The organism is Blastococcus sp. LR1, assembly GCF_020166105.1.
Classification (GTDB): domain Bacteria; phylum Actinomycetota; class Actinomycetes; order Mycobacteriales; family Geodermatophilaceae; genus Blastococcus.
Map to the genome: position 1 here is coordinate 112998 of NZ_JAIUJY010000005.1, position 56650 is coordinate 169647.

Sequence of the window (56650 nt, forward strand, 5' to 3'; positions counted from 1 at the left end):
TGGCTGCGCCGGCCCGATGTCTGCCGTGTGGAGTCGCTGGACGGTGCCCTGCTGCAGGTGGTCCGTGAGCCGGGGAGGACCGCCGCACCGGTGCCTGGGCTGCGACCTGACGGACTGGTCGCGGAGCGGCGCCGGTCGTGGGACCACGACCTCGACGACCCGATGTATCTGAACTACCACTGGGTGGCGATGCTCGATCCGGTGGAACTCGCCGACGGTCGGGATCCAGACACCGACGTGCTGGTGCCCGCGCTGGCGCTGGACTCCCTCGTGGAGGTCGAGCACGGCGGGCGGCCCGCCTGGGAGGCCGTGGTCCGGCCGACCGACGCCTACGAACCGCGCTGCGGCTGCTGCCCGCTGCTGCGTACGCGGACCATCGACCTGGACGAGTACCGCGACCACCCGGAACACCTGCTCGCGGTCTATCCCGAGGCGTTCCGGGTGCGGCTCGACGTGCAGACCGGGGTCTGCGTCTCCACCGCGGCGATCGGCGGCGAGATCTCCGGCCGCGGCCACGACCTGCAGATCGAGGCCGTAGACGAGCCCCTGGCCGACGACGTGTTCGTCGAGCCGCGCCGACGGTGGTGACGTGCTGGAACGGCCCCGTCCGGAGGCTCGACCCGAGCGTGCGAGGGGTGAGGGGGACGGGGTCCTTTCGCTCAGTAGCCGGGGCCGACCTGGCCGACGGCGGCGAGCAGCACCCGCAGCGCGATGAGCTGGTCACGCCGCTGCTGCGGGCCCGCCGCGGCCCACGTGTCCAGCGCGCAGTCGGGGTCCTCGGCGGTGTGGCCGCACAGGGGCGGGCAGTCGGCAGCGACCTCGGCCATCTCGTCGAACGCGGAGAGGACGTCGCCGGCACTCACGTGCGCCAGCCCGAACGACCGGATGCCCGGGGTGTCGATGACGGTGCCGCCGCCGGGCAGGTCGAAGAGTACTGCCGACGACGACGTGTGCCGCCCCTTGCCGATCTTGCTCACGTCACCGGTGGCGCGGAGTGCGTCGGGAACGAGCCGGTTGACCAGCGTCGACTTGCCGACCCCGGACTGGCCGACGAACACGCTCATCCGGTCGCGGATGCGGCCGAGCAGGTCGTCCAGCGGGTGCTCGCGGGACATCGGCACGGCGTTCAGGTGCAGCCCCGAATAGCGGTCCAGCAGCGGCTGGGCGGAGGCCAGATCGGTCTTCGTCAGGCAGAGCAGGGGTTCCAGCCCACCGGCGTAGGCGGCCACCAGGCAGCGGTCCAGGAAGCCCAGCGCCGGATCGGGATCGGTGACCGAGGTGACGATCACCAGCAGGTCGGCGTTCGCGACGACGACCCGCTCGGTGGGGTCGGTGTCGTCGGCAGTACGGCGCAGTGACGTCGTCCGCTCCTGGATGGTCACGATCCGGGCCAGGCTGTCGGTGCGTCCGCTGGTGTCGCCCACCACCCGCACCCGGTCACCGACGACGACGCCGTGCTTGCCGAGCTCCCGGGCGCGCATGGTGGTGACGTCCACCGGCCCCTCGGGTCCCTCGACCCGTACCTGCATCCTGCCGCGGTCGACGGCGATGACGAGCCCCGGGACGGCGTCGTCGTGCGTGGGGCGGGTCCGCGTGCGCGGGCGGGAGCCCCGCCGGCCGGGGCGGACGCGGACGTCGTCCTCGTCCATCCGCCGGGCGTCGCGCTGGTGCCCGCTCAGCGGGCTGCTCCGATCGGCTCGCCGAGCAACCCGGCCCACCGCTCGCGGAAGTCCGGCAGCGTCTTGGTGACCGCGCCGGGGTCGGCCACCGTCACGCCGTCGATCGCCAGGCCGAGGACGGCGGCGGCCATGACCATGCGGTGGTCGGCGTAGGAATCCAGTCGCGCCGGCCGTCCTGGCCCTGGCTCGATCTCCAGGCCGTCGGGCAGCTGCCGCACGCGGGCGCCCACGGCGGTGAGCACCTCGTCGAGGGCCTGCAGTCGGTCGGTCTCGTGCCCGCGCAGGTGCGCGACGCCGGTCAGCCGGGAGGGGCCTTCGGCGAGCGCGCACAGCGCGGCCAGCACCGGCGTCAGCTCGCCGACCTCGCTCAGGTCGGCGACCAGCGGGCGGACGACGCCGGTGCCCGTGACGCGCAGGTCGCCGTCGGGGGTCCGCTCGACCGAGGCACCCATCTCGGACAGCAGGCGGTCGAGCTGCGCGCCCGGCTGGGTGGTGACCTCCGGCCAGTCCCGCACCGTCACCTGCCCGCCCGTGGCCAGCGCGGCGGCGAGGAAGGGAGCCGCGTTGGAGAGGTCGGGCTCGACGACGCGGTCCAGCGCCGCGATCGGGCCGGGGACGACGCGCCACCCGCGCTCGGTCGCGGTGACCTGCACGCCGTGCTCGCGCAGCGTCGTCACGGTCATCTCGACGTGCGGCATCGACGGGACGCCGCCGGCCAGCGACAGGTCGATGCCCTCGTCGAAGCGGGCGGCGGCCAGCAGCAGCCCGGAGACGATCTGCGAGGACTCGCTCGCGTCCACGGTCACCGCACCTCCACGCACCCGGCCGGTGCCGCGCACGGTGAAGGGGGCTCGCCCACGGCCGTCGTCGTCCACCCCGACGCCGAGGTCGCGGAGCGCCGCGATCAGCCCGGCGTTGGGCCGCTCGTGCAGCCGGGGGTCGCCGTCGACGGTCACGTCGCCGTCGGCCAGGGCGGCGACCGGTGGCAGGAACCGCAGGATCGTCCCGGCCAGGCCGGCGTCGACGGTGGCCGGCCCGCGCAGCGGCGCGGGGGACACCACCCAGTCGGCGCCGTCCTCGTCGATCCGCACGCCGAGGGCCCGCAGGGCACCGGCCATGAGGTCGGTGTCCCGCGCCCGGAGCGGACGCACGAGCCGGCTCGGGCCGTCGGCGATCGCGGCGAGGATCAGCGCGCGTGCGGTGAGCGACTTGGAGCCCGGCAGACCGACGACGGCGTCGACGGGAGCCGGGTGGTGCGGCGCGGACCAGACATCAGGCACGGAGTCAGTCTGCCCGGTCGCGCGCCGCACCCGTTCAGCCCGCCTGCGGCTTGTCGGCCTTCTTCGCCGGCACCACGCGGGTGAGCCGGCGGTTGGCGAACTCGAACATCGCCATCTCGGAGAGCTCGCGGCCGTAGCCGGACCGCTTGATCCCGCCGAAGGGCAGCTCGGGGGAGGAGGCGGTGGGCTGGTTGATCCAGACCATGCCGGCCTCGATCCGCTCGGCCACCGCGCGACCGCGGTCGAGGTCGCTGCTCATGACCGTGGCGCCCAGGCCGTAGACGGTGTTGTTGGCCAGCTCGACGGCCTCGTCCTCGTCCTTGACCTTGTAGATCACCGCGGCGGGGCCGAAGAGCTCCTCGTGGTACGCCCGCATGTCCGGGGTGACGTCGGCGAGCAGGGTCGGCTCGACGAAGGCGCCGGGCAGGTCCGGCCGTCCGCCACCGGCGAGCACCGTGGCGCCCTTGTCGATCGCGTCCTGGATCTGCGCGTGCAGGTCCTTGGCGGCCTGCTCCGAGGACAGCGGCGCCAGCGACGTCGCCGGGTCGGTCGGGTCGCCGGGGGCGAAGGTGGCGAACGCCTGCTGCATGCCGGCCACGAAGGAGTCGTAGACGTTCTCCGGGACGATCATCCGCTTGGCGGCGATGCAGGCCTGGCCGGTGTTCTGCATCCGGCCGGTCGTCGCGGCCTTGACCGTCGCCGCCAGGTTGTCGGCGTCGAGGACGATGAACGGGTCGCTGCCGCCGAGCTCGAGCACCGACTTCTTGAGGTGCTTGCCGGCGAGCGCACCGACCGCGCTGCCCGCGCGCTCGCTGCCGGTCAGCGTGACGCCGGCGATGCGCGGGTCGGCGACGACCTGCTCGACGTCGTCGATCTTCAGGAACGTGTTGGTGAAGACGCCCTCGGGGGCCCCGGCGTCGGTGAAGAGCTTCTCGATGGCCTCGGCGCACTGCGGAACGATCTCGGCGTGCTTGAGGATCACGGTGTTGCCGAGCACCAGGTTCGGGCCGGCCACGCGGACCACCTGGTAGTAGGGGTAGTTCCACGGCTCGATGGCCAGCAGGGCACCGACCGGCTGGGTCTCGACGACGGCGTCACCGCCGCCGAACAGCGGCTGGATGGGCGTGGGCTGCAGGAAGGCCGGGCCGTTGTCCGCGTAGTACTTGAGGATCATCGAGCAGAGGAAGAGCTCGCCGACGGCCTCCTCGGTGCGCTTGCCCATCTCCTTGGTGGTGAGGGCGGCGAGGTCGTGGATGCGCTCGTCCATCAGCTCGGCGGCGCGGCGGACCACGGCGGCCCGGTCCTCGACGGAGCGCTGTCGCCACTCCTGGTAGGCGGCGTGCGCCCGCCCGATGATGCCGTCGACGGCCTCGGTCGGGGTGAAGTCGAACTCCTTCTCCGTCTCGCCGGTGAAGGGGTTCACCGTCGCGTACCGCCGCGCGGCGCTGTCGCTGGCGGTCTTCGGCTGGTCGGTGGCTGGGTTCTGCGTCACGGTCACGGTGGTGATCCTCGTCTCTCGGCGCCGGTTGCGACAGCGGGGGGTACGCGGAGGTTCCGAGGGCCGGCGCGGCGGCCGGTGTCGATGGGCCGACCTAGAGTGCGAACGGTCAGCCAGTGCCCCTGAGGAGGCGCCGATGTGCGGTCGTTACGCGGCCAGCCGCAAGCCCGAGGATCTCGCGCTCGAGTTCGAGGCGGTCCGGTCCGAGGGGCAGCCGGCGCTGGCCGCCGACTACAACGTGGCGCCGACCAAGGACGTCTACGTCGTGCGGCACGCCAAGGAGCGGGACGCCGAGGGGCTGCCCACCGGTGGTGGCCACCGCGAGCTGCGCGCGGTCCGCTGGGGCCTGGTGCCCTCGTGGGCCAAGGACGTCTCGGTCGGCAACCGGATGCTCAACGCCCGGGTCGAGTCGCTCACCGAGAAGCCGGCCTTCCGCAAGGCGGCGGCGTCGCGGCGGTGCCTGGTGCCGGCCGACGGCTGGTACGAGTGGGCCAAGCGCCTGGACTCACCCACGAAGCAGCCGTACTTCATCACCCCGGAGGACGGTTCGGTGCTCGCGATGGCCGGCCTCTGGGAGGTCTGGGGCAGGGGAGAGGACCGGCTCTACACCTGCACCGTCGTCACCGCCCCGGCGACCGGGGCGCTGACCGAGATCCACGACCGGATGCCGCTGGTGCTGCCGCCCGACCGCTGGGCCGACTGGCTCGATCCGGCTCGGGAGGACGTCACCGAGCTGGTCGAACCCACACCGCCCGAGGTCGTCGCCGCACTGGAGCTGCGGCCGGTCAGCACGGCGGTGAACAACGTGCGCGTCAACGGCCCGGAGCTCACCGCCCGCGCGGAGTCGGTCAGCGAACCGGCCGACCAGCCCGCGCTCTTCTGACGTGGCCGTCCGGGACGAGGCCGCACCGCCTGGCGGCACCGCGCTGCCTCCGTGGGTGGCGGCCGCGATCACCTTCCTGTCCTCCGGCGCCGTCCTGGTGCTGGAGATCGTGGGCCTGAGGCTGATCGCCCCCTACGTCGGCGTCACCGTGCAGACCAGCACGGCGGTGATCGGCTTCGCCCTGGCCGCCATCGCGCTGGGCGCGTGGGTCGGCGGTGCGGTGGCCGACCAGGCCGATCCGCGCCGGCTGCTGGCCCCGCTGATGGTCGCCGGGGGCGCGCTGATCGTCGCCGTGCTGCCGCTGGTGCGCTTCACCGGCGAGGCGCTCTCCGGCGCGGATGCCGGGGGAGTCCTGCTGCTGGCCGCGGTCGCCGTGGTCGTGCCGGCGGCGCTGCTCTCGGCGGTGCCGCCGATGGTGGTGAAGCTGCAGCTGGCCAGCCTCGACGAGACCGGCGCGGTCGTCGGGCGGCTGTCGGGCATCGGCACGCTCGGCGGCATCGCCGCGACCTTCGCCACCGGCTTCGTCCTGGTCGCGATCCTCCCCAGCAGCGTGATCCTCGTCGGCACGGGTGCGGTCACCGCACTCACCGGCATCGCCGTCGCGGTGCTGCTGCGGCGGGTGCCGGGCGCCGGCCGGCTGCCCGTCGGACTGCTGGTGCTCGCGGTGGGCGGTGGCGTGCTCGCCGCCGTCGCGCCGACGCCCTGCGAGGAGGAGACCGCGTACCACTGCGCGCGGGTGGTGGCCGATCCGGAGCGGGACACCGGCCGGGTGCTGCTGCTCGGCACCCTGCGGCACTCCTACGTCGACCTCGCCGACCCCACCCACCTGGAGTTCGAGTACGTGCGGGCGGTCGCCGCGGTCACCGACGCGGCGTTCCCCGCGGGCGAGCCGATCTCCGCGCTGCACGTCGGCGGCGGGGGGCTGACGGTGCCCCGGTACCTGGCGGAGGTGCGACCGGGCACTCGCAGCCTGGTGATCGAGGTCGATCCCGGGGTCGTCGCGATGGACCGCGAGCAGCTCGGCCTGGAGACGTCGGACGAGCTGCAGGTGCGGGTCGCCGACGGTCGCGTCGGCCTGGCCGAGGAGTCGGCGGGGGAGCGGAACCTCGTCGTGGGCGATGCGTTCGGCGGGCTGTCGGTGCCCTGGCAGCTGACCACCCGGGAGGCCCTCGAGCTGGTCGACCGGTCGCTGACCGACGACGGCGTCTACGCGGTCAACCTCATCGACCACCCGCCGCTGGCCTTCGTCCGCGCGGAGCTGGCGACGATGCGGGAGGTGTTCGGGCACGTGGCCCTGCTGGCGCGCGCACCGGTGCTGGCGGGGGAGGACGGCGGGAACCTGGTGGCGGTGGCCTCGCGGAGCCCGCTGCCGGTCGACGCGATCGCCGAGGCGCTGCGGGATCAGGACCTGGCGTGGCAGGTCGCCGAGAGGGAGGGGCTCGACCGGTTCGTCGGCGACGCCGACGTCCTGACCGACGACTTCGCGCCGGTCGACCAGCTGCTGACCCCTTACGGCCAGCCCTAGCGGCCGATCGGTGCGGTGCGGGCGCGGGTGAGCCGCACCAGCTCGCCCGGGGCCAGCTCCAGCTGCAGCCCCCGCTTGCCGGCGCTGACCATGACCGTGGCGAACTCCAGTGCAGAGGAGTCGACGACCGTGGGCAGCGACTTCTTCTGGCCTAGCGGGCTGATCCCGCCCAGCACGTACCCGGTGGCCCGTTCGGCGTCGACCGGATCGGCCATGGCGGCCTTCCGTCCGCCCGCCGCCGCGGCGAGCGCCTTGAGGTCGAGGGTGCCGCTGACCGGGACCACCGCCACCGTCAGCGCCCCGTCCACGCGTGCCACCAGGGTCTTGAACACCTGCCGCGGATCGGCGCCCAGTGCGGCCACCGCGGCCTCGCCGTGTCCCTGGTCGGAGGGGTGCTCCGGGTCGTAGGGGTGCAGCACGTGCGGCACCTTCGCCTGCTCCAGGATCCGCACCGCCGGGGTCGCCGCCACGGCGCGGGACTGTAGCGATATCTGCCGACCGGGGAATGCGTCCGGCGGGGGGTGCCGTTGCACCGGCCGTGAGCAGCACCGTCTCCAGCACCCGTCCGAGGGTCGCGCACCGGCGTCCCCCGGGCCGCCCCGACGCCGCGCGGCTAGGATCGACCGATGTGGCGCCCCGCGTCCGGGGGCCTCAGAGAGGACGGTCGGTGCCTGAAGAGTCCGCGGTCGAGAACCCTGGCCAGCTGCCCGTGGCCGCACCCGTAGAGGTGCCCGAGGCCCGTGAAGGCGGCAGCCGGACCGAGGTCGCCGAGACCCGTGCCGAGCGCGACGCCCGGTTCGAGCGTGACGCGCTGCCCTTCCTCGACCAGCTGTACCCGGCGGCCCTGCGGATGACCCGCAACCCGGCCGACGCCGAGGACCTGGTCCAGGAGACGTTCGTCAAGGCCTACTCCGCGTTCCACCAGTTCGCCGAGGGGACCAACCTCAAGGCCTGGCTGTACCGGATCCTGACGAACACCTACATCAACAGCTACCGCAAGAAGCAGCGGCAGCCGCAGCAGTACCCCACCGAGCAGGTGCAGGACTGGCAGCTGTACGCCGCCGAGGAGCACAGCTCCACCGGCCTGCGGTCGGCCGAGATCGAGGCGCTGGACCACCTGCCGGACTCCGACATCAAGGAGGCCCTGCAGCAGCTGCCCGAGGACTTCCGCCTGGCGGTCTACCTGGCCGACGTCGAGGGCTTCGCCTACAAGGAGATCGCCGAGATCATGGGCACGCCCATCGGCACGGTGATGTCCCGGCTGCACCGCGGGAGGCGGGGCCTGCAGAAGCTGCTGGCCGACTACGCCCGCGAGCGCGGCTTCGTCCGTGCCGGTGCCGGTGAGGAAGCGAGCAAGTGATGAGCGACGACGCTGCGCGTGCCGGTGAGCCGATCGAGATCAACTCGTGCGACGACGTCCTGACGCACGTCTTCGAGTTCCTCGACAACGAGACGAACGACGACCGCCGGGCGGTGATCGCCGAGCACCTCGAGGACTGTTCCTCGTGTCTGCGCGAGTTCGGCATCGAGCAGGAGTTCAAGGCGCTGGTGCGCCGCCGCTGCGGTGGTGACAAGCCGCCGTCGGGTCTGCGCGACAGGATCAAGATGCAGCTGACCAGCGTGTCCTTCGAGGAGGACGGCACGCAGATCAGCGTCGAGCGCGTCACGATCGAGCGCACCGCCGAGTAGCAGCCGGAACCGCCCCGGAAGACGAAGAAGCGCCCCATCTCCGCGTGTGCGGAGGTGGGGCGCTTCTGCGGCCGTCAGGCGTTGGGGCGCTTGCCGTGGTTGGCCTTGCTCCCCTTGCGGCTGCGACGCTTGCGTCCACGCTTGGACATCGCTGCCCTCCTCTTCCGGTGCAGGTGGGCCGGGCGGCCCTGGTTCTCGCGGGGTCGAGATGCGGCACACGTATCGTGCGCGGCGTCGCCGAACCCGCCAAGCTGACGCGACAAGCCTCTCACGGGGAACCCGGCGACTTCGCCGGGCAGGGGAACGCAGGAGGAAATCGCAGTGCCGCAGCTGGAGATCGAGAGCGTTCTGGTCGCGGGACGAGGGCCGGCCGGCTGTGCCGCGGTCGCCGCGTGCGAACGGCTCGGCGTGAAGGCCGTGGCGGTGCACAGCGAGTCCGAGCGCTCCGCCCGGCACGTGCGGCTGGCCGACGACGCCGTCCTCCTGGGACCGGCGCCGGCCGCGGAGAGCTACCTGGCCGTCGACCGCATCGTCGAGGCCGCCCGGCGGACCGGGGTCGAGGCGGTGCTCCCGGTCCCGCCGGCACTGGCGGGGAACGCGCGGCTGGCCTCGGCGGTGCTCGCCGCCGGCCTGCGCTGGATCGGCCCGGATCCCGAGGTGCTCGAACGGCTGGGTGGCGACGGCGTCGAGCCGGCCAGCGAGCGCGGCTTCCTGGCGTGGGTGACCGCCGAGGGGCTGCGCTTCACCACGCCGGTGGCCCGCGACCGGGCGGCGGGGATCGCCCGCGTGTCGTGGACCCCGGATGTCCCCGAGCAGCTGCCGGCCGCTGCGCGCAGGCTGCCGGAGCTCGGGTGGCGCGGTCTGGTGACCGTGGGCATCTCGCCGGACGGCGAACTCGCCGAGGTCGCCGCCGGCTTCTCCCTGGACATGGCCGTGCTCGAGCGTGTGCACGGGGTCGACGCCGTGGAGCTCGCGCTGCGCAGCGCCGCCGGCCCGCGGGACACCGCTGCGGCCGCCGCCGGGCACGAGCCGCGCTCCGCCGTCGCCGTCCAGCTGCGGTCGACCCTCCCGCCCGGCACCGCCGGCCGGATCACCGGCCGGCTGCCCGGCTCGGGCCGGACCCCGGCGCCCTCTCCGGACGTGGACCTGGTCGCGGTCACCGGCTACGACCCCGGGGACCGGCTGGACGGCTGGTACGACGCCCTGCTGGCCACCGTGAGCGCCGGGGCCGCCGATACGGCGACCGCTGCGCGCGCGGCGAGCCAGGTGCTGTCCGGCCTGCCTGACGCAGGGGTGCCGCACGACGGCGCGGAGGTGTGCGCGGTGCTGGGGCGACTCGCCGCAGACCAGGCGCTGCCACGCAGCTGACGGCCGTCCGCGTGCTTGGATGAGGGCTCGCAGACGGTGTGAGCAGGAGGTCGCGGTGGCGGTCGAGGAGATCCACGCGGAGATGGTCTCCAGCGTCTGGAAGGTGCTCGTGGCACCGGGGACGCAGGTGTCCGCAGGGGACACGCTGGTGATCCTCGAGTCCATGAAGATGGAGATCCCGGTGCTGACCGAGCACGCGGGGACCGTGCAGGAGATGCACGTGGTGGAGGGGGAGGTCCTCCAGGAGGGCGACCTCATCGCCACCGTCGCCGCCGCCTGACGGCGGCGGGCTCAGTCGAGCTCTCGGGCGTAGACCAGTAGGTCCACGCCGGGCACCGGCGTCCAGTCCCGTTCCGGGAGCCGGACGAAGCCCAGCCGCTGGTAGAGCCGCTGGGCGGCGGTCATGCGGGTTCCGGTGGAGATGACCACGCGTCGCTTCCCGGCAGCCTTCGCGCGCGCCAGGCACTCCTGCACGAGCGCGACTCCGATCCCGCGTCCCTGGGCAGAGGGGTCCACCACGAGCATCCGGAAGCCGGCCTCGTCGTCGGACTCGGTCACCTCGCCGAAGTCGCCCTCGAGCACCAGGGCCACGCTGCCGACGACGCCGTGGTCGTCGCGCGCCACCAGCAGTTCGGCGCGCGTCGAGCGGCCGGGGACGTCGGCGAGCTCCACGGCGTAGCCGTCGGAGACCAGCCCGCCGTCCACGTAGGTGGTCACCGTGAGCTCGGCGATGCGGTCGAAGTCCTCAGGGGTCGCCGCCTCGATGCGCAGGGCGGGTACGGACACCACGTCGAGGAGCCTACGTAGGCTCCTCGGCACCATGAGCAGCCTCTCCGAGCGCCTCACGCGCGGCACGGCGTCCAACCCGGCCCAGGTCGACCACGCACGGCGGCTGGTCGCCGACTGGCAACTGCTGGCCGACCTCTCCTTCGCCGACCTCACGCTGTGGGTGCCGCTGGACTCCGGCGCCTGGTGGTGCGTGGCCCAGGTGCGGCCGCTGACCGCGTCGACGAGCCGGCCCGAGGACATGGTCGGCGAGGAGGTCGCCGGCGCCGAGGCGCAGCCCTTCACCGTCGCCTACCGGGACGGCCGGCCGGTCACCGAGGGGGAGCCGGACTGGACGGGGCTCGTGCCGCGACGCCGCGAGGTCATCCCGGTGCGGCACGAGGGCACCGTGATCGCCGTCCTGGCCAAGGACACCAACCTGGCGGTCACCCGCTCGCCGTCGACGCTGGAGCTCACCTACCTCGACATCGCCGCCGACCTCTGCCTGATGATCTCCGCCGGCTCCTTCCCGCCCGCGAAGCTGCAGGACGCCGAGATGGGGCCGCGGGTGGGCGACGGCCTGCTGCGGCTCGATGCCGCCGGCGCGGTCACGTACGCCAGCCCCAACGCCGTCTCGGCCTACCGGCGGATCGGCGTGACCTCCGACCTCGCGGGTGCGCCGCTCGCCGACGTCACCTGCCGGGCCGTGACCGACCGGGTGTCGGGGGAAGCGGCCGCGGCGGCCGTCTCCGCCGCCGTGGCGGGCCGGTATCCCGACCCGATCGACGTCGAGGCGGCCAGCGCCACGCTGCTGCTGCGGGCGCTGCCGCTGCTGGGGCCCGACGGCCAGCCCGGCGCCCTGGTGCTGGTCCGGGACGTCACCGACGTGCGGCGCAGGGACAGGGCGCTGCTGACCAAGGACGCGACGATCCGCGAGATCCACCATCGCGTGAAGAACAACCTGCAGACGGTCGCGGCCCTGCTGCGGCTGCAGGCCCGGCGGATGACCGAGCCCGCGGCCCGGGCGGCCCTGGAGGAGTCGGTGCGCCGGGTGGCCTCGATCGCGGTGGTGCACGAGACGCTGGCCGGCAGCCGGGAGGACGTCGTCGACGTCGACGACGTGCTCGACCAGGTGCTGCCCATGCTCGGCGACCTGACATCGATCGGACCGGCCGCCCGTACGCGGCGCACCGGCTCGTTCGGTGAGCTGCCCGCGGTCGCGGCGACCCCGCTGGTGCTGGCGGTGACCGAGCTCCTGCACAACGCCGCGGAGCACGCGTTCGCCGACGGTGAGCCCGGCGTCATCGAGCTGGTCGCCGAGCGCACCGGCGACGACCTGGTCGTGCGCGTGCGCGACGACGGCCGCGGACTGCCCCAGGACTTCGATCCGGCGGCCAGCGACGGGCTGGGGCTGCAGATCGTGCGCACCCTGGTGACCAGCGAACTCGGCGGCACGCTCGCGATGGGCTCACCGGAGGGTGCGCAGGGAACCGAGGTCGTGCTCGCGCTGCCGGGGGCGGGTCTGCCGCGCCGCTAGACCCGGGACAAGCGCCGAGGCCGGCCCGGGAGTTCCCGGACCGGCCTCGAGGCGGTCAGTGCGATCGCTGTGGTGCGGTGGGCGCCGGAAGTTTCCCGGCGCCCCGTCGTGCCGGATGTCAGGCGGTGCGGACCCGGGTGCGAGCCTGACGGCGCTTCAGCGCGCGTCGCTCGTCCTCGGAGAGACCGCCCCAGACGCCGGAGTCCTGGCCCGAGCGGAGAGCCCAGTCCAGGCACGACTGCACCACCGGGCAGCGCTGGCACACGGCCTTGGCCTGCTCGATCTGGCCGATTGCCGGGCCGGTCGTCCCGATCGGGAAGAACAGCTCCGGATCCTCGTCCCGGCAGAGCGCGCGGTGGCGCCAGTCCATGGCTTCGTACTCCTCGATGTCGTCTACGGTTGGGGTTGCTTCAGTCGCTTGCGTGGTCCGCCTCGCCGGGCCGACACCGGTTACCCAGCGCCTTGGCGGCAGCGACTGCCTGCTGTGTTACTGGCAGGTTGCGTTCCTCCAGCGATGTTTTCACGGGAAAGTCGCAAGTCAAGGGAATCAACCCCACCCCGGACCCCCGCGTGAGCAACCTCACCACGAGCGTGATAGGCCCGCCACTCGGCGGAGGGACCGCGCCGACGTGACGCTCGAGGGCGTGCTCAGGCCACGACGCGCAGGGCGGCCGGGACGTCCGTGATGCGCACGCCGGTCGCCGTCCCGAGGTGCTCGCCGTCGACCTGCCAGCCCTGGGGCCGTGCGGCGGTCAGCGACAGCGAGGGCAGGTCGTGCCAGCGGTGCAGCCCCTTGCCCCGCAGATCGGGCTCGGGGGACATCGTCTGGCGCAGCGCCCGCAGCATCCGGCTGGTGCTGGTGCGGCCGAGCGCGAAGACGTCCAGGCCGGTGTCGAACGAGGCCTGGGGAGTCGGGTTCACCGGCCGGTCGCCCAGGTAGGTCCAGGGGCTGACGTTGGAGACCAGGCAGAGGAACAGCTCCTCGACCGCCGGCTCTCCGGGCACCTGCAGCGTCATGGCCGGACGTCGGCGGTCGCGGCCGAACAGGAACGTCTTGGTGGCCTCCCGCACGTAGAGGGCGCCGGTCGACTTCCGGCCCTGCGCCCGGCGGGCCTCCACGCGGGCGATCACCTCGGCGTCGAACCCGAAGCCGGCGGCGAAGACGAACCAGCGGGGCGCGGTCCAGTCGCCGTCCGCCCGGTCCGCGTCGGCCTCGGCGACCGCCTCGGCCGCTCCCGGGGCCACCCCGGTGACGGCGGCCGTGCTGGTGCCCGTGGCGGTGATCGTGCCGAGCGAGACCGGACGCGTCCGGCCGGCGCGCAGCGAGGCGATGATCTCCGCAGTCGCCTCCACCGGGTCGCGGGAGCGCCCCAGGGCCCGGGAGAAGACGTTCGTCGAGCCTCCGGGCACGACCGCGAGCGTGGGCAGCCCCGGACGGGGCCCGCCCTCGAGCAGGCCGTTGACCAGCTCGTTCACGGTACCGTCGCCGCCGACGGAGACCACCACGTCGACGCCGTCGGCGGCGGCGCGGGCACCGAGCTCACGGGCATGGCCCCGGTGCTCGGTCTCGGCGATGTCGAGCTTGAGCTCGCTGGCGAGGGCGCCGACCAGGACGTCCCGCATCTTCGCGGAGGTGGTGGTCGCCGCCGGGTTGACCACCACGAGCGCGCGCATACCGCCAGGCTACTGAGCGCGGACCTGCCAGCGAGGACCGCCGCGTAATCTCGGGCCGTGACCGAGGACCGGAGTGCGCCGTCCCAGCCGCCTCGCCGGCTGGCCGACCGGCTGTTCGGCGCCGCCGCCGCCGAGCCCGCGCCCCGGCCCCCGCGCTCGGGGCCCGAGGCGCCGCCGTCGCTCCGCCGGGCCGCCCTCGCGGTCGCCGTCGAGGCCGCCGCCTTCGCCCTCGGCGCTCTGGTCCTGCTCTACCTGACCCTGACCGGCAACGCCGACAGCATCGCGCGCGCCCTGGCGGAGGTCGTGCTCGCCTCGCTCGCCGCCGCCGTCCTCGGTGCCGGCGCGCTGGGCCTCCGGCGGGTGGCGGGCTGGGCCCGCGGCCCGGTGATCGCGTTCCAGCTGTGCCTCGCGCTGGTCGGCTTCACGTTCGCGTTCTCGGCCCAGATGCCGCTGATCGGCCTGCCGATCCTGGCCCTCGTGGTGGCGGTGCTCTACCTGCTGGCGACGCCCGAGTCCCGGTTGGCCTACGTCGACCGCTGAGGTGGCAGGGCTCAGATCAGGTCGATGACGTCGGCGATCGAGTCCAGCACCCGGCTCGGCCGGAACGGGAAGCGGCTGACCTCGTCGGCCGCGGTGGACCCGGACAGCACCAGCACTGTCTCAAGACCTGCCTCGATGCCGGCGACGACGTCGGTGTCCATCCGGTCGCCCACCATGATCGTGGACTCGGAGTGCGCCTCGATCCGGTTCATCGCGCTGCGGAACATCATCGGGTTCGGCTTGCCGACGAAGTAGGGCTTCGCGCCGGTCGCCGCGGTGATCATCGCCGCGACCGAGCCCGTGGCCGGCAGCGGGCCCTCGTTCGACGGGCCGGTGACGTCCGGGTTGGTCGCGATGAACCGGGCGCCGTTGCCCACGAGCCGGATCGCCCGCGTGATGGCCTCGAACGAGTAGGTGCGGGTCTCGCCGAGGACGACGTAGTCCGGGTCGGTGTCGGTGAGCGTGTAGCCGGCCTCGTACAGCGCCGTCGTCAGGCCCGCCTCGCCGATGACATAGGCGGAGCCCCCGGGCAGCTGCGAGCTGAGGAAGTCCGCCGTCGCCAGGGCGGAGGTGAAGATCGCCTCCTCGGGGACCTGCAGGCCGCCGCGGGCGAGCCGGGCGGCGAGGTCCCGCGGGGTGAAGATCGAATTGTTGGTCAGCACCAGGAACCGGCGGCGGCGCTCGACGAGCCGGTCCAGGAACTCCTTGGCGCCCGGGAGGGCGTGGCCCTCGTGGACCAGGACGCCGTCCATGTCGGTGAGCCAGCACTCGATCGGCCCGCGCTCGGTGGTCACGGCGTCCACGCTAGTGCCGGATCGGGGTTGCGCGGCGCGCACTCAGCGGGGCACCGAGAAGTTCGCCAGCGCGTCATCCGTCAGACGGAAGACCGTCGACCCCTTCATCGGGACCGCACCCGCCGCCTCGTAGAACTCGATCGACGGCGTGTTCCAGTCCAGGACCGACCACTCCAGCCGGGAGTAGCCGCGTTCGACGCAGACGCCGGCGAGCGCGCCGAGCAGGGCCCGGCCCAGGCCGCGGCCGCGGTGCTGCGGCTGGACGTAGAGGTCCTCGAGGTAGATGCCGTGGGTGCCGCGCCAGGTGGAGAAGTTGAGGAACCACAGCGCGATGCCGACGACCTCGCCGTCGAGCTCGGCGACGTGCCCGAAGAGGGCGGGGGCGTCGCCGAAGAGGCTGTCGGTGAGCTGCTGCTCGGTCAGGCGCACCTCGTGCGGCGACGCCTTCTGGTGGTCGGCGAGCTCGCGCACCAGGCCGACGACGGCGGGCACGTCCTGGGGCCGGATGGCGCGGACGGTCATGACAGGGCCTCCCGGAGGCGGGCCGGCACCAGCTTCGCCAGCGGCGCGAACACCGGCACCAGCACGGGCGCGAAGAGGTAGCCGTAGGCGAGCACGCAGCCGGTGACGACGGGGGCGATCGCGAACCCGATCACCAGCAGCACCGCCCCCGCGACGAGGCCGTAGGGGCGGCCGCTCTTGGGGCTCACCAGCGAACGGAACGAGCGGAAGCGGACCGTGCTGACCATCAGCAGCGCGGGGACGGCGACGATCAGCAGCACCCAGAGCCGGTCGCGGCCCTGCATGTCGTCACCGAAGGCGAAGACCGACGCCAGGACGACGCCGGCGGCGCCCGGGCTGGGCATGCCGATGAAGTACCGCTTGTCCGCCGTCGGGTCGATCGTGGTGTTGAACCGCGCCAGCCGGATCGCCGCGCAGGCCACCCACAGGAAGCAGACGACCCAGCCCAGGGGATCCCAGCCGTCCTTGCCCTCGGAGAACAGCGTGAAGGCCAGGAGCGCGGGCGCCAGCCCGAACGAGACGAGGTCGGCGAGCGAGTCGAACTGAAGACCGAACGGCGTCACCGCGCCGACCAGCCGGGCGACGGCGCCGTCGGTGATGTCGAAGACGACGGACAGCCCGATGAGGATGGCGGCGAGATCGTGGTCGCCCCGGATCGACACCAGGATCGCGAAGAATCCGCAGAACATGTTGGCGAGCGTGAAGAGGCTGGGCAGGGTCGCCAGGGCCCGGCGCCGGCTGCCCCGGACCGAGCCCCGGACGAACTCGACGGTGGCGGTGCGGCGGGTCTGCGGGGGGCGCTGACCGGACGCGGAACTGGGCACGCCGATGCTCCTCAGCCGGCGGGCCAGCGGGCGATGACGGTCTCGCCGCCGCGCACGCGCTGCCCCTTGGTCACGGTGATCGCGCACTCCGGTGGCAGGAACACGTCCATCCGGGAGCCGAACTTCATCAGGCCCATCCGCTCACCGGTGGCCAGCGTCTGCCCGACGCCGGTGCGGGTGACGATCCGGCGGGCCAGCACGCCGACGATCTGCCGGAACACCACGGTGCGGTCGCCGTCGCGCAACCACAGCTCGCTGCGCTCGTTCCGGTGCGCGGACTCCTTGCGGTAGGCGGCCAGGAAGCTGCCCTTGCGGTAGGAGCTCTCCACGACCTCGCCCCGGTAGGGGGAGCGGTTGACGTGCACGTCGACGACCGACAGGAAGACGCTCACCTGCTGCCAGTCGCCCTCGGGCGCGACGCCCTCCTGCGGCTCGCCGGACACCATCACGACGCCGTCGGCGGGGGAGAGGACCTCGTCGGGGCCGGCCGGGGTGGAGTCGCAGCGGCGGTCGGGGTCGCGGAAGAACAACGCCATGTAGGCGGAGAGGCCCAGGAACGGCCAGGCGGCCGCGCGCGCCCAGCGCCGGCCGGTGGCGCGGCCTCCAGCGGCGAGGAGAGCGGCAGGAGCCAGCGGTCCGGTGATGAAGGGCCAGCCGGCGGGGTCGATGCGCATCGTCTGCAGACCGTACCGGCCGCGCCCCGAGTCGGTCCGGACGTCGTCTGGCTCAGGCAGGTCCCGAGGCGATCCCGGGGTCCGCCCCCTCCTCGGTGGCGCGCGCCCGGGGCGGGCCGCCGTACCAGTCGAGGCAGACCATCGTGGCGTCGTCGCGGAGGTCGCCGCCGGTCTCGTCGAGCACCGCCCGGCCGAGGGCGTGCACGACCTCCCGCGGGTGGAGGTCGGCGGTGTCGGCGAGGGCCTGGGCGACGTCCAGGTTGACGGCGTTGCGCTCCTCCATGCCGTCGGTCAGGAAGATGACCCGATCGCCGGGCTCCAGCGGGAACGTCTGCACGTCGAAGGACTTGCCGGGCACGACGCCGGAGGGCGGGTCGACCCGCAGCTCGACCTCCTCCACCTTGCCGTCGCGCAGCCGCAGCGGGAGGACGTGCCCCGCGTTGACGACCCGCGCGGTGCCGGTCTGCAGGTCGATCCGCACCAGCTGACCGGTGACGAACTGCCCGGGATCGGCGTTCTCCAGCAGGGCGTCGTTGGCGTAGGTCGCCTGCTCGGCCAGATCCATGCCGCGGCGCCGGCCGTTGCGCAGGGCGCCGACCAGCAACGTGGCGAGGAGCGCGGCGGCCACCTGGTGGCCGACCGCGTCGGTGATCGACACCTGCAGGCAGTCGCGGTCCAGCGTGTAGTCGAAGGTGTCTCCACCCACCGTGCTGGCCGGCTCCAGCCATCCGGCGAGCGTGAACTGGCCGGCCTCGCACGTGTAGGTCGCCGGGAGCAGCCGACGCTGGATCTCGGCGGCCAGAGCGAACTCGGTGGAGCGCTGACCCCACTCGAAGACGTCGGTGTGCCGTCGGGCGGCGATGACGACGTAGGCCAGCGCGTGCGCGGCGGTGCGGACGTCGGCGAGCTCCTTGGCCGACGGGCGCCGGGCCAGGTCCAGCTCGATGACGCCGATCACGTCACCGCGGTCGGTGACCGGCACGACCACCACGGCTCGGTCGCCGAACTCCCGCACGTCGGCCTCCTGCGTCCGCAGGACCTGCTCGTAGACGGTGCCTGCCAGCGGGATCGTCTCGGCCTGCTCGACGCCCTGGCCGCGAGCGCCCTCGACCGCGGCGGCGGAGGTCAGCCGGACGACGGCCCGGCCGGTGAAATCGGCGATCAGCAGCGTCACGCCGCGGGCCTCGACCATCGCGCCGAGCGCCTCGGAGACAGCTTGCACGGCCTCGATGGGTGCTGCGTCCTCGACCTTCTGCAGCAGGGCTCCGACGTCGATCACGTAGTCCTCCGAGCCGCGCATGGCCAGACCCTAGGCGCAGACGCGGCGTCGCCGGGGCGGGAGGTGTTCACGAGACGGCGCTGCCGGACCACCCACGGGGTGATCCGGCAGCGCGGCCCGTCCCGAGGCTCACCCCGAGTGTGCGAGGGGTGAGGAGGACGGGGTGTTTCTTCAGGCGGCTGCCTTGGTCTCCCAGAAGATCTTGTCGATCTCGGCGATGTAGTCGAGCAGCTTCTGGCCCTCGGCGGGGTCCATGCTGCCCTTGCCGCCGGCGGCACCGGCCTGCTTGGTGGCCTTGTTGAACAGCTCGTGCAGGTGCGGGTACTTCTCGAAGTGCGGGGGCTTGAAGTAGTCGGTCCACAGCACCCACAGGTGGTGCTTGACCAGGTCGGAGCGCTGCTCCTTGATCAGGACGGCGCGCATCTTGAAGACCTCGTCGTCGCTGGCCTGGTACTTCTCCTGGATGGCCTTGACCGACTCGGCTTCGATGCGGGCCTGGGCGGGGTCGTACACGCCGCAGGGGAGGTCGCAGTGCGCGGTGGCCTCCACGGCGGAGAACATGCGGGTGAGACGCATGGAGATGCCTCCGGGGTTCGTGGGGTTGTGTCGTCTGCGACCCTACTCGCGGTGATCCACGAGGACAGTGCGAGAGAGCGCACGCCCGGCCTGCCCACCCCGTGGGTGCTGGTGCGGGTCAGCGGCCCGTCGATGTCCCCGACCGTGCGGGACGGCGACCGGCTGCTCGCGCGGCGGCTGCGCGCGGGCGCCCGCGTGCGTGCCGGCGACGTCGTCGTCGCGCGCTTCCCGGCGCGTCCCGAGCTCCTGGTGGTGAAGCGGGCCGCTCGTGCCGTCGAGGGCGGGCACTGGGTGGAGGGCGACAACGACCTGCTCACCGACGACAGCCGCTCCTTCGGTCCCGCCCTCGTCGTCGGCCGCGTGGTGGGCCGGATGTGGCCGCGGCCGGGCCGGCTGCCGGGTCGTCCGGACCTCGGGTCAGACCTGCCGTAGCTGCGCGTACCGCTCGGCGCACTGCTCCATCGTGGGCAGCAGCCCCTGCTCCCGCGCCTCGGCCAGGGTGGGCGCTGCCTGGTCCTTCGCCGACAGCTCCAGCTGGACGTCGGTCGGCCACGGCAGGGCGAGGTCGGGGTCCATCGGGTGGATGCCGAACTCGCGGGTCGGGTCGTAGCCGGAGGACACCAGGTACGTGACGGAGGTGTGGTCGTCGAGCGCGACGAAGGCGTGGCCCAGCCCCTCGGACAGGTAGACCGCGCGCGGCTGGTCGCTGTCGAGGACGACCGAGTCGTGCACGCCGAAGGTGGGGGAGCCGACCCGGACGTCGACGACCACGTCGAGCACGCGGCCGGCCGGGCAGTAGATGTACTTGGCCTGACCGGGGGGCACCAGGGCGAAGTGCACGCCGCGGAGGACCCCTCGGGCGGAGACGCTGTGGTTGGCCTGAGCGAGGGGCAGAGGGTGTCCCACTGCCTGGGAAAGGGCATCGGCGCGGTACCACTCAGTGAAACGTCCTCGCGTGTCACCGTGCGGTACGAGGTCGATGACATAGCTGTCGGGCACGGCGAGCTCGCTGATCTCCACGACGGAACCGTAGCGACAGCCGCCAGTCCGGCCCGGTCTACGCTCCTGAGCCCATGAGTGGAAATCCGGCGCCCGAGCAGCATCCCGACCGCTTCGCCGACGACCCGGCGTTCGCGGTGCACGAGGGCGGCAAGCTCGCTGTGGCCTCCACGCGCCCGATCTCCTCCATCGAGGACCTCTCGCTCACCTACACGCCGGGCGTGGCCCGCGTCTCCAGCGCCATCCACGCCGAGCCCGACCTGGCCCGCCGCTTCACCTGGGCCCCGCGCGTGGTCGCCGTCGTCTCCGACGGCACCGCGGTGCTCGGGCTCGGCGACATCGGCCCGGCCGCGGCGCTGCCGGTCATGGAGGGCAAGGCCTGCCTGTTCAGCGAGTTCGCCGGCCTCTCCTCGGTGCCGATCGTGCTGAGCACCACGGACGTCGACGAGATCGTGGACACCGTCATGGCGATCGCGCCGTCCTTCGGTGGCATCAACCTCGAGGACATCAGCGCCCCGCGCTGCTTCGAGATCGAGGACCGGCTGCGCGAGCAGCTCGACATCCCGGTCATGCACGACGACCAGCACGGGACGGCGATCGTCGTGCTGGCCGCGCTGCGCAACGCCGCCAAGGTCGTGGGCCGCGAGATCGGCGACCTCCGGGTCGTCGTCTCCGGCGCCGGCGCCGCTGGTGTGGCGTGCACGAAGATCCTGCTCGAGGCGGGCGTCGGTGACATCTCCGTCGCCGACTCGCAGGGCATCCTGCACGCGGGCCGCGAGGTCAGCGGCAGCAAGCAGTGGCTGGTGGAGAACACCAACTCCGCCGGGTTCGCCGGCACGATGATGTCCGCGCTCGAGGGGGCCGACGTCTACCTGGGCGTCTCCGGCGGGTCCGTGCCCGAGTCGGCGATCGCCTCGATGGCGCCGAACGCGATCGTCTTCTCGCTGGCCAACCCGACGCCCGAGGTGGACCCGGAGATGGCCGCCAGGTACGCCGCCGTCGTCGCCACGGGGCGCAGCGACCTGCCGAACCAGATCAACAACGTGCTGGCGTTCCCCGGCGTCTTCCGCGGCGCCATCGACGCCGGCGCCACGAAGATCACCGAGGAGATGAAGCTGGCGGCCGCGACGGCGATCGCCGACGTCGTCGGCGACGACCTGCGGGCGGACTACATCGTGCCCAGCCCGCTGGACCGGCGCGTGGCCACTGCGGTCGCCGAGGCCGTCGCCGCCTGCGCCCGCGAGCAGGGCATCACCCGCTGACGTCGCAGGTGCCCGGCCGGAACTGCGGCCGGGCACCCGGCGACTCAGTCGCCCTTGACGTTCACCAGCTGGCGAAGCGTGTGCCGGATCTCCACCAGGTCCGCGGCGTCCTTCATGACGACGTCCACGTCCTTGTAGGCCGCGGGGATCTCGTCGAGGAAGGCGTCGCTGTGCCGCCACTCGATGCCGGTCATCGCCTTCTCCAGCTGGGCGCGGGTGAAGGTCTTGCGGGCCTTCGTCCGGGAGAAGACCCGGCCCGCACCGTGCGGTGAGCTGTTCAGCGACTCCGGGTTCCCCAGGCCGACCACCACGTAGCTGGCCGTCCCCATCGAGCCGGGGATGAGGCCTGCCTGCCCCTTCCGCGCCTCGATGGCGCCCTTGCGGGAGACCCACAGGTCCACGCCGTCGTGCCGCTCCTGCTGGGTGAAGTTGTGGTGAGCGTTGATCCGCTCGAGTTCGGGCGTGCTGTCGGCGCGCATGTGCACCGCCAGCGCGTCGGCCACCCGGTCCATCATCTCCTCGCGGTTGAGCAGGGCGAAGTGCTGCGCCCACCGCAGCTCGGCGATGTACCGGTCGAACTCCGGCGTGCCCTCCTCGAGCCAGGCGAGGTCCCGGTCGGGGAGGTCGAGGTTCTCGTCCCGAGCCCGCTGCTGGGCGATCGCGATGTGCTTCTGGGCGATCTTGTTGCCCACGCCCCGGCTCCCGGAGTGCAGGAACAGCCAGACCCGCTGCTGCTCGTCGGCGGTCACCTCGATGAAGTGATTCCCCGACCCGAGGCTGCCCAGCTGCATCGTCCAGTTCCCGGCCGTCTGCGTGACCGAGCCGAGCACCTTCGGTCCGAGCTCCTCGGCCTTGGCCTCCAGCTCCTCGACCCGCCGGCGGGCGGTCTCGGTGAGCTTCTTGTTGTACCGGCCGGCCGAGAGCGGCACGTTCCGCTCGATGTCACCGCGCAGCGGCGCCAGCGACCCGCGACCGCGGACCTCCTCGACGGTCCACGGCGTGCGGACGGCGATCATGCCGCAGCCGATGTCGACCCCGACGGCGGCCGGGATGATCGCGCGCTCGGTCGGCAGCACCGAGCCGACGGTCGCGCCCTTGCCGAGGTGCGCGTCGGGCATGAGCGCCACGTGCGGGCGGATGAAGGGCAGCGTGGCAGTGCGCTCGGCCTGCCGCAGGGTCTCGTCGTCGAGAATGCTGGCCCAGTTCAGGAGCTTGTCGGACAGTCTTTCCACACCGCTGAGTCTGCGGGCCGCGGCCGGGGACGGCGAACGCTTTTCGCCGTCAGCCCGAGCTGAGCAGTCCGGCCACGATCGGGTCGACGGTCAGATGCAGCCCGGTGTTGGCGTAGGCGAAGTAGAACGTGGCGATGCCGAACGCGGGCACCAGCACCGCCTTCTCCAGGCCGGTACCGGTGCGCAGCGGCGACAACGTGATCCGCCCGCGGTTGAGCAGCCAAATGACCGGCACGGGGACGCCGGCGGTGGTGAGCGCATCCCCGAGGATGTGGGTGAGGACGCCGGCGGCCACGGCATACGGCAGCCACGCCGGGTTCGGCATGTGCGTGAGCAGCAGCCAGGCGCCGCCCCAGGAGAGCACCAGGTTGCCCAGGATCGTCGTCTCCGCACGCCCCGGAATCACGAAGTGCAGCGCGTGCAGGGCCAGCCCGATGGCCAGGGCCAGCACCAGCAGGCTCGACCAGAAGGTCTCTGCGGCCAGGACTGCCAGCGCACCGAAGGCCAGTGGCGCCAGGATCGCGTCGTGGGTGCCCCAGCGGTGCCCGCCGGTGATCGCGCCAATGCCGCCTGAGGGCACGTCGGTCACCGGGCCCCACATGTCGGAGACCGTGGAGCCCCGGTGGTCGAGGTCCGGCAGCATCGCGAAGCCGCCTACTGCGGCGATCCAGGCCCCTTGGGCGACGGCGCCGTGCACCGGTGCCCAGGGCAGGGTGGCGGCGCCGACGGCAAGACCGGAGAGCGCGTGCGTGTGGCCGAGCATGTACTGAGGGTCGCGCCGCGCGCACGGCATCGTGCGGAGGCGCGCTGGTCAGTCGTCGAGCAGGTGGTGCAGCAACCGCTCGGGGTCGTCGAGGAAGGCGCGCCAGTCCTGGACCAGGTCGAGCTCCGACCACTCGCGCGGCGTGCAGCCGTCGCCGTCCAGCTCGTACACCAGCGCGCCCGGCAGGGCGGCCAACAGCGGGGAGTGGGTGGCCAGCAGGACCTGTGACCCCGCGGCGACGACCCCGTCGAGCAGCGCGAGCAGGCGCAGCGAGGACCGGAACGACAGCGCCGACTCCGGCTCGTCGAGCACCCACAGGCCGCGCTCGGTCGTGCGCTCCTCGAGGAAGGCGAGGAAGCCCTCGCCGTGCGACCGGGCGTTCAGCGGGCCACCGAAGGCCCGGACGCCGTCAGCTCCCTCGTCGAGCGAGCTGAAGTGGCCGTGCATCGCCTCCGCGCGCAGGAAAGCCCCGCCCTGCGGGCGCGGGTACTCGCCGTGCAGCTCCAGCTCGCCCCACAGCTCCGACTCGTCGGGGGAGGGGAGCGGACCCCAGTGCTTCACCGCAGCGGTCAGCGACCGCTGCCAGGCGCGTGCGACCGCCTCCACCAGCGTGGACTTGCCGCTGCCGTTCTCGCCCACCAGCACCGTCACCGGCGCCAGCTCCAGCCCACCGGTGCGCAGCTGCGCGATCGCGGGCAGGTCCCAGAACCAGCCGTCCGGCGCGCGGAGGTCCGGACGTACCGCGACCCGCGCCAGCGGCAGCCCGGAGCTCACTGGAACGGCCCCGCCCAGGGCCCCGCCCCGAGCCTGCGAGGGGCGGGGAGGGCGGGGTCCTTCAATCGTCGAGGTCGTCGTCGTCCGTGCCGCCGCGAGCCAGCCAGGTGGCCAGCCGCTCGACGGGCACCTCGAAGTCGGGGTGCTGGTCGACGAACGCCTGCATCTGGTCGGCCAGCCAGGCGAGGGTCACCTGCTCCTCGCCCCGCCGGCCGGCCAGCTCCTCGAGTCCTCGATCGGTGAAGTACATCGGCGGCTCAGGAGGTCGCGAAGGCCTCGGCGACCAGCTTGCGCTGCTCGACCTCGTGCACCTTCGCCGAACCGACGGCCGGGCTGGCCGACGCCCGACGGCTGACCCGCCGCAGCTTCCGGCCCTCGGGCAGCTCCTCGGGCAGGTTGACGGCCATGAACTGCCAGGCGCCCATGTTCGCCGCCTCCTCCTGCACCCAGACGACGTCCGAGGCGTTCGGGTAGCGCTCCAGCTCGGCCCGGATCTGCTCGGCCGGCAGCGGGTAGAGCTGCTCGACGCGGACGACCGCCGTGTCGGCGATGCCCTCGGACTCCCGCTGCGCCATGAGGTCGTAGGCAACCTTGCCGCTGCAGAGCAGCACCCGCTTCACGGCGGAGGCGTCCAGCGGCTCGCCGCCGACACCGGTGTCGGACAGCACCGGACGGAAGCTCTGCTCGGTGAAGTCCTCCACCGCGCTGACCGCGGCCTTGGCCCGCAGCAGCGACTTGGGTGTGAACACGACCAGCGGCCGGTGCACGTCCGACAGCGCCTGACGACGCAGCAGGTGGAAGTAGTTGCCGGGCGTGGTGCAGTTGGCGACCGTCATGTTGTTCTCGGCGCACAGCTGCAGGAACCGCTCGGGCCGCCCGCTGGAGTGGTCGGGGCCCTGCCCCTCCATGCCGTGCGGCAGCAGCAGGACGACGCCGGAGCGCTGGCCCCACTTGGCCTCGCCGGAGCTGATGAACTCGTCGATGACCATCTGGGCGCCGTCGACGAAGTCGCCGAACTGGGCCTCCCAGAGGACCAGCGCCTTCGGGTTGGCCACCGAGTAGCCGTACTCGAAGCCGACGGCGGCGTACTCGCTCAGCAGCGAGTCGTAGACGAAGAACTTCGCCTGGTCCTCGGTGAGGTTGGCCAGCGGCGTGTACTCGGCGCCGTTCTCCCGGTCGATCAGGACCGAGTGGCGCTGCACGAAGGTGCCGCGGCGGGAGTCCTGGCCGGCCAGCCGGACCGGCACGCCCTCCATGAGCAGCGAACCGAAGGCCAGCAGCTCGCCCATCGCCCAGTCGACGCCACCCTCGCTGACCATCGCGGCCCGGCGCTCCAGCATCTTCTGCAGCTTCGGGTGCGGGGTGAAGTCCGGCGGGAAGGAGACGTGCGCGTCGCCGATGGCCTTGAGCACCTCGGGCGTGATCGCCGTCTTGAGCATGGACTCCTGCGGCGTGCGCGGGTCCATCACCGGCTCGGGCTTGGACGAGTCCTGCGCGTCGTGCGTCTCGGCGAAGGCGCGCTCCAACTGGCCGCGGTAGTCCTTCAGGGCCTCCTCGGCCTCCTCGAGCGTGATGTCACCGCGGCCGACCAGCGCCTCGGTGTACAGCTTCCGGACCGAGCGCTTGCGGTCGATGATGTCGTACATCAGCGGCTGGGTCATCGACGGGTCGTCGCCCTCGTTGTGCCCGCGGCGGCGGTAGCAGACGAGGTCGATGACGACGTCCTTCTTGAACGCCTGGCGGTACTCCACGGCCAGCCGGGCGACCCGGACGCAGGCCTCCGGGTCGTCGCCGTTCACGTGGAAGATCGGCGCGTTCACCATCCGCGCGACGTCGGTCGAGTACAGGCTCGACCGCGCCGACCCCGGGCTGGTGGTGAAGCCGACCTGGTTGTTCACGACGACGTGCACGGTGCCGCCGGTGCGGTAGCCGCGCAGCTGCGAGAGGTTCAGCGTCTCCTGGACCACGCCCTGGCCGGCGAACGCGGAGTCGCCGTGCAGCAGCACCGGGAGGACGGTGAAGCCCTCCTCGCCCTTGTCGATCATATCCTGCTTGGCGCGGACGACGCCCTCGAGCACGGGGTTGACCGTCTCGAGGTGCGAGGGGTTGCTGGCCAGCGAGACGGCGATCTCGGCGTCGAGCTTGAACGGGTTGGAGAAGGTGCCGGTGGCGCCGAGGTGGTACTTCACGTCGCCGGAGCCCTGGACGGTGCCGGGGTCGATGTTGCCCTCGAACTCGCCGAAGATCTTGGCGTAGCTCTTGCCCAGCACGTTGGCCAGGACGTTCAGCCGGCCGCGGTGCGGCATGCCGATGGCGACCTCGTCCAGGCCGTGGTCGGTGCCGGCGAGCAGGACCTCGTCGAGCACCGGGATCAGCGACTCGCCGCCCTCGAGCGAGAACCGCTTCTGGCCGACGTACTTGGTCTGCAGGAAGGTCTCGAAGGCCTCCGCGGCGTTCAGCCGGCCGAGGACGTGCTTCTGCTTCTCGCGGTCGGGCTGCTCGTGCTTGACCTCGATGCGCTTCTGGAGCCAGTCGCGCTCCTCGGGGTCGGTGATGTGCATGTACTCCACGCCGACGGTGCGGCAGTAGGAGTTGCGCAGCACGCCGAGGATGTCGCGCAGGGCCATGAGCTTCTCGCCGGCGAAGCCACCGACCGGGAACTGCCGGTCGAGGTCCCACAGGGTGAGCCCGTGCTGGAGGATGTCGAGGTCGGGGTGGGTGCGGACCTTGAACTCGAGCGGGTCGGTGTCGGCCATGAGGTGGCCGTTGCGCCGGTAGGCCTCGATGACCTCGATGACCCGGGCTTCCTTGTCGATCTGGCCCTCGCGCGTGCTCCGCACGTCCGGCATCCAGCGCACCGGCTCGTAGGGGATGCGCAGCGACCGGAAGACCTCGTCGTAGAAGCCGTCCTGGCCCAGCAGCAGCGAGTGCAGCCGGCGCAGGAAGTCACCGGACTCGGCGCCCTGGATGATCCGGTGGTCGTAGGTCGAGGTCAGCGTGATGATCTTCGAGACGGCCATCTCGGTCAGCGCGTCGGGGTTCATCCCCTGGAACTCCGCGGGGTACTCCATGGCACCCACGCCGATGATCGCGCCCTGGCCGGCGGTCAGCCGCGGCACCGAGTGGTTGGTGCCGATCGTGCCCGGGTTGGTCAGGCTGATCGTGGTGCCGGAGAAGTCGTCCATCGTCAGCTTGTTCTGTCGGGCGCGACGGATGATGTCCTCGTAGGCGGCCCAGAACTGAGCGAAGTCCATCTCCTCGGCGCCCTTGATGGAGGCGACGACGAGCGAGCGGGAACCATCGGGCTTCGGCAGGTCGATGGCCAGGCCGAAGTTGACGTGCTCCGGGGTCACGAGGACCGGCTTGCCGTCGACCTCGGCGTAGCTGTTGTTCATGTTCGGGAAGGCGTCCAGCGCCCGGACCAGCGCGTAGCCGATCAGGTGGGTGAAGGAGATCTTCCCGCCCCGGCCGCGGGCCAGGTGGTTGTTGATGACGATGCGGTTGTCGGCGAGGAGCTTCGCCGGCACGGCCCGCACGCTCGTGGCCGTCGGCACCGTCAGCGACATGTTCATGTTCTTGACGACGGCGGCCGACGCCCCGCGCAGGGGGGACTGCTTGCCCGCGCCCACCGGGGGCTTGGGTGCGGCGGGGGCCGGGCTGGAGTTCTGCACGGGCGCGCTCCCCGCAGGCTTGGACCCGGCGGCCGGGCTCTGGACGTCGGGCTGGGCGGGGGCGGCCGGCTTGGCGGGCGCCGCCTGCTCGGCGGGCGCGGGCTTCGCGGGCGCCTGCTGGGCGGGCTTCGCCCGCGCGGCGGAGGCATTGCCGTTGGCCTTGGCTGCGTCCTCGCGCTCGCCACCGTCGACGGGGCTGCCCGGCCGGTAGTCGGCGAAGAACTCGTGCCAGGCCTGATCGACGCTGGACGGGTCGGCGAGGTACTGCTGGTACATCTCCTCGACCAGCCACTCGTTGGTGCCGAACCCGGCGACCTGAGGCGAGGCGGACGAGGACTTGGATGAACTCACGCTTGACACGGGGTCGAGTGCCTTCTTCGTCTTGGGGCTGCGTCTGAGGGGCATCGCTGAACCGGGTGTCGACTCTACGCCCGTGAGCGGCGGTCGTCCGGGTGCGGACAAGGACCCGCGTGCTTTTCCCCGCCTCGGGGTCGGTGCCCGCTGCTCAGTGAGTGGCGCCGCGGGCGACCAGCAGCTCGACCAGCGCGTCGCTGCCGGTCGCGGCGTCCTCACCGGCGGAGCGGTGCCGGGCGGCGGAGACCCGGCTGATGTCCAGCGCGCTCGCGCCGTCGTGGGTGGTGGCGTCGACGTCGGCTCCCGAGTCCAGCAGCAGGCCCACGATGTCGGGCGCGGAGTCGGCCGGAGCCTCGGCGACGGCCGAGTGCAGCGGGGTGCGGCCGGTGTCGGCGTCCCGGCCGTCGACAGCGGCCCCGGCGTCGAGGAGCAGGCGGACCAGCTCCAGGTGCCCGGCCCTGGTCGCGGCGTGCAGCGCGCCGCCGTCGGCGTCCGCGCCCCGGTCGAGCAGCAGGCGGGCCGTTCCGGCCGCGCCACCGAAGGCCGCCCAGGAGAGCAGGTCGACGCCGGTGGTCGGGTCGGTGAGGGGCGCGCCGCCGTCCAGCTCGGCGCGCAGGGTGTCGACGTCGTCCAGGTACGCAGCACTCGGGGCGTCCACCGCGGCGCCGTGGGCCACCAGCACCGGCACCAGGTCCGGCGCGTGCTCCAGGGCCACGTGCAGCGGGGTGCGGTGGTGCTCCGTCCGGGTGGACAGGTCCGCGCCGGCCGACACGAGGACGTCGACGACGTCGGACCGGCCCGTGGCGACGGCGAGGTGCAGGGGCGTCCAGCCGTCCTGCCCCTCGCGCTCGACGGTGCCCGACAGCAGCCGAGGGGCGTCGGCGACGGCCGACCGGACGGCCTCGGCCTCGCCGTCGGCGATCAGCCGGCCGAGTCGCTGCACGGTCATGCGAGTGGTCACGCGGACTCCGTTCTCCGATTTCCGGGTGTCCGGCGCGTTGGTTCGACCGGAGCGGGGGCGGTGCGGGTCAGCCGACGTCGCGGCGGACGGCGAGGAGCGTTCCCAGCAATGCGGCGAGAAGACCGTAACCGAGCAGGACGACGGCCCCCTGCCACGGTTCCAGGACGTCCGGCGCCTGGAAGTCGGAGGTGACGGCCTGGATCGCGCCACCCGGCAGCCACTTGTAGACGACCTGGATCGCCCCCACCAGGGCCGCGATCGGCTCGATGACGAAGAGGTAGACCAGCGCGCCGACGATCGCCCCCACCTGGTTGCGGACCAGCGCCCCGACGCCCACGCCGATCACGGCGAACAGCACCAGGACCAGCCCGGACGAGATCACCGTCTGCAGGTTGTCGCCGGTCAGCGAGGGGGCGTTCCCGCGGGCTCCGGCGGCGACCAGCACGACGCCGACGTTGACCGCGAGGAGCAGCAGCGCGAACGGCACCGCGACCGCGGCGTAGGCGAGCAGCTTGGCGCCCACCACCCGTCCGCGGGACGGGGTGGTGAGGAAGGTCGGGACGGCGGTCTTGTGCCGGAACTCCTGGGTCATCCCGATGATCCCGAGGATGAGCAGGAAGACGTTCGCCTGGACCGCGACGGAGAGGGCCAGCTCTTCGTAGGCGGGAGTGCCGATCTCCGGCAGGGCCTGCTGGCCCTCCTCCTCCACTCCGGCCAGGACCGTGAAGAGCACCGAGAAGCCGGCGGTCATGAGGGCCCCGCCGATCAGCAGGCCGATCCAGAAGCGGGTGGTGAACAGCTTGGTCCACTCCGCGCGCACCAGTGCGGTCATCGTGCGGCCTTCCCCGCGGTGCCGGGGACGGGCGCGGCGTACTGCTCCTGGCCGGCGGTGAGCTGGAAGTAGATCTCCTCCAGGCCGCTGCTGTGCGGGCGCAGCTCGTGCAGCTCGACGCCGGCGGCGAAGGCCCGCGCCCCGATCTCGGCGCTGCTGCGGCCGTGCACCGTCACGCCGCCGTCCTCGTCGACGGTGACCGCGACCCCCTCCTCCCGCAGCAGCTCGGCGAGCCTGGCCGCCTGCGGGCTGCGCACCAGCACGGTCCCGGCGTCGTCGGCCCCGGAGCGCAGCTGCTCCATGGAGCCCTCGCGGACCAGCCGCCCCGCGCCCACGATGACCACCCGGTCGACCGTCTGCTCGACCTCCGACAGCAGGTGGCTGGAGACCAGGACGGTTCGCCCTTCCTCGTGCGCCATGTAGCGGAGGAAGCCGCGCAGCCACTGGATGCCCTCGGGGTCCAGGCCGTTCGCCGGCTCGTCGAGCACCAGGACGGCGGGGTCGCCGAGCAGGGCGGTGGCCAGCGCCAGCCGCTGCCGCATGCCCAGCGAGTAGCCACCCGCCCGCCGGCCCCCGGCGTCGGCCAGCCCGACCTGGGCGAGCACCTCGTCGGCGCGCTGCTCCGGCAGCCCGGCGGCCTGGCAGTAGACGCGCAGGTGGTTGCGCCCGGACCGGGCCGGGTGGAAGGCCGTCTCGAGCACGGCGCCCACGACGCGCACCGGGTCGGGCAGGTCCGCGTAGGGGACGCCGTCGAAGGTCGCGGTCCCGGCGTCGGGCCGCACGAGGCCGAGCACCATGCGCAGGGTCGTGGTCTTGCCCGCGCCGTTGGGGCCGAGGAAGCCGGTGACCGATCCCGGCTCGACGGTGAAGCCGAGGTCGGAGACCGCGCGCACGGCGCCGAAGTTCTTGGTGAGCCCGCTGACCTCGACCCGCACGGGGCCGGGCGCGGGTGGACGGGCGGTGGCGATGACGCTCTCCTCGTCGGCCGCGGGATGGTGCCGTCATCCAAGCGCACCGGGGCGCACCTGAGGGGAAATCTCGTGACCGGCAGCACACGACACGCCGTCGTCCCTTAGAGTGCGCGCCGTGAGCGATGCCGCGAGCGCCTATTCCACGGTCGTCGTCGGAACCGACGGATCGGAGTCCTCCCTGCGTGCGGTCGCCCGCGCCGGTGCCCTCGCCGGCGCCAGCGGTGCGACCCTCGTGATCGCCTGCGCCTACCTGCCGCTCGACGGCGAGGACCGGGACGTGGCGCGCGCCCAGGACGTCCTCGGCGACGAGGCGTACCAGGTCGTGGGGTCCCATCCCGCCGAGGACACGGTGCGCACCGCCGCCGACCGGGCGCGGAGCGCCGGCGCGAAGGACGTGAAGACGGTCGCCGTCGTCGGCTCGCCGGTGGAGACGCTGCTCGACGTCGTCCGGCGCGAGAACGCCGACCTGCTCGTGGTGGGCAACCGCGGCCTGGCGGGCATCAAGGGCCGGCTCCTGGGCTCCGTGCCCGCCGACGCCACCCGTCGCTCGCAGGTCGACGTGCTCGTCGTGCACACCACCGACTGAGCTCGCGACCGCGATGGACGACCCCCGGGAGGCGCTCCCGGGCCCCGGCGCGCGAGAGGCCCTGGAGCGGTTGCTGCTCGGCGGGCCGCGCCGGTACACGCGGCTGGAGGTCGGCGCGCGAGCCGGGATGCCCCCCGAGCGCACCCTGCGCCTCTGGCGGGCGCTCGGCTTCCCCGATGCCGCCGACGACGACCCGGTCTTCACCGACGCCGACGTCGAGGCGCTGGAGGTCCTCTCCACGCTGATCGACTCCGGCTTCATCGGGCCGGACAGCGAGGCCTCGATCGCCCGCGCGATGGGGCAGTCGCTGTCCCGGCTCGCCGACTGGCAGACCGACATGCTGGCCGACTCCCTCGCCCGGAGCGCGGACCGGACCGGAGAGCCGGTGAGCGCCGACGAGGCGGTTGGCGTCGCCCGGGAGCTGCTGCCCCGGCTGCGCGAGGTGCAGGACTACGTCTGGCGGCGGCACCTGGCGGCCAACGTCGACCGGCTGCTCGCGGCCGGCGGTCCGGGCGACCGGCGCGAGCTCGCCGTCGGCTTCGCCGACCTGGTCGGCTACACGTCGCGCAGCCGCGGCATGGGCGGACGGGAACTCGGGCGGATGGTCGAGGACTTCGAGAGCACCGCGGCGGAGGTCATCGCCCGCCACCACGGCCGGGTGGTCAAGACCGTCGGCGACGGCGTGCTGTTCACCGCCGCCTCGGCGACCGACGCGGCCGACATCGGGCTGGAGCTGCCCGACGCCTGGGACACCGCCGAGCGTCCGCCGCTGCGGGTCGGCGCCGCCTACGGTGCGGTGCTCACCCGGCTGGGCGACGTCTACTCGCCGGTGGTGAACCTGGCCAGTCGGCTCACCTCGCTGGCCCGCCCCGGGGCCCTGCTGGTCGACCGGGAGCTGGCCGACCGCCTGCGGGGGACCGGCGACTACCGGGTGCGGCCGCTGCGCCGGGTCTCGGTGCGGGGGTACGACCACCTGCAGCCGTGGCTGGTGCGCCCGCCGCGGGTGACGCACGACGAGGACGACGGCTACGACGAGGACGCCTTCGACACCGACGACTCGGGCGACCCCACGACCGACTGACGGCGACCGACCGACGGCGCCCGCCGGAGGGCTTGGCAGTCTGTAGGGATGAGCGCCACCCTCGTCGCGCGCGGACTGGCAGCCGGTCACGGCGCCCGCGTGCTGTTCTCCGGCCTGGATCTCGTCGTCGCCCCCGGCGACGTCGTCGGGCTGGTCGGCGTCAACGGAGCCGGGAAGTCCACCCTGCTGCGCACCCTCGCCGGGGAGATCCCGGCCGAGGCCGGCTCCGTCGTGCTCAGCCCGCCCACCGCCACCCTCGGCTACCTGCCCCAGGAGCACGAGCGCCGCGAGGACGAGACGGTGCTCGCCGCCCTGGCCCGGCGCACCGGGGTCGCCGAGGCGCAGGCGGCCATGGACGCCGCCACCGACGCGCTGGCCGCGGGTGAGCCGGGCGCGGACGACGCCTACGGCGACACCCTCGAGCGGTGGCTGGCCCTGGGCGGCGCCGACCTCGACGAGCGGGCCGCGGAGGTGGTCGCGGAGGTGGCGCCCGGCGTCGCCCTGGACGCGCTGATGACCGGGCTCTCCGGTGGTCAGGCCGCACGGGTCGGCCTGGCCACGCTGCTGCTGTCCCGCTACGACGTCCTGATGCTCGACGAGCCGACCAACGACCTGGACCTCGCCGGACTCGACCAGCTGGAGCGCTTCGTCGTCGGTGCGCGGTCCGGCGTCGTCGTGGTCAGCCACGACCGCGAGTTCCTCGCCCGCACCGTGAACCGGATCGTCGAGCTGGACCTCGCCCAGCAGCTGGTCCGGGTGCACGACGGCGGCTACGAGGCCTACCTGGCCGAGCGGGAGGTGGCCCGTCGGCACGCCCGCGAGGAGTACGAGGAGTTCGCCGACACGAAGGCGGGCCTCGAGGCGCGCGCCCAGATGCAGAAGAACTGGATGGCCAAGGGCGTCCGTGACTCCATCAAGAAGTCCAAGGACGGCGACAAGCACATCAAGGCGGCCAACCGCGCCTCGTCGGAGAAGCAGGCGGCCAAGGCCAAGCAGACCCAGCGGATGATCGAGCGGCTCGACGTGGTCGAGGAGCCCCGCAAGGAGTGGGAGCTGCGGATGGAGATCGCTGCGGCCCCGCGGGCGGGCGCGATCGTGGCGACCCTGCGCGGCGCCGTCGTCCGGCGGGGGAGCTTCACCCTCGGGCCGGTGGACCTGCAGGTCGACGGGGGCGACCGGGTGGCCATCACCGGGGCCAACGGCTCCGGCAAGTCGACGCTGCTGGCCGCGCTGCTGGGCCGCGTGCCGCTCGACGAGGGGACGACGTCGCTGGGCCCCTCGGTGCAGATCGGCGAGATCGACCAGGCCCGGAGCCGGTTCTTCGGGACCGAACAGCTGATGGACGCGTTCGGCGCCGAGGTGCCCGACTGGCCGACCGCCGAGGTGCGCACCCTGCTGGCGAAGTTCGGGCTGACCGCTGACCACGTGCTGCGGCCGGCCGTCACCCTCTCGCCGGGGGAGCGCACCCGCGCGGCGCTGGCACTGCTGCAGGCGCGCGGGGTGAACGTGCTGGTGCTGGACGAGCCGACCAACCACCTCGACCTGCCCGCGATCGAGCAGCTCGAGCAGGCGCTGGCGGGCTACACCGGCACGCTGCTCCTCGTCACCCACGACCGCCGGATGCTGGCTGCGGTGCGTACCGACCGCCGCCTCGAGGTCGACGGCGGCCGGGTCACCGAGCGCTGAGCACCGCGGGACGGCTCGCTGGTCAGCGGGAGGCTGACAACGCACGGAGGCGGCGAGCCAGCCGACGATCCCGCCGGCTCAGCCCACCGCCCAGCGACGCCCCCGTCACCGCCGGCCCCAGCAGTGCACCGACGACCCCGAGCAACGCGGCCCCCAGGCCCACCTCGGTGACCTGCTCTCGGCGTGACGAGCGCGCTGTCTCGACCCGCAGCACCTCCGTCGCCCAGGCGTGGGCCAGCCGCGCGACGTAGGGGTCCGGGTGCGCCTGCCCGCCGCGCGCGGCCCGGCGGACCCCGCGCCGACCACGTGCTCCCAGTTCACGCCACTCGCTCAGCGGCAGCACCACGCGACGGGTCCTCGTGCTCACGACCCAGATGCTGCCCTGCCGCCGGCAGGATCACCGAGCGCTGACCGGCTCCTCGCGGGGCGTGCTGAGCGCGAGGGTCAGGGCAGCCAGCGCGGCGGCACCGAGGAGCAGCACCCAGTACGGCACCAGCAACGCCAGCAGGGCCAGCAGCACCGGCGCGGCGAACCCGACGTAGGTGAGCGCGTAGTAGACGGCGGTGAGCCCGGCCAGCTCGCCCGGTGCCGCGATCCGCTGGGTCTGCAGCAGCCCCGAGACCAGGCAGCAGCCGTACCCGGTGCCCAGGACGACGGCGGCCGGCGCCACCAGCCAGGGCGACGTCGTGGCCGCGGCCGCTGCCGCGATGCCGAGCCCCAGGACGACGGCGCCGAGTCCCCACACGACGCCGCGGCGCGGAGAGGTCGCGGCGATCCGGCGGGCGGTCGGCTGGACGAGGAAACCGGTGCCGAGGGTGACCCCGGCGATCAACGCGCTGAAGGCGACGGTCCAGCCGGCGGTGGTGTCGGTGACCAGCCCGGGCAGGACGGCGATCGAGATCGTGGCCGAGCCGAACACCCACGGCGCCACGGGGGCGACCGAGCGGCGGAACCGGGGGTCGGCGGCCGAGCGCACCCGCAGGCGGGCCAGCGGGGAGCCTGCGGCGGCCGACGCCGCGGCCGGGACGACCGTCTCCGGCGCACGCCACAGCGGCACGAGCACCGCGAGCACGACGGCCAGGTGCGGCAGGTATGCGGTGACCAGCGGCGACGGCGCCCACTGCGCGAGCAGGCCGGCGACCACCGGGCCGAGGCAGAAGCCCGCCGTCAGCGACATCGCCGCCCGGCGGGCGCCGGACCCCTCGCGGGCCCCGGGGTCGAAGCGCTCGGTGGAGAGCTCCTCGACCCAGGCGCTCCCGGCGGCGAAGGCGGCGCCGCTGGCCAGGCCCGCGAGCAGCCGCCCGGCGTAGAGCGCCCACAGGTCCCCGATCATCAGCACCGCCGTCGCCAGCAGCGACACCACCGCGGCGACCCGCAGCACCGGCGTGCGGCCCCGGCGGTCGGAGATCGGGCCGAGCACGAGCAGCGCGGGGATGAGGCCGAGCGCGTACGCGCCGACGAGGGCGTCGACGGTGGCCACGGAGAGGCCGGAGTCCTCGCGGTAGGCGACCAGCAGGCTGACGAACTGGTTGGCGCCCCAGCCGATGGCGAACATCGTCAGGGCGACCGGGAGCCACGCCCGGCGCGGCGTCCGGGGCGGGGCGACCGTCACCTGATCAGGGTGCCGGGCGCGGCTCGCGAGCCGTCACCCGGGGTCGGGCGAGCCGTCCAGCGCCTCGGACAGCCCGACGGTGTCCATCGCCGACCAGGTGGCGTCCACCCGGTGGGCGAGCACCAGGAGATCGCGCAGCTCCCCGGACCGGTCGCGGATGTGGTCCTCCAGCAGGGCCTCGCCGCGGAACCCGAGCCCGGTGAAGAGCGCCAGCGCCGAGCCCTGCTCGGCGACCACCTCGACCACCAGCTTGGTGGCGCCCGCCGAGATCGCCTCGGTGACCGCGTGCCGGGCCAGCACCCGGCCCAGACCCGTTCCCCGGCTCTGCGGGCCCACCACCAGCCGGAGCTCGGCGACGTGGTCGGACCACCCGGAGAGCCGGCGGACGGCGACGTACCCGTCGATGCCGCCGTCGGCGCCGGTGGCCACCCACCGTGAGCTGCCGTCCTCGACCCAGCTGCGCACGGTGGCCGGGTCGGTGACGTCCTCCTTGATGAAGGTCCGGTCGCCCTCGGGCAGCCCGGAGAAGAAGCTCAGCAGCGCGTCCGCGTGGCCAGGGCCGACTGCCTCGACCGTGCTCTCCGGGTTCCGCTCCACCTGGTCGGTCACCTCAGGCTCCCTTCGCCATGCCGGGTGCGCCGACGGTATCGCTCCGCCGGCGCAGGAAGTCGATGATCGTGGGGACCGTCGTCTTCGCCGCCGTCCTGCCGACGACGAGCCCCATGTGCCCGGCGGGCAACACCAGTTCGTGCTTGTCGGGCGAGCCGACCAGGTCGATCAACGGCGCGGTGGCGGCGGTCGGCACGATGTGGTCCCGCTCGGCCCGCACGGTCAGGAACGGCACCCGGATGTCGGACAGGTGGACCGGGTCGCCGCCGACGCTCAGCCGGTCGTTCACCATCCCGTTGTCGCGCACGAGCATCCGCACGGTCTGCCGGGCGGCGCGGCCAGGGAAGGGCACGTGGTCGTCCGACCAGCCGGTCATCGCCTGGTAGGAGGCGACGTACTCGTCGTTCCAGAGCCGTTCCCACAGGGTCACGTAGCGGGTGATGTCCGCGGTCGGCGTGAGCGTGCGGAAGCCCTGCAGGACGACCTGCGGCGGAACGTTGCCGTCCTCGTTGAGGACCGAGTCCACCTCCAGGCCGCCCTTGGCGAAGACGTCGGCCAGCGGGCCCATGTGCCGGAAGTCGACCGGTGTCGCCAGCACGGTGAGGCTGCGCAGGGGCGAGTCCGGGTGGTGGGCCGCGTGCAGCAGCGAGAGGTCGCCGCCGAAGCAGTAGCCGAAGAGGTTCACCTCGTCGGCGCCGGAGAGCTCGAGCACCCGGTCGATCGCGGCGGGGATGTAGTCGTCGGCGTAGTCCTCGAGCCCGTTGCCGGCGTCGCGCTCGTCGGGCTCGCCCCAGTCGACCATGTAGACGTCGAACCCGGCGCGGAGCAGCTGCTCGATGAAGCTGTTGCCCGGCGAGAGGTCGAGGATGTAGCTGCGGCTGATCATGCTGAAGACCAGCAGCAGGGGAGGGGAGTGGCGCACCCCGCCGTGGACCTCGGGGTCGTTGCGGTAGTGCCACAACTGGGTGCGGCCGCGTTCCCACACGACGTCCTTGGCCGTGCAGCCGACACCGGGCCGGTCGACGCCCGCGACCAGCTTGATGCCGTTACGCGCTCGTAGGGCGTTGCGCTCGACGTCGCGCCGGACGCGGTCGAGGATCGTCTGCGGGTTCGGCACGGTCGGCATGGCTGTCCTCCGTCGTCGGCGGTTCGGGGGTGCGCGACGGGAGCGCGCGGGTTCGTTCGGTCCGGCGTTCGGCTTCCAGGGCCACGGTCAGCCGGCGGACCTCCCGGTCCAGCGCGCCGACCTGGGCCCGCAGCCGGTGCACGTCGCTGCCGGCGGGCAGGTTCACCAGGTGCCAGGCACGGGCGGTGAGGCCCTGGGCGGAGGAGCGTGCGGCGGTCGTCGCCCGGCGCACCAGGGCCACGCCCAGGGCGAAGCCGGGGGAGCGCACCAGGTCGTCGGCGCGGGGGGTGACCGCGCGGTCGACGGCGTCGTAGGCCTGCCGCCAGAGCGGCGGCTCGCCGCTCATCGGGACCCCACCTCGGCCGGGACCTCCACCGCCCGGCGGAGGATCTTCCCGGTCGGCCCCTTCGGCAGCGCCTCGACCAGCCAGAGGTGGCGGGGGTACTTGTAGGCGGCCACGCGGGCCTTGGCGAACTCGCGCAGCTCGTCGACCTCGGCGGAGGCGCCCGGCTTCAGCGCGACCGCTGCGGCGACCTCTTCGCCCAGCTCGGGGTGGGCGATGCCGATGACGGCGACCTCGGCCACGGCCGGGTGCTCGTAGAGGGCTTCCTCGATCTCCCGCGGGTAGACGTTGTAGCCGCCGCGGATGATCATCTCCTTCTTGCGGTCGACGATGAAGTAGTAGCCGTCGTCGTCCCGGCGGGCCAGGTCGCCGGTGCGGAACCAGCCGTCCGGGATGGCCTTCGCCGTCTCCTCGGTGCGCTGCCAGTAGCCCTTCATCACGTTCTCGCCCCGGATGGCGATCTCGCCCACCTCGCCCTCGGCCACGTCCTTGCCGTCGTCGTCGACCAGCCGCATCTCCACGCCCTCGATGGGAGTGCCGATCGACCCGGGCTTGCGCTCGGCGTGCGGGTGGTTGAACGAGGCGACCGGCGAGGTCTCGCTCAGCCCGTATCCCTCCAGGATGATGCAGCCGAACTGCTCCTCGAAGCTCCGCATGATCTCCACGGGCATCGCCGAGCCGCCGGAGACGCACAGCCGCAGGCTGGACATGTCGTACTGGTCGCGGTCGGGTGCGTGCAGCATCCCGGCGAACATGGTCGGGACGCCCTCGAAGATCGTGACCCGGTCGCGTTGCACCACCGAGAGCGCCTTGCTCCCGTCGAAGCGGGGGACGAGCGTCAGGCAGGCCCGGGCCAGCACCGCCGCGTTCAGCCCGCAGGTGAGCCCGAAGACGTGGAACAGCGGCAGGCAGCCCATGATCACGTCGTCCTGGGTCGACTCGACCAGGTCGCGGCCGCCGGTGCGCGCGTTGCTGCGCAGGTTGGCGTGCGTCAGCTGGGCGCCCTTGGGCTGCCCGGTGGTGCCGGAGGTGTAGAGGATGACCGCGTCGTCGTCGTCGGCCCGCTCCACCGCGGCGGTCAGCGACTCGTCGCCGAGCAGCTCCTCGGGGAACGCCGCGCTCACGGTCACCGCCTCGGTGCCGACCTTGCCGGCCGCCTCCTGCACGGGGCCGGCGCTGCCGTCGAGGGCGACGACCACCCGGGCGCCGGAGTCCTCCAGGTAGTACTCGACCTCGCGTGCCTTGAGCAGCGGGTTCATCGGCACGACGGCGGCTCCGGCCAGTAGTGCCCCGTAGAAGACGACGGGGAACGCGATGACGTTCGGCAGCACCAGCCCGACGCGGTCACCGGGTGCGACGCCGCGGTCCTGCAGCGACGCGGCCACCCGCAGGGCCGCGTCGGCGAACTCGCGGTAGGTCAGGACGGCGTCGTCCATCCGGAGCGCGGTGTGGTCGGGCGCTTGGTCGGCGGCGTCGAGCAGGTTCTGCGCGAGATTTGTCATCGTCTGGTCCCCCTGTGGCCGGATGCGGCGACGGGGTCCTACCCGGCTGATGCGTGATGTACCGCACAGGATGGATACGGTGGCGACAACCGCACGACGACGTTCGGAACCAGACACCTTTCCCGGGGGAGCCCGCCATGCCCGATCCGACGATCCTCGACATGTTCCACCTCGACGGCCGGGTGGCGATCGTCACCGGGGCCTCCTCGGGGCTGGGCGCCGTCTTCGCCCGCACGCTCGCCGAGGCCGGCTGCGACGTCGTGCTCGGCGCGCGACGGGTGGACAGGCTGGCCGAGACCCAGCGCGCGGTGGAGGAGACCGGGCGGCGGGCGCTGTCGGTGCAGACCGATGTCGCCAAGGTGGAGGACTGCCAGGGGCTGGTCGACGCCGCCATGGCCGAGTTCGGCAAGGTCGACATCCTGGTCAACAACGCCGGCATCGGTACCGCCACCCCGGCGACGCGGGAGACGCCCGACCAGTTCCGCTCGGTCATCGACGTCAACCTCAACGGCTGCTACTGGATGGCGCAGGCCTGCGGCCGGGTGATGCAGCCCGGCAGCTCGATCATCAACATCTCCAGCATCCTGGGGTTGACCACTGCCGGGCTTCCGCAGGCGGCGTACGCCGCCAGCAAGGCAGGCCTCATCGGGCTGACCCGGGACCTTGCCCAGCAGTGGACCGGGCGCAAGGGCATCCGGGTCAACGCGCTCGCCCCGGGCTTCTTCGCCTCCGAGATGACCGACCAGTACCCCGAGGGCTACCTCGACCAGCAGATGACCCGGGTGCTGGCCGGCCGTGCCGGTGACCCCCGCGAGCTGGCGGCGGCGCTGGTGTTCCTCGCCAGCGACGCCGGCGGCTACGTGACCGGCACGACCATCCCGGTCGAGGGCGGGATGCTCACCAGCTGAGCCCCGCCCCCGGCGGGGTCAGCGGGCCTGCCGTCCTAGTTCAAATAGCCCTTTAGTCGCTTCTGCCATTTAGTGATGCGCTCTAGCTCAAACTGCATCTCGTCGATTTCGGGCGGCACGTAGTTGGTAACAGGTGCGTTGTCATGGCGCCGAGCCCACTTCGAGGAAGCGCTGTAGCCTTGCTGAAAGTCCTCATTGTCTGCGGGCGTGATGGAGGCGAGAAGGCGAAAGGCCATTGGGCGAACCTCGGACGCGCCTATGTCGAAAACCTTATTCACGACTTCGGAACTAACGCAGCGTTCCCACGTCTCTGAGAGGTTGCCCGCCCAAGCTGCGACCCGCTGTTCATACTCGGACTCCGCCAGCGCTGGTCGGTCCTTCTCGAGCTTCTTGAGATCGACATCTAGTTGATTTCGTCGGGAACCGAAGTCCTTCGCTCGCCATGGCAGTTCTTGTCGAACCAGTCCGGGTTGCGTCTTGCCCACTCGTTCTATCGCACGCGGGGTTACTTGAACGCCCGCCTGGTGGGCGACCTTTACCAGGTCTCCAATGAATGATATCTCGTGACTGAAGACAACGACCTGGCGGTCTGCAGCAAGCTCGACAAGTCGTTGCGCGACGTTGAACCTGCGGACGTGGTCGAGGGAGGTGACCGGATCGTCCAGGACGAGTCCGGACTTGGAAGCGTCGAAGTGCGCTTCTGTGAAGAATCCAGCGAGTCCGAGGGCGGTCTGCTCGCCCTCGCTGAGGACGCTCACTGCAGTTGCCGTTTTGTGTTTCGCGCCGAGCAAGTCCGGCTGCTGAGTCATCTGCCCCTTCCTGCCACCAAGGTCCTTCAACGTAACCCGCGTCAACCTCAGTCGGTCAGTCTCGCGTGTGAACCTATCGACGATCAGATTGGTGGCGTAGGACCGTGCGAGCGCCGAAGACTTCTGGGTGATGCTCGAAGTATCTGCTTTGGTTCGCGCGGCCCGGAGCCTTTGGATCGACGCCTGGCGCATCACCTCTTGCTTGAGGAGTTTGACCGACTTTGCGAGCAGGGCGCTGGCATCCGCCTCCTTCCGAGCGCGCGTTGCCGCTTCCAGAGCCTTCTGAAACCCTCTGACGTCCGTTTGGGCGGCTCGGGTCTCCAGGGCATTGGCGATCTCTTCAAGCTTGCGAAGAACAGGAGAATCTTCGAACGGGACCGGTGCCGGATCCCCCTCCGTGACATAAGAAAGGAGTAGGGAACGCTGCTGGTCGAAGGAGGCTAGAAGCTCTCGAGCGCTGGCAGCCAGCTTGGGATCGAGTTCGCCGAGCGACGCAAGCGCGGCGCTCGCCCTGGGTGTGACGGCCGCAAGTGAGCGCAGGTCTGATGTCAAAAGGGCCAACGCCCCCTCGGCGGTCCGAGCCTCCTGCTCTGTCGTGTCCCTCATGTAGCCGTCAAAGCGCCGTAGGTGCTCGGTCCCGTCGGCGCCGAGTTCTTGCTGGCAGAGGACGCAACGCGCTCCATCGACTGTGTGGGGGAAATTGTGGTCGGGGTAAGCGACCGATGAAGAGTATTCGCGGGCTGCCTCCCAGAGGCTTCGCCATGCTGCCGCACCAACACCTGGCAGATCCGTTCCAGCCATGCTCTCGGTGACAGCAATGTTTGCGGCCTCCCGTTTCGACACAGCTAGCTCTATGGCGAGGGTCAACGTCTGTTGGGCGGCCGAGTCGAGCGACCTTTGTAGGGTCAGGGCGTGATCCCGAAGATCCCGAATCGCACTGGCCTGTGACCGCAGCAGCGCTTGCTCCTTGCCCGGATCCGTTGCTTTCAGGCGCGCTTCCTCGTGAAGGGCCTTTGCCCTGTCCTCATTTGCGGTGGGCGGCAGGATTGTGGCCGTGTCGATTGCCGGATCGCTGGTGGTGGCATTGAGACTCGAGAAGAATGTGCCCGCCACGGTGGTCGGATCGATACTCAGTTGCAGCTTTCCTGCCTCAAGGGTATCGATCCGCTCCTGCAGGGTGAGACGGAGGGAGTCGCAAACCCCGATAAGCCCGTCGATCACACCGAGTGCTGAGGGGCGGTATGTGATCGTAGATTGCTTAGTAAGGTAGGCGTCTCCGCAGTGCTCGTCGTAGAAACTGACTTTGCGGATTCTCGAACTCGCTGCGCCGGGGAAGGCTTCGCTTACCGACTCGGCACCGGCGGTGTATACAAGTTCGGCGGACGGGAGGAGGGGGTTGTCGCTGAATACGTCTGGCAGGATCTCGCTGGAATGCCTGGCGCCTACCAGGTGCTTGATAAGGCGGGCATACCCGCTCTTCCCGCTTCCGTTGGCGCCGAAAACCACCGTGAGTCCGCTGGGCGCGAAGTCCAAGCTGCCGTCGTTGATTAGGGCGTTAACGCCGATTACCTTGTGCACCTTGGTGAGGGAGACGGTCTCGGGTGTGTCCGACTTGAGGGCGAGGCCCTTGGCGTCCTGACTGGGTGCGTCGGCAGTGCCGGTCAGAATTGCGTCCGCGAGTTCGGCGATCTCCTGTTGTGAGTAGTCCTTGCCCTCCGCAAGGCTCACGAGTACCTGCTGCTGCCATGCAGGGCGAGTCAGGGCCCATTCAAGGATGTCGCCTTCAATACTCACCCGTCCATCCTGCCGCACCGGCTCCGCCAAAAGAAGCCCTTCGAGGGGCTGTGCCGCCAGGCGCCTTGCCGCTGGTGGGGAGTAGTGCTCGACGGTTCTGGCGCAACTGGCCTTCCCCGCAGTGCCTTACTCGTTGTCTCGTGACTCGGCCCGCTCGATGAGCGCGGTGATCCGGTCGGTGAGCTGGGTCCAGAGCTCGCGCGGCAGGTCGTGCCCCATGCCGTCGACGACGAACAGCTCTGCACCCGGCACGGCGGCGGCGGTCGCCCGACCGCCGGTCACGTTCACCAGCGAGTCCTGCTCGCCGTGGATCACCAGCGTCGGGACGGCGACCTTCCCGAGGTCGGCGGTCCGGTCGTGGGTGCTGAGGATGGCGGCGAGCTGGCGGGAGACCCCCGCCGGGTCGTAGGCGCGGTCGAAGGAGAGCCCGGCCCGGTCGCGGACGGCGGCCTCGTCGAACTCGAAACCAGGGGAGCCGATCACCCGGTAGGTGTCGACGACCCGCTGGATCGCGCCCTCCCGCTCGCTCGCCGGCGCGGCCAGCAGCACGCCGAGGGCCGCCTCCGCGGGAGCGCCGACAGCCGGGTCGCCGGTCGTGGACATGATCGAGGTCAGGCTGCGCACCCGCTCCGGGTGGGCGATCGCCACCAGCTGGGCGATCATCCCGCCCATCGAGGCGCCGACGACGTGCACGCTGTCCAGGCCGAGGGCGTCGAGCAGGCCGACGGTGTCCTCGGCCAGGTCAGGCAGGCCGTAGGCGACGGTCGACCGGTCGCCACCGAGCACCGCCATGACGTCGGCCGGGCCGGCGTCGTGCAGGTGCGTGGAGAGCCCGATGTCGCGGTTGTCGAAGCGGACGACGTAGTGGCCGCGCGCCGCGATGCCGGCGCAGAACTCGTCGGGCCAGCCGATCATCTGCGTGGCCAGCCCCATCACGAGCAGGACCGGGGTGTCGGAGGGGTCGCCGAACGTCTCGTAGGCGATCTCGAGGTCGCCGACGGATGCCTTCTGGATGTCGCTGGTCGCCATGCCGCGGACGTTAGCCGAGCGGGTCGATCATCGTGATCCCGGCCACGACCGCGCGGTCGAACACCGGCAGCAGGGCGGCCGCCTCCTCGAGGCCCACGACGCGCTCGATCAGCTTCTGGGGTGCCAGAGCGCCCTGCTCGATGAGCGCGAGCATGCCCGGGTAGTCGACCGCGGCCATGCCGTGGCTGCCGAGCACGTCGAGCTCCCAGCCGATGACGCGGTCCATCGGCACCCGCGGGTGGCCGCTGATCGAGGGGAGCAGGCCGATCTGCACGTGCCGGCCGCGCCGGCGCAGGCTGTGCACCGCGTCCGCGCAGGTCTGCTCGCTGCCGACGGCGTCGACGGCGACGTGGCTGCCGCCCCCGGTGAGCGCGTGCACCGCCGCCGGGACGTCGGAGCCGTCGGCGAGGAGCACCTCGTCGGCGCCGAGCTCCCGGGCCACGGCCAGCGCCTCGGGATTGCGGTCGACGGCGACCACGCGGGCGCCCAGGGCCTTGCCGATCATCACCGCGCTCAACCCGACACCGCCGGCGCCGACCACCGTCAGCCACTCGTCGCCGGTGAGGTCCGCCCGGTCCAGCAGCCCGCGGTACGCCGTCGCGAAGCGGCAGCCGAGGCTCGCCGCCGCCTCGAAGCCGACGCCGTCGGGAATGGCGACGAGGTTGGTGTCGGCGGCGTGCAGCGCGACGTACTCGGCGAAGGAGCCCCAGTGGGTGAAGCCCGGCTGCTTCTGGGCGGGGCAGACCTGGGCGTTGCCCGAGGAGCACCACTCGCAGGCGCCGCAGCCCTCGACGAACGGCACGGTGACCCGGTCGCCGACCGCCCAGCGGGTGACGCCGGAACCGACCGCGCTGACGACGCCGGCGAGCTCGTGACCGGGCACGTGCGGCAGGGCGATGTCGTCGTGCCCGACCCAGGCGTGCCAGTCGCTGCGGCACAGCCCGGTGGCGTGCACCCGCACCACGACGCCGCCGGCCGGCGCCTCGGGCACCGGCACCTCGCGCACCTCCGGGGGTGCGCCGCTGGCATCGAAGATCACTGCTCGCACGGGGACGCCCTCGCTCTCGATCCGGCCCGCAACGAGTCCGGCCCGCACTGCCGAGGGGCGGTGCGGGCCGGTTCGTGGAGTGCCCCCGGCAGGATTCGAACCTGCGCCCCTGCCTCCGGAGGGCAGTGCTCTATCCCCTGAGCTACGGGGGCTCGGGGCAGGGAAGAAGCTACCAGCCCCGGACCGTGGTCCGGACGGCGGCCCCGCCGCTCAGGGAGCGGGGAGGGGAGTGCCGCCGCGGGCCGTGAGCATGTCGGTCATCGTCTCCGTCTCGGCCCCCTGCGCCTGCTCGATCGAGCGGGCGAGGTCGCGCACGGCCTTCACCTCGGCGTGCGCGGCGGCGTCCTTCGCCATGTCGAAACCGCCCTGGTGGTGGCGGATCATCAGCCGGAGGAACTCGACGTCGAACTCGGTGCCCGACAGGCCCCGGAGCTCCGCCAGCTCCTCCTCGGTGGCCATGCCCGGCATCAGCGCGCCCGAGCCCATGTCCATGCCGCTCATGTCGTGACCGCTGTGCCCCTCGTCGGTCATCCAGGCCATCGTCTCGCCGCCGGTGAGGGTCAGCCCCCACAGCACGAGCCAGCCCTGCATGCGGCCGGCCTGGTTGGTCTGGGTGGCCGAGATGTCGAAGGCCAGCGACTCCACCTCGGGGTCCTCGCTGCGCTCGGCGACCAGGTTGGCCATCTCCACGCCCTGCAGGTGGTGACGCGACATGTCCCGGGAGAAGCCGGCGTCCACGGAATCCGTCGCCGGCGTCGGTGCTCCCCGGTCGCCGAGACCGAGGAGCACCGCGAGTCCACCGCCGAGCACCACGAGGGCGACGGCGATGACGGCGATCAGCGCGACCCTCAGCGGAGTGCGGGTCGTCCGCGGGCTGGTCAGGGCGTGCCGCTCTCGTCGGCCGGAGCGGTCTCCTCAGCCGGCGCGGCAGCCGGGTCGTCGCTCTCCAGCAGCGGTGCGGCGAGGAAGCTCGGGCTCTCGCAGGTGGCGCCGGGCTCGGGGAAGGAGCGCTTCTTGTTGAGCTCGTCGTCGTCGCCGTAGGGCTGGCTGTTGTAGGTCATCAGCTCGGCGAACTGCTTGATCCGCTCGTCGTCGACGCTGTCCACCTTCAGCTGGTGGTTCCACGACTGCAGGCTGATCGGGGAGTCCAGCCCCTCGTAGGGCGCCAGTAGCCGGCCGGACACGCCGTCCACCAGCTCGCTCAGCGTCTCGACGTCGTCGTCGGAGACCTCGTCCGGGTTGTAGGCGATCCAGACGGCGCCGTGCTCCAGGCTGTGCACCGCGTTCTCGTGCCGGATGTCGGCGTCGTACACGGTGCCGGTGCAGTCGGCCCAGAGGTTGGCGTGCGGGCCGCCGACGGGCGGGGCCTCGTCGTAGGCGATCGGGTTGTCGTCGTGCTGCGCGCCCTCGAAGTCGAAGGCCTCCACGCCGGAGATCTCCTCGACGGACTCGACCTTGTTCGCGTTGGCCTCGTTCACCTTGACCACCGCGTAGCCGAGGACGGCGGCGGCGAACAGGGCGACGACGATGGCGCCGGCGATCAGCCCCCACGGCCGCTGCTGGGCCACGACCTGCGTCGGGGGGCGGGTGCGACCGCTCTTCCCGCGGCCCCCGCCGCCGGTTCCACGGCTCTTGTCGGGCGTGCGGTCCTTGGCCAAGGCCTCTCCTCGATACGGGCGCGTGCGCGCGGATGCCGGACCCGTTCGGGTCCCGGCGGCTGCCGCGAGTCTAGGTCGCGGGCCTGTGCGTCAGCTGGTAACCGGGCGGTCAGTACGCTCGCCCGGTGACACCGGAGCAGCTGCAGGACGTCGTTCGTACCGCCGTGGGCGCGGTCGTCGAGCGAGGCGCGCTGCCCGTGGACGTCCCCGCCGACGTCGTGATCGAGCGCCCCCGGAACCCCGAGCACGGCGACTACGCCACCAACATCGCGCTGCGGCTGGCCAAGCCGGCCGGCCGCCCGCCGCGCGACGTGGCCGCGCTGGTGGCCGAGGAGCTGCGGGCGCACGCGGGCATCGCCACCGTCGACATCGCCGGGCCCGGCTTCCTGAACATCACCCTGGCGCAGGGCGCGCTCGGCAAGATCGCGGTCGACGCGGTCACCTCGGGCGAGGCGTACGGCCGCACCGACAGCCTGGCCGGGCAGAAGCTGAACCTCGAGTTCGTCTCGGCCAACCCGACGGGCCCGGTGCACATCGGCGGCACCCGCTGGGCGGCCGTCGGTGACGCGCTCGGCCGGCTGCTGGAGGCCAGCGGCGCGTCGGTGACCCGGGAGTACTACTTCAACGACGCCGGCTCCCAGATCGACCGCTTCGCGCTCAGCCTGATGGCTTCCGCGTCCGGCCGGCCGGTGCCCGAGGACGGCTACGCCGGGGACTACATCAACGAGATCGCCGCCCAGGTGGTCGCCGCCGAGCCGGGTGTCCTCGAGCTTCCGGAAGCCGAGCAGCAGGAGCGCTTCCGGGTGCTCGGCGTCGACCTCATGTTCGCCGAGATCAAGCGGACCCTGGCGGACTTCGGCGTCGTCTTCGACGTCTACTTCAGCGAGCGCACGCTGCACGAGACCGGCGCCCTGCAGAAGGCGATCACCCGGCTGCGGGAGAACGGCCACGTCTACGAGGCCGACGGCGCGGTGTGGCTGCGGACCACCGACTTCGGCGACGACAAGGACCGGCCGCTGATCAAGAGCGACGGCGCCCCCACGTACTTCGCAGCCGACTGCGCCTACTACCTCGACAAGCGCGACCGCGGGTTCGACAAGGTCGTGATCATGCTGGGCGCCGACCACGCCGGCTACGTGGGCCGCTACAAGGCGCTGTCGGCCGCGGTCGGCGACGACCCCGAGGCCAACCTGGAGATCCTGCTCGGCCAGCTGGTCAACCTCGTCCGCGACGGGCAGCCGGTGCGGATGAGCAAGCGCGCCGGCACCGTCGTCCTGCTCGAGGACCTGGTCGAGGCGGTCGGCGCCGACGCCGCCCGCTACGCGCTGGCCCGGGCCTCGGTCGACCAGACGATCGACCTGGACCTTGACCTGTGGAGCCGGCAGACCAACGACAACCCGGTCTTCACCGTGCAGTACGCGCACGCCCGCATCTCCTCGGTGCTGCGCAACGCCGCCGACCTGGGTATCGCGCTGGGCGAGGCGGACGACGTCGACGTCGCCCAGCTGACGCACGAGCGGGAGAACACGCTGCTGCGCGCGCTCGGTGAGTTCCCCCGGGTGATCACGGCCGCCGCCGAGCTGCGCGCCCCGCACCGGGTGGCCCGCTACCTCGAGGAGCTGGCCGGCACCTACCACCGGTTCTACGACTCCTGCCGCGTCCTGCCCCGCGGTGACGAGGAGACGACGCCGCTGACCGTGTCGCGGCTGTGGTTGTGCGCGGCCACCGCGCAGGTGCTGCGGAACGGCCTCGCCGTCCTCGGCGTGAGCGCTCCGGAGCGGATGTGAGGGCGCACCCCGCAGGTCCGCTGCACGGCAACATCTCGCCGCCGTCGGCCGCGGGCGCCCCGCCCGAGGAGCTCGGCGCCCTGGACCCCCAGGTCTGGCCGCGGTCGGCCCAGCGCATCGACGGCGAGCTGCACCTGGGCGGCCGCCCGGTGACCGAGCTCGCCCGGACGCACGGCACGCCGCTGTTCGTGCTGGACGAGGGCGACTTCCGCGGCCGCGCGGCGGAGTTCGCCGACGCCTTCGACGACGCCGACGTGCACTACGCCTCCAAGGCGTTCCTCTGTGGTCAGGTCGCGCGGTGGATCGCCGAGGACGGCCTGCACCTGGACGCCTGCAGCGGCAACGAGCTGGCCCTGGCGCTGGCCGCCGGCTTCCCCGCCGGGCGGATCGCGCTGCACGGCAACAACAAGTCGATGGTGGAGCTCGAGCTCGCCGTCGACTCCGGGATCGGCCACGTCGTCCTCGACTCCTTCGACGAGATCGACCGGCTGGGCCCGCTCGCCGCCGCCCGCGTGGCCGGTGGGGGAGCGCCGGTCCCGGTGCTGATCCGCACGACGGTCGGCATCGAGGCGCACACCCACGAGTTCATCGCCACCGCGCACGAGGACCAGAAGTTCGGCTTCTCCCTCGCCACCGGCGACGCCCTGGCGGCCGCCCGTCGCGTGGTCGAGCAGCCGGCGCTGCGCCTGGCCGGGCTGCACAGCCACATCGGGTCGCAGATCTTCGACACCGCCGGGTTCGAGGCGGCGGCGCACCGGGTCGTCGGCCTGATGGGCGCGGTCCGCGACGCGACCGGCCAGGTGCTGGAGGAGCTCAACCTCGGCGGAGGCTTCGGCATCGCCTACCTCCCCGACGACGACCCGGTCAGCGCCGCCGACGTCGCCGGGAAGCTGCGCTCGGTCGTCGCGGCCGAGTGCGCCGAGCTCGGGCTGCCGGTGCCCCGCCTGGCCGTCGAGCCCGGCCGCGCCATCGCCGGCCCCGGCACCGTGACGCTCTACGAGATCGGCACCATCAAGCCGGTCCGGCTCGGCGCCTCCGGAGCGCCGGGGACGCCACTGGTGCGCAACTACGTGTCGGTCGACGGCGGGATGAGCGACAACATCCGCACCGCCCTCTACGACGCGTCCTACACCTGCGTGCTGGCCAACCGCAGCTCCGACGCCCCGCCCGCGCTGTGCCGGGTGGTGGGCAAGCACTGCGAGAGCGGCGACATCCTGGTCCGCGACCTCTGGCTGCCCTCGGACGTCCAGCCCGGCGACCTGCTCGCCGTCGCCGCCACCGGCGCGTACTGCTGGTCCATGGCGAGCAACTACAACTACCTGCTCAAGCCCCCGGTGGTGGCCGTCCGGGACGGCGTCGCCACCGAGATCGTGCGTCGCCAGACACTGGCCGACGTGTTCGCCCTCGACGCGGTCCTCGCCGACCGCCCCGCACCGTCGCCTGCGCCCTCGCAGCCGGCGCCCGAGCACTCCGGAGGAGCCCGCTCGTGAACGGTCCGCTCAAGGTCGCCCTGCTCGGCTGCGGCACCGTCGGCAGCGCCGTGCTGCGGCTGCTGCAGGACCAGGCCGGTGAGTTCGCCGCGCGCATCGGCCGCCCCGTGGAGGTCGTCGGCGTCGCCGTCCGGCGTCCGCAGCACCACCCCGACGTCCCGCAGCACCTGCTCACCACCGACGCGCACGCGCTGGTGACCCGCGAGGACGTCGACCTCGTGGTCGAGGTCATCGGCGGCATCGAGCCTGCCCGCTCGCTGATGCTGGCCGCGTTCGAGGCCGGCAAGTCGGTGGTCAGCGCCAACAAGGCGCTCCTGGCCGAGGACGGCGTCGCGCTGCACGCCGCGGCCGCCAAGGCCGGCGTCGACCTGTACTACGAGGCCGCCGTAGCCGGCGCGATCCCGATCCTCCGGCCGCTGCGCGAGTCGCTCGCCGGTGACCAGCTCAGCCGCGTGGTCGGCATCGTCAACGGGACGACGAACTACATCCTGTCGCGGATGGCCGAGACCGGCGCCGGCTTCGGCGAGGCGCTCGCCGAGGCAACCGAGCTCGGGTACGCCGAGGCCGACCCGACCGCCGACGTCGACGGTTTCGACGCCGCCGCGAAGGCCGCGATCCTCGCCTCGCTGGCCTTCCACACCCCGGTGTCGGCCGCCGACGTGTACCGCGAGGGGATCTCGACGGTCACCGCCACCGACGTCTCCCGCGCCGCCGAGATCGGCTGCACGGTGAAGCTCCTGGCGATCTGCGAGCGGGTCACGGGCGAGGACGGCAGCGACTCCGTGGCCGTCCGGGTGCACCCCGCGATGATCCCGACCACCCACCCGCTCGCCTCGGTCAGCGGCGCGTTCAACGCCGTCTTCGTCGAGGCCGTCGCCGCGGGTCAGCTGATGTTCTACGGCCAGGGCGCCGGGGGAGAGCCCACCGCGTCCGCGGTCCTGGGTGACCTCGTGGCCGTGGCCCGCAACCGGCTGGCCGGCGCCGCCGGGCAGGGGCCCTCGGGCTACGCGGACCTCGCCGTCCGGCCCATGGCGGAGACGCCGACCCGCTACCACGTCAGCCTCGACGTCGCGGACAAGCCCGGTGTGCTCGCCGCCGTCGCGCTGGAGTTCGCGCAGCATGGCGTCAGCATCTCCACCGTCCGTCAGACCGGTCGCGGCGACGCCGCGACGCTCGTCATCGTCACCCACAGCGCCCCCGACGCGGCGCTGTCGGCCACCATTGCCGCGCTGCGGGAGATGCCCGCGGTCCGCGGGGTCACCAGCGTGCTGCGCGTAGAAGGGTTGTCATGACCGCGCCGTCGATCGTCTCCCCGGGCTGGCCGGGTCTCATCGAGGCCTACCGGTCCCGCCTCCCGGTCAGCGACAGCACGCCGGTGGTGACCCTGCACGAGGGCGCCACCCCGCTGCTGCCCGCGCGGGAGCTCTCCCGGATCACCGGCTGCGAGGTCTACCTCAAGGTCGAGGGCGCGAACCCGACCGGTTCCTTCAAGGACCGGGGCATGACCATGGCCATCACCAAGGCCGTGGAGGAGGGGTCGAAGGCGGTCATCTGCGCCTCGACCGGGAACACCAGCGCCAGCGCCGCCGCCTACGCCGCCCGCGCCGGGCTCACCTGCGCCGTGCTCGTCCCGCAGGGCAAGATCGCCATGGGCAAGCTCGCACAGGCGCTGGTGCACGGAGCCAAGCTGCTGCAGGTCGACGGCAACTTCGACGACTGCCTCGCTCTGGCCAGCAAGCTGGCGATCGACTACCCGGTCAGCCTGGTGAACAGCGTCAACCAGTTCCGGATCGAGGGGCAGAAGACCGCCTCCTTCGAGATCGTCGACGTCCTGGGCGACGCCCCCGACATCCACTGCCTCCCGGTCGGCAACGCCGGCAACATCACCGCCTACTGGCAGGGCTACCGGGAGTACTGCACCACCTCGGAGACCCCCGGCCCGGCCACCCACACCCCGAAGATGTGGGGCTTCCAGGCCGCCGGCGCCGCACCCATCGTCAACGGCTCCGTCGTGGAGAACCCCAGCACGATCGCCACCGCGATCCGGATCGGCAACCCCGCGTCCTGGACCAAGGCGCTCGCCGCCCGCGACGACTCCGGCGGCCGCATCGACGCCGTCACCGACCGCGCGATCCTCTCGGCGTACCGGATGCTCGCGCGCACCGAGGCGGTCTTCGTCGAGCCGGCCTCGGCGGCCTCGGTCGCCGGGCTGCTGCAGGTGCACGCGGCCGGCGAGCTCGAGCCGGGTCAGCGGATCGTCTGCACCGTGACCGGCAACGGCCTCAAGGACCCGGAGTGGGCGATCTCCGGTGCGCCCGCGCCGCTGACGGTCCCGGTCGACGCCGCCGCGGCGGCGGCGCAGCTCGGCCTGTGACCGTCCTCGACCCAGATCGGGTGACCGTCCGCGTCCCCGCGACCAGCGCCAACCTCGGCCCGGCCTTCGACTGCGCCGGCCTCGCGCTCGCCCACCACGACGTCCTCGAGTTCTCCGTCGAGCCCTCCGGTCTCTCGGTCGAGGTCCGCGGCGTCGGCGAGGGCGAGCTGCCGCTCGACGAGTCGCACCTGGTGGTCCGCGCGTTCCGGGCGGCCTGCGCCGAGCTCGGGTGGTCGCCGCCGGGGCTTCGCGTCGTCGCCCAGAACTCCATCCCGCAGGGGCGGGGGATGGGCTCGTCGGCCGCGGCCGTCGTCGCCGGGGTGATGGGCGCGTGGGCGCTCTCCCCTCGGGCGCAGTCCATCGATCTCGACGCCGTGCTCCGGCTCGCGACGGACATGGAGGGCCATCCCGACAACGTCGCGCCCTGCCTGCTCGGCGGGCTGGTCCTCTCCTGGACCGACGGTGACCGGGTCGGTGCCGACAGCCTCGGAGTGCACGAGGACGTGCTGCCGGTGCTGCTCGTTCCGGACGCGACGCTCTCGACCGAGGTGGCCCGCGGGCTGCTGCCCGAGCTCGTGCCGCACGCCGACGCCGCGTTCAACGCCGGACGGTCGGCCCTGCTGGTGCACGCGCTGACCGCTGAGCCGGCCCTGCTGCTGCCCGCGACCGAGGACCGGCTGCACCAGCAGCAGCGGCGGGCTGCGATGCCCGAGTCGCTCGCGCTGATCGACCGGCTGCGCGACGCCGGCCACCCGGCCGTGGTCTCCGGTGCCGGGCCGTCGGTCCTCGCGCTGGCGACGCGCACCGACCAGGTGGAAGCGATCCGCACGCTGGCCCCGGAGGGCTGGTCGGTGCTGCCGCTGGACGTCGATCCCACCGGGGCGCGAGTGGCGCGTGCACCGCGCCAGGTATCGTCTCGGTAACGAGGAACACACTGGAAACCACCGGTGTTGTCCTGCCTGTGAGCTGCGATTAGGCTCACGGCGTAGCCGCCCACTCGGGCGAGCCTCGCGCGGGGCCGAAGCAGTTCGAATCTCTTCGCCGCTGATCCGCCTCGCATCTTCTCCACCTGATCCTCGATTGCGCCCGCCTCCGGCCGGCTGACGGGGATCCGGGAACCCCTGCGCTCAGACGGCGCAGGTCACCGCAGGGAAGGACCTGTACGTGAGCGAAACCACCGACCTCGTCGCGACCGGCGCATCCGACGCCGCTGCCGAGGGAACTGCCGCTTCTGGGACGGCGGGCCGACCCCGCCGCCGCGGCAACGGGCTGGCCGGCATGCTGCTGCCCGAGCTCCAGCGCCTGGCCACCGAGCTTGGCATCGCCGGCACCGGCCGGATGCGCAAGAGCGACCTGGTCGCCGCCATCTCCGAGCGCCAGGTGGGCGGCCCCGACGCCGCCCCCGCGCCGAGCACCGAGACCACGGCGCCCGCCGAGACCGCCTCGACCGGCGGCGCCGACACCGCCCGCGGCGTGGCCGCGACCTCTGCGCCGCTCGAGGCCCCGATCAGCGGTGGCGCCAACGGCGGCCCCCTGACCGGCGACGCGGCTCCCGCTCCCGCCCGCGGTCGGCGCGGCGCCCGTCGTCCGGCCGGCTCGCCGACCGACGCCCCCGCGACCGACGCCACCGACGCCCCCGCGACCGACGCCCCCGCGACCGACGCCGCTCGGGCGGCCGAGGCCGTGGAGGCCGTCGAGGCGACCGCGCCGGCTCCTACCGAGCCGCGTGAGGACGAGCGCGACGGCGACCGCCCCCAGCGCAACCGCGACCGGAACCGCAACCGCGGTGACCGGGACGGCAACCGCGACGGGAACCGGGAGAGCGGCGACCGCGCCGAGCGCCCCGCACGCGAGGGCAACGACCGGCCCGAGCGCGGCAACCGCGACGGTGCCGCCCGCGACGGCGCCGCCCGCGAGGACCGTTCCCGTGACGGTGCCAACCGTGACAGTGCGAACCGTGACAGTGCCAACCGGGACGGGGCGAACCGGGACGGGGCGAACCGTGACGGGGCGAACCGTGACGGGGCCGGGCGCGACGGCAACCGCGGCCCCGACCGCGACCGCAACGAGCGGGGCGGGCGTCCCGACAACCGCACCGACGGCGGACGCACCGACGCCGGCCGCGGCGACCGGAACAACGGCCCGGCCGACGACGAGGACGACGACTTCGAGGGCGGCCGCGGTCGCCGGGGCCGTCGCTACCGCGACCGCAACAAGCGCGGCACCGGCCGGGAGCGCTTCGACCAGGGCGAGCCGACCGTCAGCGACGACGACGTCCTGCTGCCCGTCGCCGGCATCCTGGACGTGCTGGACAACTACGCGTTCGTCCGCACCTCTGGGTACCTGACCGGCCCGAACGACGTCTACGTCTCGCTGTCGCAGGTGCGCAAGCACGGCCTGCGCCGCGGTGACGCCATCACCGGCGCCGTCCGTCAGCCCCGCGAGGGCGAGCGCAAGGACAAGTACAACGCCCTGGTGCGGCTGGACTCGGTCAACGGCCTCGACCCCGAGCAGGCCCGCAACCGCCCGGAGTTCACCAAGCTGACCCCGCTCTACCCGCAGGACCGCCTGCGGCTGGAGACCGAGCCGCACCTGCTGACCACCCGGGTCATCGACCTGGTCATGCCGATCGGCAAGGGGCAGCGCGCGCTGATCGTGTCGCCGCCGAAGGCCGGCAAGACGATGGTGCTGCAGTCGCTGGCCAACGCCATCACGACGAACAACCCCGAGTGCCACCTGATGGTCGTCCTCGTCGACGAGCGGCCCGAAGAGGTCACCGACATGCAGCGCTCAGTGAAGGGCGAGGTCATCGCCTCGACCTTCGACCGGCCGCCGTCGGACCACACCACGGTCGCCGAGCTCTCCATCGAGCGGGCCAAGCGCCTGGTCGAGATGGGCCACGACGTCGTCGTCCTGCTGGACTCGATCACCCGCCTGGGCCGCGCCTACAACCTGGCGGCCCCCGCCAGTGGGCGCATCCTCTCCGGTGGCGTCGACTCCACGGCGCTCTACCCGCCCAAGCGCTTCCTCGGCGCTGCCCGCAACATCGAGAACGGTGGCTCGCTGACGATCATCGCGTCGGCGCTGGTCGAGACCGGCTCCACGATGGACACGGTCATCTTCGAGGAGTTCAAGGGCACCGGTAACGCGGAGATCAAGCTGGACCGCCGCCTGGCGGACAAGCGGGTCTTCCCGGCCGTCGACGTCAACGCGTCGGGCACGCGCAAGGAGGAGATCCTCATGTCGCCCGACGAGCTGGCCATCGTCATCAAGCTGCGCCGGGTGCTCGGCGCGCTCGAGCCGCAGCAGGCGCTGGAGCTGCTGCTCGAGAAGCTGAAGAAGACGCGGAACAACGTCGAGTTCCTCATGCAGATCCAGAAGACGACGCTGGGCCCCGACAAGGATTGAGAAAGGACCCCCGTCCACCCCACCCTTCGCAAGCTCAGGGTGGGCCCCTGGACGGGGGCCGTTCCAGCACCTCCCGGGGGATCTGGGAGACTGGACCACCGAGCCCCGCTGGCGCGGCTGGAAATACTCCTCCGGCCCCCGGCGTTCTGACCGACTGAACGACCCAGACTTCCGTAGAAGAGGCAGCAGCCATGAAGCCCGACATCCACCCGGCCTACAACGTCACCACCGTGACCTGCGGCTGCGGCAACACCTTCACGACCCGCAGCACCTCGCCCAGCGGCACGCTGACCGTCGAGACCTGCTCCGCCTGCCACCCGTTCTACACCGGTAAGCAGCGCATCCTCGACACCGGTGGCCGCGTCGCCCGCTTCGAGAAGCGGTTCGGCAAGCGCGCCGCTGCCGGCGCCGAGACCGCCGACAAGTAGCCACTCCGACGGCGCCCGTCCCACCTTCCGGTGGGGCGGGCGCCGTCGTCATGTCCGGACCACAACGCGCGGGAGGAACCTCAGTGAGCAGCACCGAGACGTCCGGTGCCGACCGGCTGGCCGGGCTGCTCGCCGAGCACGCGCGGCTGGAGCAGGAACTCGCCGACCCGGCGGTGCACGCAGATCAGACGCGCGCCCGCCGGATGGCGCGGCGCTACGCGCAGCTCGCCCCGCTGGTCGAGACGGCCCGCGCGCTCGACGAGGCGCGGGACGACCTCAGCGCCGCGCGCGAGCTGGCCGCCGAGGACGCCTCCTTCGCCGCCGAGGCGACCGGCCTGGAGGCGCAGATCGGGGAGCTGACCGTCCGGCTGCGCGAGCAGCTGCTGCCGAAGGACCCCGACGACGACAAGGACGTCATCCTCGAGATCAAGGCGGGGGAGGGCGGC

General features: G+C 72.6%; 57 protein-coding genes and 1 tRNA gene (2 of these 58 only partly in view). 23 read left to right on the forward strand and 35 right to left on the reverse strand.

Annotated elements, in window-relative coordinates; genetic code table 11:
- Positions 1 to 588, forward strand: the 3' portion of a protein-coding gene (locus tag LBW97_RS15470; protein ID WP_224500251.1) for a hypothetical protein. 117 nt of this gene lie to the left of the window's left edge; 588 of the gene's 705 nt are visible here — the last part of the coding sequence; its start codon lies off the left edge, out of view; its stop codon occupies positions 586 to 588.
- 71 nt (positions 589 to 659) lie between these two features.
- Here LBW97_RS15470 and rsgA read toward each other — a convergent pair whose 3' ends face one another.
- From rsgA to LBW97_RS15485, 3 genes are read right to left on the reverse strand one after another with little or no spacing between them, the layout of a single operon-like run.
- Positions 660 to 1649: a ribosome small subunit-dependent GTPase A gene (gene rsgA / locus LBW97_RS15475; protein WP_224500252.1), complete on the reverse strand. Its 990-nt coding sequence runs from the start codon at positions 1647 to 1649 to the stop codon at positions 660 to 662.
- Positions 1650 to 1675: 26 nt separating this feature from the next.
- Positions 1676 to 2959, reverse strand: a complete 1284-nt coding sequence (aroA, locus tag LBW97_RS15480; RefSeq protein ID WP_224500253.1) for a 3-phosphoshikimate 1-carboxyvinyltransferase — start codon at positions 2957 to 2959, stop codon at positions 1676 to 1678.
- A 34-nt stretch (positions 2960 to 2993) separates the two neighbouring features.
- Entirely contained in the window at positions 2994 to 4457 is a 1464-nt protein-coding gene (locus LBW97_RS15485; RefSeq protein WP_224500254.1) for an NAD-dependent succinate-semialdehyde dehydrogenase, read from the reverse strand.
- A 136-nt stretch (positions 4458 to 4593) separates the two neighbouring features.
- On the opposite strand from LBW97_RS15485, the gene LBW97_RS15490 reads away from it, so the two are divergent.
- Both LBW97_RS15490 and LBW97_RS15495 read left to right on the forward strand, forming a co-directional pair.
- Positions 4594 to 5340: an SOS response-associated peptidase gene (locus tag LBW97_RS15490; RefSeq protein WP_224500255.1), complete on the forward strand. Its 747-nt coding sequence runs from the start codon at positions 4594 to 4596 to the stop codon at positions 5338 to 5340.
- A 1-nt stretch (position 5341) separates the two neighbouring features.
- Entirely contained in the window at positions 5342 to 6865 is a 1524-nt protein-coding gene (locus LBW97_RS15495; protein ID WP_224500256.1) for a fused MFS/spermidine synthase, read from the forward strand.
- On the opposite strand, the gene ybaK is transcribed toward LBW97_RS15495, so the two are convergent.
- Positions 6862 to 7335, reverse strand: a complete 474-nt coding sequence (gene ybaK, locus LBW97_RS15500; RefSeq protein ID WP_224500257.1) for a Cys-tRNA(Pro) deacylase — start codon at positions 7333 to 7335, stop codon at positions 6862 to 6864. The genes LBW97_RS15495 and ybaK overlap by 4 nt on opposite strands.
- A gap of 197 nt (positions 7336 to 7532) precedes the next feature.
- On the opposite strand from ybaK, the gene LBW97_RS15505 reads away from it, so the two are divergent.
- Together LBW97_RS15505 and rsrA are read left to right on the forward strand one after the other, a co-directional pair.
- Positions 7533 to 8225, forward strand: a complete 693-nt coding sequence (locus LBW97_RS15505; RefSeq protein ID WP_308010486.1) for a sigma-70 family RNA polymerase sigma factor — start codon at positions 7533 to 7535, stop codon at positions 8223 to 8225.
- Positions 8225 to 8554: a mycothiol system anti-sigma-R factor gene (gene rsrA, locus LBW97_RS15510; protein ID WP_224500258.1), complete on the forward strand. Its 330-nt coding sequence runs from the start codon at positions 8225 to 8227 to the stop codon at positions 8552 to 8554. The genes LBW97_RS15505 and rsrA overlap by 1 nt, the downstream gene beginning before the upstream one ends.
- A 74-nt stretch (positions 8555 to 8628) precedes the next feature.
- On the opposite strand, the gene LBW97_RS20635 is transcribed toward rsrA, so the two are convergent.
- Complete coding sequence (locus LBW97_RS20635; RefSeq protein ID WP_099459150.1) at positions 8629 to 8703, reverse strand: 50S ribosomal protein bL37; 75 nt, start codon at positions 8701 to 8703, stop codon at positions 8629 to 8631.
- 172 nt (positions 8704 to 8875) lie between these two features.
- Between LBW97_RS20635 and LBW97_RS15515 the strand changes: the two genes are divergently transcribed.
- Both LBW97_RS15515 and LBW97_RS15520 read left to right on the forward strand, forming a co-directional pair.
- Positions 8876 to 9922, forward strand: coding sequence for a biotin carboxylase N-terminal domain-containing protein (locus LBW97_RS15515; protein WP_224500259.1), 1047 nt, complete (start codon positions 8876 to 8878; stop codon positions 9920 to 9922).
- Positions 9923 to 9977: 55 nt separating this feature from the next.
- Entirely contained in the window at positions 9978 to 10202 is a 225-nt protein-coding gene (locus LBW97_RS15520) for a biotin/lipoyl-binding carrier protein (RefSeq protein WP_224500260.1), read from the forward strand.
- 11 nt (positions 10203 to 10213) lie between these two features.
- Here LBW97_RS15520 and LBW97_RS15525 read toward each other — a convergent pair whose 3' ends face one another.
- Entirely contained in the window at positions 10214 to 10711 is a 498-nt protein-coding gene (locus tag LBW97_RS15525; protein ID WP_224500261.1) for a GNAT family N-acetyltransferase, read from the reverse strand.
- Between the two features lie 31 nt (positions 10712 to 10742).
- Here LBW97_RS15525 and LBW97_RS15530 point away from each other — a divergent pair, with 31 nt between their 5' ends.
- Complete coding sequence (locus LBW97_RS15530; RefSeq protein ID WP_224500262.1) at positions 10743 to 12224, forward strand: sensor histidine kinase; 1482 nt, start codon at positions 10743 to 10745, stop codon at positions 12222 to 12224.
- A gap of 118 nt (positions 12225 to 12342) precedes the next feature.
- Here the strand turns inward: LBW97_RS15530 and LBW97_RS15535 are convergent, their stop codons facing one another.
- Together LBW97_RS15535 and LBW97_RS15540 are read right to left on the reverse strand one after the other, a co-directional pair.
- Positions 12343 to 12594: a WhiB family transcriptional regulator gene (locus tag LBW97_RS15535; protein ID WP_104525605.1), complete on the reverse strand. Its 252-nt coding sequence runs from the start codon at positions 12592 to 12594 to the stop codon at positions 12343 to 12345.
- A gap of 278 nt (positions 12595 to 12872) precedes the next feature.
- Positions 12873 to 13898: a diacylglycerol kinase family protein gene (locus LBW97_RS15540; RefSeq protein WP_224500263.1), complete on the reverse strand. Its 1026-nt coding sequence runs from the start codon at positions 13896 to 13898 to the stop codon at positions 12873 to 12875.
- Positions 13899 to 13955: 57 nt separating this feature from the next.
- Between LBW97_RS15540 and LBW97_RS15545 the strand changes: the two genes are divergently transcribed.
- On the forward strand, positions 13956 to 14438 hold the full coding sequence (locus tag LBW97_RS15545) for a hypothetical protein (RefSeq protein WP_224500264.1): 483 nt from the start codon (positions 13956 to 13958) through the stop codon (positions 14436 to 14438).
- A gap of 11 nt (positions 14439 to 14449) precedes the next feature.
- Here LBW97_RS15545 and LBW97_RS15550 read toward each other — a convergent pair whose 3' ends face one another.
- The 6 genes from LBW97_RS15550 to sodN form a co-directional block, all read right to left on the reverse strand.
- The gene (locus LBW97_RS15550; protein WP_224500265.1) at positions 14450 to 15232 is read right to left on the reverse strand and encodes an HAD-IIA family hydrolase; all 783 of its coding nucleotides are present in this window, start codon (positions 15230 to 15232) and stop codon (positions 14450 to 14452) included.
- A gap of 42 nt (positions 15233 to 15274) precedes the next feature.
- Positions 15275 to 15754, reverse strand: a complete 480-nt coding sequence (locus LBW97_RS15555; RefSeq protein ID WP_224500266.1) for a GNAT family N-acetyltransferase — start codon at positions 15752 to 15754, stop codon at positions 15275 to 15277.
- A complete protein-coding gene (gene pssA, locus LBW97_RS15560) occupies positions 15751 to 16578 on the reverse strand; it encodes a CDP-diacylglycerol--serine O-phosphatidyltransferase (protein WP_224500267.1) in 828 nt (275 codons plus the stop codon). The genes LBW97_RS15555 and pssA overlap by 4 nt, the downstream gene beginning before the upstream one ends.
- Before the next feature lie 11 nt (positions 16579 to 16589).
- Positions 16590 to 17252, reverse strand: a complete 663-nt coding sequence (locus LBW97_RS15565; RefSeq protein ID WP_224500268.1) for a phosphatidylserine decarboxylase — start codon at positions 17250 to 17252, stop codon at positions 16590 to 16592.
- 52 nt (positions 17253 to 17304) lie between these two features.
- Positions 17305 to 18552 carry a PP2C family protein-serine/threonine phosphatase gene (locus LBW97_RS15570; RefSeq protein ID WP_224500269.1) on the reverse strand — a complete coding sequence of 416 codons (1248 nt, stop codon included), beginning with the start codon at positions 18550 to 18552 and terminating at the stop codon, positions 17305 to 17307.
- Between the two features lie 150 nt (positions 18553 to 18702).
- Positions 18703 to 19107: a superoxide dismutase, Ni gene (sodN, locus tag LBW97_RS15575; RefSeq protein WP_224500270.1), complete on the reverse strand. Its 405-nt coding sequence runs from the start codon at positions 19105 to 19107 to the stop codon at positions 18703 to 18705.
- 51 nt (positions 19108 to 19158) lie between these two features.
- Between sodN and LBW97_RS15580 the strand changes: the two genes are divergently transcribed.
- On the forward strand, positions 19159 to 19539 hold the full coding sequence (locus tag LBW97_RS15580) for a S26 family signal peptidase (RefSeq protein WP_224500271.1): 381 nt from the start codon (positions 19159 to 19161) through the stop codon (positions 19537 to 19539).
- Here the strand turns inward: LBW97_RS15580 and LBW97_RS15585 are convergent.
- Positions 19525 to 20127: a dTDP-4-dehydrorhamnose 3,5-epimerase family protein gene (locus LBW97_RS15585; protein WP_224500272.1), complete on the reverse strand. Its 603-nt coding sequence runs from the start codon at positions 20125 to 20127 to the stop codon at positions 19525 to 19527. The genes LBW97_RS15580 and LBW97_RS15585 overlap by 15 nt on opposite strands.
- A 53-nt stretch (positions 20128 to 20180) precedes the next feature.
- Between LBW97_RS15585 and LBW97_RS15590 the strand changes: the two genes are divergently transcribed.
- Positions 20181 to 21368 carry an NADP-dependent malic enzyme gene (locus LBW97_RS15590; RefSeq protein WP_224500273.1) on the forward strand — a complete coding sequence of 396 codons (1188 nt, stop codon included), beginning with the start codon at positions 20181 to 20183 and terminating at the stop codon, positions 21366 to 21368.
- Positions 21369 to 21412: 44 nt separating this feature from the next.
- Here the strand turns inward: LBW97_RS15590 and LBW97_RS15595 are convergent, their stop codons facing one another.
- The 8 genes from LBW97_RS15595 to LBW97_RS15630 form a co-directional block, all read right to left on the reverse strand.
- Positions 21413 to 22600, reverse strand: a complete 1188-nt coding sequence (locus LBW97_RS15595; RefSeq protein WP_224500274.1) for an RtcB family protein — start codon at positions 22598 to 22600, stop codon at positions 21413 to 21415.
- 49 nt (positions 22601 to 22649) lie between these two features.
- Positions 22650 to 23363 (reverse strand): metal-dependent hydrolase, encoded by a 714-nt coding sequence (locus tag LBW97_RS15600; protein WP_224500275.1) that lies wholly within the window; start codon positions 23361 to 23363, stop codon positions 22650 to 22652.
- A gap of 48 nt (positions 23364 to 23411) precedes the next feature.
- The gene (locus LBW97_RS15605) at positions 23412 to 24137 is read right to left on the reverse strand and encodes a hypothetical protein (RefSeq protein ID WP_224500276.1); all 726 of its coding nucleotides are present in this window, start codon (positions 24135 to 24137) and stop codon (positions 23412 to 23414) included.
- A 61-nt stretch (positions 24138 to 24198) separates the two neighbouring features.
- Positions 24199 to 24387, reverse strand: coding sequence for a DUF6104 family protein (locus LBW97_RS15610; RefSeq protein ID WP_224500277.1), 189 nt, complete (start codon positions 24385 to 24387; stop codon positions 24199 to 24201).
- A 7-nt stretch (positions 24388 to 24394) separates the two neighbouring features.
- Positions 24395 to 28159, reverse strand: a complete 3765-nt coding sequence (locus LBW97_RS15615) for a multifunctional oxoglutarate decarboxylase/oxoglutarate dehydrogenase thiamine pyrophosphate-binding subunit/dihydrolipoyllysine-residue succinyltransferase subunit (RefSeq protein ID WP_224500278.1) — start codon at positions 28157 to 28159, stop codon at positions 24395 to 24397.
- 154 nt (positions 28160 to 28313) lie between these two features.
- Positions 28314 to 29123: an ankyrin repeat domain-containing protein gene (locus LBW97_RS15620; RefSeq protein ID WP_224500279.1), complete on the reverse strand. Its 810-nt coding sequence runs from the start codon at positions 29121 to 29123 to the stop codon at positions 28314 to 28316.
- Positions 29124 to 29190: 67 nt separating this feature from the next.
- Positions 29191 to 29955, reverse strand: a complete 765-nt coding sequence (locus tag LBW97_RS15625; RefSeq protein WP_224500280.1) for an ABC transporter permease — start codon at positions 29953 to 29955, stop codon at positions 29191 to 29193.
- Positions 29952 to 30890, reverse strand: a complete 939-nt coding sequence (locus tag LBW97_RS15630) for an ABC transporter ATP-binding protein (RefSeq protein ID WP_224500281.1) — start codon at positions 30888 to 30890, stop codon at positions 29952 to 29954. Before LBW97_RS15630 ends, LBW97_RS15625 begins: the two co-directional genes overlap by 4 nt.
- 151 nt (positions 30891 to 31041) lie before the next feature.
- Between LBW97_RS15630 and LBW97_RS15635 the strand changes: the two genes are divergently transcribed.
- The 3 genes from LBW97_RS15635 to LBW97_RS15645 are packed head-to-tail and all read left to right on the forward strand — an operon-like array spanning position 31042 to position 34279.
- The gene (locus LBW97_RS15635) at positions 31042 to 31512 is read left to right on the forward strand and encodes a universal stress protein (RefSeq protein WP_224500282.1); all 471 of its coding nucleotides are present in this window, start codon (positions 31042 to 31044) and stop codon (positions 31510 to 31512) included.
- A gap of 13 nt (positions 31513 to 31525) precedes the next feature.
- Positions 31526 to 32593, forward strand: coding sequence for an adenylate/guanylate cyclase domain-containing protein (locus LBW97_RS15640; protein ID WP_224500283.1), 1068 nt, complete (start codon positions 31526 to 31528; stop codon positions 32591 to 32593).
- Between the two features lie 48 nt (positions 32594 to 32641).
- On the forward strand, positions 32642 to 34279 hold the full coding sequence (locus tag LBW97_RS15645; RefSeq protein ID WP_224500284.1) for an ABC-F family ATP-binding cassette domain-containing protein: 1638 nt from the start codon (positions 32642 to 32644) through the stop codon (positions 34277 to 34279).
- A 22-nt stretch (positions 34280 to 34301) separates the two neighbouring features.
- Here the strand turns inward: LBW97_RS15645 and LBW97_RS15650 are convergent, their stop codons facing one another.
- From LBW97_RS15650 to LBW97_RS15675, 6 genes are read right to left on the reverse strand one after another with little or no spacing between them, the layout of a single operon-like run.
- The gene (locus tag LBW97_RS15650) at positions 34302 to 34646 is read right to left on the reverse strand and encodes a hypothetical protein (protein WP_224500285.1); all 345 of its coding nucleotides are present in this window, start codon (positions 34644 to 34646) and stop codon (positions 34302 to 34304) included.
- Positions 34647 to 34676: 30 nt separating this feature from the next.
- Positions 34677 to 35891: an MFS transporter gene (locus tag LBW97_RS15655; RefSeq protein ID WP_224500286.1), complete on the reverse strand. Its 1215-nt coding sequence runs from the start codon at positions 35889 to 35891 to the stop codon at positions 34677 to 34679.
- Between the two features lie 33 nt (positions 35892 to 35924).
- Positions 35925 to 36500, reverse strand: coding sequence for a GNAT family N-acetyltransferase (locus LBW97_RS15660; protein ID WP_224500287.1), 576 nt, complete (start codon positions 36498 to 36500; stop codon positions 35925 to 35927).
- A 1-nt stretch (position 36501) separates the two neighbouring features.
- Positions 36502 to 37626: an alpha/beta fold hydrolase gene (locus LBW97_RS15665; RefSeq protein ID WP_224500288.1), complete on the reverse strand. Its 1125-nt coding sequence runs from the start codon at positions 37624 to 37626 to the stop codon at positions 36502 to 36504.
- On the reverse strand, positions 37547 to 37972 hold the full coding sequence (locus tag LBW97_RS15670; RefSeq protein ID WP_224500289.1) for a hypothetical protein: 426 nt from the start codon (positions 37970 to 37972) through the stop codon (positions 37547 to 37549). Before LBW97_RS15670 ends, LBW97_RS15665 begins: the two co-directional genes overlap by 80 nt.
- Positions 37969 to 39471 carry a long-chain fatty acid--CoA ligase gene (locus LBW97_RS15675; protein WP_224500290.1) on the reverse strand — a complete coding sequence of 501 codons (1503 nt, stop codon included), beginning with the start codon at positions 39469 to 39471 and terminating at the stop codon, positions 37969 to 37971. The genes LBW97_RS15670 and LBW97_RS15675 overlap by 4 nt, the downstream gene beginning before the upstream one ends.
- A gap of 137 nt (positions 39472 to 39608) precedes the next feature.
- Between LBW97_RS15675 and LBW97_RS15680 the strand changes: the two genes are divergently transcribed.
- A complete protein-coding gene (locus tag LBW97_RS15680) occupies positions 39609 to 40379 on the forward strand; it encodes an SDR family NAD(P)-dependent oxidoreductase (RefSeq protein WP_224500291.1) in 771 nt (256 codons plus the stop codon).
- A 35-nt stretch (positions 40380 to 40414) separates the two neighbouring features.
- Here the strand turns inward: LBW97_RS15680 and LBW97_RS15685 are convergent, their stop codons facing one another.
- The 6 genes from LBW97_RS15685 to LBW97_RS15710 form a co-directional block, all read right to left on the reverse strand.
- A complete protein-coding gene (locus LBW97_RS15685; protein WP_224500292.1) occupies positions 40415 to 42982 on the reverse strand; it encodes a hypothetical protein in 2568 nt (855 codons plus the stop codon).
- A gap of 126 nt (positions 42983 to 43108) precedes the next feature.
- Entirely contained in the window at positions 43109 to 44011 is a 903-nt protein-coding gene (locus tag LBW97_RS15690) for an alpha/beta fold hydrolase (protein ID WP_224500293.1), read from the reverse strand.
- Between the two features lie 10 nt (positions 44012 to 44021).
- Positions 44022 to 45059, reverse strand: a complete 1038-nt coding sequence (locus LBW97_RS15695) for a zinc-dependent alcohol dehydrogenase family protein (protein WP_224500294.1) — start codon at positions 45057 to 45059, stop codon at positions 44022 to 44024.
- A gap of 80 nt (positions 45060 to 45139) precedes the next feature.
- Positions 45140 to 45211, reverse strand: a tRNA-Arg gene (locus LBW97_RS15700).
- Positions 45212 to 45269: 58 nt separating this feature from the next.
- Positions 45270 to 45848 (reverse strand): DUF305 domain-containing protein, encoded by a 579-nt coding sequence (locus tag LBW97_RS15705; protein WP_224500295.1) that lies wholly within the window; start codon positions 45846 to 45848, stop codon positions 45270 to 45272.
- An 89-nt stretch (positions 45849 to 45937) separates the two neighbouring features.
- A complete protein-coding gene (locus LBW97_RS15710) occupies positions 45938 to 46717 on the reverse strand; it encodes a DUF3105 domain-containing protein (RefSeq protein ID WP_224500296.1) in 780 nt (259 codons plus the stop codon).
- A gap of 125 nt (positions 46718 to 46842) precedes the next feature.
- Between LBW97_RS15710 and argS the strand changes: the two genes are divergently transcribed.
- The 8 genes from argS to prfA form a co-directional block, all read left to right on the forward strand.
- Complete coding sequence (gene argS, locus LBW97_RS15715) at positions 46843 to 48504, forward strand: arginine--tRNA ligase (protein ID WP_224500297.1); 1662 nt, start codon at positions 46843 to 46845, stop codon at positions 48502 to 48504.
- Positions 48501 to 49994: a diaminopimelate decarboxylase gene (lysA, locus tag LBW97_RS15720; protein ID WP_224500298.1), complete on the forward strand. Its 1494-nt coding sequence runs from the start codon at positions 48501 to 48503 to the stop codon at positions 49992 to 49994. Before argS ends, lysA begins: the two co-directional genes overlap by 4 nt.
- The gene (locus tag LBW97_RS15725) at positions 49991 to 51286 is read left to right on the forward strand and encodes a homoserine dehydrogenase (protein ID WP_224500299.1); all 1296 of its coding nucleotides are present in this window, start codon (positions 49991 to 49993) and stop codon (positions 51284 to 51286) included. The genes lysA and LBW97_RS15725 overlap by 4 nt, the downstream gene beginning before the upstream one ends.
- Positions 51283 to 52368 (forward strand): threonine synthase, encoded by a 1086-nt coding sequence (gene thrC / locus LBW97_RS15730; protein ID WP_224500300.1) that lies wholly within the window; start codon positions 51283 to 51285, stop codon positions 52366 to 52368. The genes LBW97_RS15725 and thrC overlap by 4 nt, the downstream gene beginning before the upstream one ends.
- Before the next feature lie 20 nt (positions 52369 to 52388).
- Positions 52389 to 53291, forward strand: coding sequence for a homoserine kinase (gene thrB, locus LBW97_RS15735; protein ID WP_224500301.1), 903 nt, complete (start codon positions 52389 to 52391; stop codon positions 53289 to 53291).
- Between the two features lie 241 nt (positions 53292 to 53532).
- Positions 53533 to 55776, forward strand: coding sequence for a transcription termination factor Rho (rho, locus tag LBW97_RS15740; protein ID WP_224500302.1), 2244 nt, complete (start codon positions 53533 to 53535; stop codon positions 55774 to 55776).
- Positions 55777 to 55967: 191 nt separating this feature from the next.
- A complete protein-coding gene (gene rpmE / locus LBW97_RS15745; RefSeq protein ID WP_224500303.1) occupies positions 55968 to 56204 on the forward strand; it encodes a 50S ribosomal protein L31 in 237 nt (78 codons plus the stop codon).
- Positions 56205 to 56287: 83 nt separating this feature from the next.
- Positions 56288 to 56650: the start of a peptide chain release factor 1 gene (prfA, locus tag LBW97_RS15750; protein ID WP_224500304.1), read on the forward strand. Its footprint extends 717 nt past the window's final position; 363 of the gene's 1080 nt are visible here — the first part of the coding sequence; the start codon lies at positions 56288 to 56290; its stop codon lies off the right edge, out of view.

Bases quoted from the DNA above. Each gene is read 5' to 3' on its own strand.
- LBW97_RS15610 (WP_224500277.1), bottom strand. From the start codon at position 24,387: ATGTACTTCACCGATCGAGGACTCGAGGAGCTGGCCGGCCGGCGGGGC.
- sodN (WP_224500270.1), bottom strand. From the start codon at position 19,107: ATGCGTCTCACCCGCATGTTCTCCGCCGTGGAGGCCACCGCGCACTGC.
- thrC (WP_224500300.1), top strand. From the start codon at position 51,283: ATGACCGCGCCGTCGATCGTCTCCCCGGGCTGGCCGGGTCTCATCGAG.
- LBW97_RS15570 (WP_224500269.1), bottom strand. From the start codon at position 18,552: ATGCGCGGCTCGGAGGACTACGTGATCGACGTCGGAGCCCTGCTGCAG.
- LBW97_RS15665 (WP_224500288.1), bottom strand. From the start codon at position 37,626: ATGCCGACCGTGCCGAACCCGCAGACGATCCTCGACCGCGTCCGGCGC.
- LBW97_RS15490 (WP_224500255.1), top strand. From the start codon at position 4,594: ATGTGCGGTCGTTACGCGGCCAGCCGCAAGCCCGAGGATCTCGCGCTC.
- rsgA (WP_224500252.1), bottom strand. From the start codon at position 1,649: ATGGACGAGGACGACGTCCGCGTCCGCCCCGGCCGGCGGGGCTCCCGC.
- rpmE (WP_224500303.1), top strand. From the start codon at position 55,968: ATGAAGCCCGACATCCACCCGGCCTACAACGTCACCACCGTGACCTGC.
- LBW97_RS15540 (WP_224500263.1), bottom strand. From the start codon at position 13,898: ATGCGCGCGCTCGTGGTGGTCAACCCGGCGGCGACCACCACCTCCGCG.
- LBW97_RS15680 (WP_224500291.1), top strand. From the start codon at position 39,609: ATGCCCGATCCGACGATCCTCGACATGTTCCACCTCGACGGCCGGGTG.
- LBW97_RS15565 (WP_224500268.1), bottom strand. From the start codon at position 17,252: ATGCGCATCGACCCCGCCGGCTGGCCCTTCATCACCGGACCGCTGGCT.
- LBW97_RS15535 (WP_104525605.1), bottom strand. From the start codon at position 12,594: ATGGACTGGCGCCACCGCGCGCTCTGCCGGGACGAGGATCCGGAGCTG.
- LBW97_RS15645 (WP_224500284.1), top strand. From the start codon at position 32,642: ATGAGCGCCACCCTCGTCGCGCGCGGACTGGCAGCCGGTCACGGCGCC.
- LBW97_RS15670 (WP_224500289.1), bottom strand. From the start codon at position 37,972: ATGAGCGGCGAGCCGCCGCTCTGGCGGCAGGCCTACGACGCCGTCGAC.
- LBW97_RS15600 (WP_224500275.1), bottom strand. From the start codon at position 23,363: ATGCTCGGCCACACGCACGCGCTCTCCGGTCTTGCCGTCGGCGCCGCC.
- LBW97_RS15690 (WP_224500293.1), bottom strand. From the start codon at position 44,011: ATGGCGACCAGCGACATCCAGAAGGCATCCGTCGGCGACCTCGAGATC.
- LBW97_RS15640 (WP_224500283.1), top strand. From the start codon at position 31,526: ATGGACGACCCCCGGGAGGCGCTCCCGGGCCCCGGCGCGCGAGAGGCC.
- LBW97_RS15590 (WP_224500273.1), top strand. From the start codon at position 20,181: ATGAGTGGAAATCCGGCGCCCGAGCAGCATCCCGACCGCTTCGCCGAC.
- LBW97_RS15555 (WP_224500266.1), bottom strand. From the start codon at position 15,754: ATGACCGTCCGCGCCATCCGGCCCCAGGACGTGCCCGCCGTCGTCGGC.
- LBW97_RS15530 (WP_224500262.1), top strand. From the start codon at position 10,743: ATGAGCAGCCTCTCCGAGCGCCTCACGCGCGGCACGGCGTCCAACCCG.
- LBW97_RS15675 (WP_224500290.1), bottom strand. From the start codon at position 39,471: ATGACAAATCTCGCGCAGAACCTGCTCGACGCCGCCGACCAAGCGCCC.
- rsrA (WP_224500258.1), top strand. From the start codon at position 8,225: ATGAGCGACGACGCTGCGCGTGCCGGTGAGCCGATCGAGATCAACTCG.
- LBW97_RS15625 (WP_224500280.1), bottom strand. From the start codon at position 29,955: ATGACCGCACTGGTGCGCGCGGAGTGGACCAAGCTGTTCACCACCCGC.